Genomic DNA, 57671 nt, shown 5'->3' with positions numbered 1-57671 from the left:
ATACTGGGATGTAAATGCATATCGTACTGGCTATGGTTCAGATACGATTACAAAAGCAGATGGAACAGTTGTCAAAGTAACTAAAGATATGGTAATTTCTCAAGAAGATGCAGAACGGGATTTAGCCCGTCGTAGTAAAATCTTTGCAAATACTGCAAGAAATAATGTTTCAGCAGCGACTTGGGATAAATTACCGCCGAATGCACAAGCTGCTTTGACTTCTATAGCTTATAATTATGGTTCACTCAGTAAATTAGAATCTGTTGTGAAAGCTGCAAATGCTTCTGCACAATCGGGGGATATGACCGTATTGGCAAATGCAGTAAGACGTTTGCAACATCATAATAATGGTGTCAATGCGAAACGTAGAAATCAAGAAGCAGATTATATTTTGAATAAAGCAGGTTAACTATTGTAATTTGAGAAATATACTTAAACTAAAAGGAACTTTTTATGCGTAAATCTATTTTTACGGGTATCATCTTAACCACTCTTTTTTCAACAAATGCATTTGCTGCTAACGAGAAAGATAGTGTGTTCTCGTGTACGGCAACAGATGGTAAACCTATTGTCGTAAAAAAGTGGGTAATGATTACCAATATACTCACGGTTCATTTACCTTCAAAAATCCAATTAACCAAGTATTAGCAAATCCTAATAGTGAAATTGCTGTTGGTTCTGGATTTACAACTTATACGATTGAACTCAAACATCAAGGAAAATCCTATCGTGTAGGCTTTCTTCAAGCACGTGGTAGCAAAGTTTTAGAAGAGTCAGGCGTAGGCATTTATAAAGGAGATAGCTACGACAGTTCTGTTGAATGTAGCTTAACCAAGCCAATCAAACAAAACTTTGCAGCGACTAAAATCCGTCGCACAGGATTATAATAAAACGTTATAGTGATAGAGATTAAAATGGAATGTATTGGTGATTCTTTACATTCCATTTTTATTGCAATTTGCAAAAAAGATAGCTATCATAGCTAATATAGTTAGCTTTACGGTTAAAAAGGAGGGGACAAATGAAAGAATATGCAATCCCAAATGCAGCACCAAATACAGTTAGCTCTAAACAGTTTCAAAATCATTTTGGCGAGTATGTCGATCTTGTGAAAGCCAATACGCCTATCACTATCACGCGATATGGAAGACCTGCAGTGTTAATGATAAATTATGCTGATGGTATTGAGGCATATCAATTACTTGCACGAAAAAGAGCGGTAGAAATATTGCAACAGCTTAAGCCTGCACAAAACATTCCGACACAAGATGAATTAGACCAAATGATAGATGATGAAAGACGTTATTTATAATCGTATTGTGATTGATACTAACGTGCTAGTAAGTGCGTTGCTCTCCCCTGCTTCAACGCCTAACTTAGCACTACAAAAAGCATTAAATGAGTATCTTATTTGTGTATCGGACAATACATTTAATGAATTTGTTGAAGTTATTCGCCGTCCTAAATTTGCAAAATACCTCAATCCAGAAGCTCGAGAGGCATTTATTACCACCTTAAGCAATGTGGTAGAGTTCGTTGAAATTACCGAAACGATTACTGATTGCCAAGATCCAAAAGACAATCAATTTTTAGAGGTTGCAATTAGTGCAAATGCGGTATATCTTGTAACTGGTGATAAACGAGATTTATTAAGTATGCGACCTTATCGCAATATTAATATCATCTCTGTAAGTGAATTTTTGGACAAGTAGCCAAAAGGAGGGAAATATGACTTTCTCAGAAAAAGTGGGGTACAAAGTTGGTAACCTCGTTCTAACGTTTAGAAATTGGTCAATTCCTTTGAGTATTAAAGCCATTCTCGTTTTAGGTGCTTTAAGCTTACTTGCATATTTATTTTATTTGTTTTTCAAAATAGGGTTGTTCGTAATCCTAGGTATTCCATTCATCTTGTTTTATTTCCCGTCTAAATCGCATACCGATAATAGCTATGATGATAATAATGATGAATATCAAGATGGATATAGAGATGGGCATTCTGGATTTGGTTTTTACTATGGTGATGTTTTAATAAATGAAAATAGTGAAGAAATAGATGCCAATAATACTTGGGGAAATTAATCATTATCCATAAAAAGGGGAACATAGAATTCCCCTTTTTTTACTTCATTTTATTCGTAATTTTTTGTTGAATTTCTTTGCCTACAGCTCCTCCTGATTGCTGTACTTGCTGGCTACCTTTATTGAAATGACTAGCTAATTCACCTAAGCTAAATCCAGCCCACGACATTGAACCAATCCATACTGTAGGGAATACAAGAAACATTACCCCCATTATAAAGTTTAAGATCATATCGTCTTCAGCATTATCTAAGAAATGTGCAAAGCTCGCACTATGACCACTCGAATCGTATAAAATATCAATTAAAGATGAATCTAACCAACGAGCAAGCTCCCACCAAAATGACGTAGTCACTAATGCAAATTGCACGAACATCAGTGTAATAATACTTTTCAAAGAATATCCACTAAATACTGTAACAATAGGAATGATAATAATCACAGCCATTATAAGCAACGATTGCACCATCGGGAGAGCTGTTCGCATTGCATCTAACCCTGGGTATACTGCGGCTTTACTAACTAGCACACCAGCGCTTGAAACCAGTTTATTCGCTGCATTGGAAAATGTAGGATCTAAATTACCACCATAACCGGAATAAACCTTTCCTCTTGACACATCAACATTTTCTGGACGTAATAATGTGCGTAATAAGACTTCATCCTGCATATTTTCCTGAACAAACAGACTACCTAGTTTTGCTGATAAATTTTGTCGCATATCAGCCAGTAACATATTTTTCAAACCCACATTATTATCTGCCCACCATTGATCACAACGTGGAAAGCCACCATCCCCGGTATTAGGTAAGCCTTCGTCTCGATTCTTATCGTATGGCCAACGTTGCATAGGCTGCATTGCTCGATAACGTGGGTATAATTCGCTATTTGTTAACAAAATTTTACCGCCTAACCAACTTACTTCTCGTGCTTGAGCAGCGTTCATTGAAACTTGACTTTCTTGTAATTTTCGTCTTGACGGTAAATAGCACTGTTGTACAAATTGTCTCACTTCAGTGAGTAATGCTGGATTATTAATTTTTTCATGTTGAATCTCGAATCTAACCTGCCGTAAATCGAATTTACAAGGAATAGTTGATGTTGCACCGTGCATAATACCTTTGTTAATACCGTGCACTAATCCCCATAATAATGGAACTCGGGCTTGTTTATCGGCAAATTCACTGACAATATTTGAATAGCCTGATTGTTGTGGTGATAATGGCACTTTATACCCACATTGTTTAGAACGATCTACATTGTATTCTAAATTGCTTAATGAAATAGGTAACATCGGTGCTAATGTCAAAACAATAATAAACATAGCAGGGAAAAATTGAATACCAAGCCACTCTATTAATAAGTCTCCTTTATTTCCCTCATCAGCACCTTGTTTTTTGACATCTAACCAGGTTTTGAACAGTACCGCGATAAGTGGGGCAATGAATAACCCCGTATTCACAAGTAGCCCAAATAGACCATTATTGATTATCCAACCTAATAACGTGAGAAAATATTCAAGGTAACTATCAACATTAAAAGTCATCTTTTCTCCTTACCTACAAGCGATAAAGCCAATTCAGCCCTTCAATAAGCAGTAAAGCAAGGGCAATTAAGAATATGACTTTTCGTGATAATGGGCGATAAATATGAATTTGGTAGACTAATATTGAGATCACGGCATATAGCACTAATCGCCAAATAAACCAATAATTTGCATTTTCTCGTAACCAATCATTTAGATTAACACCAGGTAAATAAGTGACAACAACTATACTAAGTAGTAATACACTGATAAACGATAAGATACCGATTAAAAGTGCGGTCAATATTTTACGTTTTTTTGTACGAATACTCATATTCCGCACTCCTGAAATGCTTCTGTTGGTACAACAGGAACAATAGATAGCTTATTGGCAAGTGCATAAGTTAACCAAAATGCATCAATATCATCAATGACACTAATGGAAAGACGAGTTGCATTAACATCATTGATAAATTGGTAATAACCACTAATATTCAAAAGTAGATAGGTATTCGCTTTATCACCAATGATTTTGATATGCCAAGCACATTGTTTAAATACGCGATGCGGATAAATAATGTATTGTTGTATATTTCCTACCCTTTCAAGAATGATCATACAAAGCTGCTCTAAATCACTTAAAACTGCCTCAAGATTAAAAGGTTGAATAATTGGGTCAGCCTTAAATAAAGGGCGTGTCAGGATTAAACTAGGCGACGAGTTGGTAGTTTTCATCATTCGCAATTCCTCTCGCTTTATCTATCTGTTTTGCCATAATCAGAGCAGCATCTAATTCACTACATTTATGCTCTGCCATAATGGTGCGTCGTTGTGCTTTTTCATGTTTTTCTGTCATTCCCAGTGCTAAATAAATACTCGGCGGCACAACGCGGAATAATGCTTCCATATTGGTAGAAAGCACAACACCTTCAGTATATTTCTTATCTGCTTTTTTCGCCGACAACAGCATCAATTTTTGTGCATCCGATAGCTTACGGAAACGGTTTACTTCTTCAATTTCATCATTCGTGATATTAAGTAATTCCCACCATTCCAGCATACTGAGCAATTTAGCGGCTTCTTTCGGGAAATCTTCCATGTTTTGTGTGGCCAACCATAACCAAATACCGAGCTTACGCCACATTTTGGAGCCTTTAACTAAAAAGCGGGCCAAAAGCGGATTTACCGTAATAATGTGCGATTCATCTGTTACATTCACAATAGGTCGGAAACTGTGCTGATATTTTTCACCCAAACTATTGATATGGTTAATTAAGGAAATATACGAAATCGCTAATTCTGCTTCATAACCTTCACGAGCAAACATAGCTAAATCAACTAATGTAATATCAGCTTCAGGCCATATTTCACCTTCCCGATTAAAAAATTGACCATTTACCCCTGTACAGAACATATCCATAGCTTCAGCCATTTCAGCGAGCCTGGTCTGCCGTTCTTTACGAGTATCAGGGTGTTGACTCAATTCTTCTAGTGCTGCTTTAACATCGCCGGTTAAGGTTTGCCGACCTTCAGCATAAGTTTTTTCCGCGGCCATCATAATAGCTCGACGAATTTGAGCACGATCTGCACGACTCATTTTGTCATCTTCTTTCGCTTCACCACCCGTGATCATTAAACGTGCTGTTAGCTCCATTTCAGCTAATAAATCACGTTGTTCATCGCCATTTTCATCGTCTTCATCATCATCGCTTACATTCTCAATATCAACTTGCATCGATAACAATTTATGTGCTTCAGAAAAGAGAGGTAATGCAATATTGCTACTTGGCTCTAACGAGATACGATTAACACTTAAACCATACCGCTGTGCATAATCAGCAAAAAGTCCAAAGGAATTACCTGCTTCTACAATGAATAAACGAGGGCGATGTACAGCCATTAATTGTGCCATTTGTGCATTTAATGTCGCTGATTTTCCAGAACCAGTTGGCCCTAACAAAAGTTTATGAGCATTTTTAGCCCTATCTTTCGGATTAAGTGGATCAAAATCTAAAGGTGAACCTCCACGATTAAAATAGGTAATACCAGGGTGCCCAGTTCCAGTTTCTCGTCCAAATACTGGTAGCATATTAGCGATATGTTGAACAAAATAGTACTTCGTGTAATAATGTGTCTTCATATCTTGTTGCGGATTGAAGTTCATTGGTAACCAACGTAAATAGCTATTTAATGGTGCAATTTCCGCATTTTCTTTGACAGGCACTAAATTATTGCTGAGTAAGATTGTTCTCAATTCCCGTGAGCGTTTTTTTAACTCTTTCTCATCTTTGCCACTAATGTAAAATGCCAAACTACTTTGATAGAGTTTGTGCCCATCTTTTAGGTATGACATCACTGTTTTGACATCTTGTTTGAGATAAACTGACTCGTAATTTTCACCCACTGCACGACTACTGATTTTTTCAAGGTGATTTTCTAATTTATCTTGCGGATAAATGACAATCGTTGTTGCCATAATTGTGGATTCAGGTAATAAATCAAACAAAGCATTAATATTTTTACCTCGCTTGACTTCACCTGTAAAATGCCCAATTGAAGGATTATTTCTAAGGTTATCTACAACAACAACTTCATGTGGTTGTTCATCAAAATACCAGTAATCATGTTTACTCTCTGGTTGGTTATAAAATAGATTCTCACTAAAATCTTGTCCAACAAAAGGCAAATCGCCTTCTGCCGTTGTTGGTTGGTGCAATCTGTCATAACAAGTTCCATTATCCAAATTAAAGTAGGCAGATGGATTGGGATTAAACCAACGCAGTAACCATTGATGAATTTGCTCTCCTGTTTGTCGGGTAAGTTGAAGCCCCGCCGTAGTTAATGCACCGACAATGCGATCACAAGCGGTATTTAAAGATTCGATTGCATTATTTTCTTCATTTTTTTCAACATAACGATAAATTACCATTCGTGTTCGACGAATACGACCAGACCAAATAGTGTTGGTAATTCGGTCATCAACAAATAGACCACCAGGTTTACTAATATCGTTTAAATGTTTTTCTGTATTTTTTAGCCATTCTTGGGTAAATGCGGTTTCTTGAATATTGGGTGCAATATAATCTTTTAGCCGTTCCATGTAAGGCCGTAAATCCTTCTCATCTTGGCAATAAAATTGCACAACATAAGGATAGGCATCCAATTCATCAAAGCTATCTTGGATTGCATCTTTTACTAGACTTCGAACTCGGCTTAAATAATCATCACCACGTCCTTCCGTTCCAATAGGTTTTAAATCGAAAACGGCTCCTACACTACGGGCATCATCTAACAGCATTACGCCTTCATCTTCCAAGAACTCCGCCCAAGGTAAATGATCGACAAAAGATGGGGGCTTACCATATAATTTTTGATGATGTTCAGATTGAGTCAATTTACCGCTACGTTTTATTGTGTCAGAAAATTTAATCTCATTAGAATTTACCGATACAGACTCAGTGGTTGTCTGGCTTCTAGGTAGTTTATGATCCTTTTTATCCGGAAAAAATGATGACAATACGTCCTGCATGAATCCCATTATAACCCCCTTGTACGTTCACCTGGTTGGGCATACTGCACTCGACCATAAAATGGAATTACTGTGGAATAGCCTGGTATCGGCATTGGTTCACCGGAGGTTGATAAATGCGGGTAAACATACATAATCAAATCAGGATTAGGGAGCTGCGGAAACAGGTTTTTAATTTCATTTTCCGCTGTTCGGGTATATGCACTCTGCTCATTGCTTGAAATGTAATTAACAGGATCAATCCGACGGTTATCACTATCTCGATAATATTGTAATTGGGCCTCACTACCGCCTTTATTCCAAATATCACGCATTGTTTCTTCTCCCGTAGGTAATAGCTCTTTTTGAGAAGTTGAGCAGGCAGAGAGCAAAAATACGAGACCTATAACACTTAACATCGTTATCTTTTTCATCACATCATTCCTTAATCAAGTTGAGATGAACGAGAAACTCGTCCATATTTCACTTTGCGACCATCGAGGTCATAATCAATTTCAATCGCTTTATCTATGTGAATGGCCACAGCATGACCTGGAGGAACATATACTGCATCGAAATTTTGGCCATAACGTTCCTTAAACCAGTTTGCTGTTTCTTGAATGCCTTGCCCAAGTGCTTGTCCAACGACATATTTACCTTGTTGCCCAGTTACGGCTCCAACGACAGCATTACCATCAACAACCGTGGTCGTTTGAGCTTGAGAATAGCCTTGCGCAGCTGCTCCTGCAGCAGCTAATAGAAAGTGTGTACCTAAATATTCAGGCGCATTCGTTTTTCGCTCACCAGGAATACAAGGAATTCCATGTGGATCAGATAACCAGCCAATCGTCTCACTATTGTTTTTTCCACTGGTAACAATACGTCCATCACTGAAAACAAAAGTCAGACTTTTAACATTCCCTCGGACACAAGAGAGCGTCCAATCACCTGTTGCTGTCCCTGAGACAATCGCTTGCTCAATATCTGGTAATTCAATGCCGTTCGCAATAAGATTATCTCGCCCAATAATGACTTTAAATGGATAAGGATCATTGACTGAATTACCAATAGGAATACGACCTAAAAGTGCAGTCATTGATGTTGAACCCATTAAAGTGGAATTCTCTGGTATAGTATAAGTGGCTATTTTCTTTTTCTGCTTTGAATTCAATGAGCGAGTTTGAGCAGTATTTGTTCCAGTTGCGTTATCATCGCTTCCTTCAATAAATGGCAGTCCTCTTTTACCAGAGGTATAGCCATTTGGTGTATGGTTATTAGGAAAACCTATTTTTGCTGGATTTTTCTCGTCTTGAATTTGATCATCTGGACTAATCCATTCCACCGCATTTTCATCATCAATTATAGAGGTTGATCCTGGTACAGTATTGCCAATAGGCAAAGGCGTATTTGATTGAATGTTCCCTGTGCTATTGGTCGATATATTTTCTTGAGATGATACCGCTTGGTTAGATGTTGTTTGGTTTTGAGCTAAATGGGCAATTTCACTTTTTAACATTTCAACGACATCTTGTAACTCTTGCGTTTTAGCCTGTACAGCCTCATCGACTTGTTGTTGTACATTTTGTTCTCTTTTACGGAGCTCTTCATTTTCCCGTATAATTTTGTCATTTTGAGAAATCACTCTGTCGTATCTACGATTACCTTCCTTCGCAGCACCAATTAATGTACGTACCGTATCATTTTTGGTATCGCCTTCTAGCCCAAGCTGACGAATCTCTTCCGGTGTAAGATCTTTGATAGCTGTATCCAACACATTTTTGTTTGATATTGGTAATGATGGAGCTGAGTTACTAAACAATAGATAAGACACACCACCGATCATTAAAATAATAATCAAGGAGATCACAAGAAACATTTTATTGGCTTTCATTCTGACTCTCCTTAGATAGTGTTGACGCTCTCGTCCCATCAATAACTTTTTTCACAACAATCTTTGTTGTTTTCTTCAGCTTTTTAGGTGGTGAATAAAGTTTTGTTTCGGGAATAAATGCTTTATTAGGATAACCTTCTGTTACCAAGTAAACCGTTGTTGTATCTTCTGTCGAACCAGCTCCTCCTAACCAAGCGTGTTGAAAAGTTGCAGCATAAAAACGCCCTTGTAGTTCTCTTGGATCAAGCTCTAACCGTTGTGTACCACGATTTTGTAAACGTACTGCGGTTACAATATAATCATCTAATTGCCAACTCATTAATGGTGTAGCTGTTACAGGTAAAGCAGGTAATAATGTCGTAATTTTTGTTGGTAACCTATGAGCAACTTGCCGTACACCAGCAACAGGTTCTACTGTTCTTAATGGAGCATAGAGCATTTGTGCAGCATAACGTGTAAGTGCAGCAGGAACAGGTAGTTGAGGTACTGGAATATCGGTTATTTCCTGGAACTCATCATTTTGATTAAAATTACTTGGTTGATTTTCTAGTTTTCCCTCATAAACCAAACGAATAGTTTCTTCTGGGTTTGCAATTTTCTCTTTTGCAGCAACATCAATTAAAATGATTTCATTCGTCATCATATCCTTGAGCTGTAAACGTGCAGTAGGAAATGCTTCCAATGCTTTGATATAAACGGCTCCCCCAGTTGACTGCAAACGTATTTTTCCATCAAGGGATTTTGGGTAGCCCACCTTGACATTTTTATCAACAAGAATGATTCGTTCCTTTTCTACCTGTAAATCAACAGAAAGTGGAATACGTTGCCACTTCATTAAAATATCAGCTTGAGCAGTTAATGCACATCCGCCGATTAAAAGAGCGGTTAAATTGCTTAATACTTTATAGCTCATTTACTTTTTCTCCCCTGTTTCGCTAGCCTCTAAACGTAATGGAATAGAAGAATAGCAATTAAATCCTAATCCCCACGGGTTACGCTGAGAATCAACATCCATTCGAACAATACTGATAGGAAAACGGGTTAAAACACGTTTAACAGGCTCATCTTTATAATATTCATCAACACTGAGATCTAAATTTACTGTCCAACTATCTTGATTATGAATAATGACCCTTTCATCACTAAATCCTCTTCCAGGAATTTCATAAACCCCACGAACCCGATCACGTAATTCACTATGACGTTGTCTGTCTTCATAATCCTTTTGTAAAAAGGCTTCACAAGATGGCGTTAAATAAGGTTTAAGTGCAGTAATATTTTTCTCATAATCGTTTGTCCCATCTAATGTCCAGCGGTTAAGTTGTTGAAAAGTTTGATAGGCAAAAGCATAGACTGTTGCAGGCGGTACTTCCCACCAAGGCCGCTGGCTAGCTGCTCTCATATCAGGTGGGATAAAAATTCGTAGCGTACTTGGAAATGTATAAATAACAAAAATAAGCGCAAAACAGATAACAGTAATACAAATAACCGAAATCTTTGCTACAGTCAGTTGGCGATCTTTATTTTTTAACTCGCTTTTTAGTCTACTCATTAAAATAATCCTTTTGAAGAACGACGAGTGTTCCAAAAACCTTGTCGCCGAATAAATTTATTACCGCCTAAAAGTGAATCAATACGCTCTTCAATAAGACGGTTTAAATAGGCTTCAGGCTTACCTCTTTTTAAACGTGCGACAAGTGTTTTTCCGATCAATACAAATACAATACATAGCAACATTGCTAGAGCTGGAACAAAAAGCCACGATAGTCCGATGACCCACAGAATAATGCCTAATACAAGTCCAACACCAAAGCCTATTGCAGCTGTTAAACCAAACTCAGATACAGTCATCCCACCATATACGGTCGCTTCTCGGTTTAAACGAGTAGGTAGGAATTGGATTTCATCTTGATTTGACATGGCTTATCCTGTGGGTATGTGAGATTAGAAAAGGCCGATAGCCATTTTTACTAACCATAGTGAGAAGAAGATAAGAATAAAACCGATAATAAGTGCGGCGATAAATGGTCCCCACCCTTTTTTGTCGGATTCATCCGTTGCTTGGTTATACGTTTTAATCAATGCCTTAACCACCGTCATAATACACCAAGCAGCGAATAGCACAGCGGCAAGGGTTACAAGTGACTTGACAACGATATAGATAATTTCCATTGGATCTTTAGTGTTACTATCTACACCCGGGATTTGGAAATCTGGAATTTTGGATGCATCAGGTCCTGCTGCAAATGCATTTTGAATCGCACCGAAGCAGAATAACATTACCGCGAGATAGCGTTGCGATACCCATTGCCAACCTTGTTTTGCTTTGAAAGTAAGTGAATGTAAAGGATTCATAGATTCCCCTAATAAGTGAAAAATATTACGACAACGATAATTATCGCTGCCCCTTTAAGAACCAATTTCAAATAACCAAAAATGTCTCCGTCAACATGAAAACCATCAAACCCCTTTTTAATCGCCCAAACATAAGCAAAAAAAAGTGCCGCAATGAAGCAAATAGCTAAAAAGGTACGTAATTCAGTTGCGTTGATTCCACTTGCTGCTTGAAAAGCATCAACGGGTGTATAATCATTTGCCACGCTTTTCTCCCTGATTTCTCAACTTGGTATAGTCTTCTTTCAAGGTGCGAAAAGCGTTAGGATCACGAGGAATAGCTCGAGAAGGGTTTATATATTGATTAATGCCACTTTTTATCGCGTTAATATCTTGCGTAATAGCACCATAATCAAAATATTCGCGGCTTTTTGCTGAAGTTCTCGCTTCGGCATTCGCTCGTTGCAGTGATAGTTGTGCTGCATCTAACTGCTTTATCGCTTGAGCAAGTTGCTCTTTTTCAGTTGCTTGCACATTAATTGCTACAATTGAAACCGCAAATAAAGTTGCTTTTCCTAACGTGTTCATTGACATCTCCTACCTTTAAAATTGATTCGGGTTAAGGTTGCCAAAAACAGCGTAGGAATTTAATGGGAAATTCTATTCAGAATTAAGAGAATTTTAGAAATGGAGAAAATAGATATAATGCGATGGATAATGTATTTATACCGAGAATAAAATAGAAACAAGCGAGCCTATATTGTCTTGGCTCGCTGAACAAAGCGGTAAATCCTACGAAAGTGCTTGCACCACAAATCATTAAGAGCACTAAACCAAGATAAAAATTTGCCATAATACGTACCATCTAATAATAAGAATAACACCTATTATTCCAACATTACCGTATAATGCATCTCAAAATTATTTTAAAAAATTTTATAATAATTTTGTATAAAGCTAATTATCGTTAAGAAAACACCAGCACCACCCAGAATCAGATTACATATCTTGTGTTTTTTATCTGATAAATAAAGTGTATTAATTTCATCGGTTAATTGTTTAATGAGTGCTGAAGGGGTACTAGGTTGAAGTAATTTAATTGTCTTTTTTAAATTATTTGGCAAATTCACTAAGTCAACTTCGCTTTCATAATATCGTATTAATTTTAACAAAATATCTTGATGTTCTTTTATATCATTGAGTAATGTCATTAAATACAGTTTTCTCAGTGTATAAAATACATAATAACGCTTAACTTTAGTTTGATGAATTAAAATAATTAAGCTAACCTCATTTAGCGTTCCTTTCTTTAAAAGTGATTCTAATTTATTAAAAAATACAACAGACGTATATTTATCAACAATAGCTACAAACATAATCAACAAAATGATGATAATAGTATAGATAAAGATTATTTTTGTTAACGTATCCATAAAATGCTCCCAACCTTAGTCTAATTGAAAGCATTTTACCATCATAAGTATTTTTTGAAACTTGCCGTTGTTATACAAATAGAGAGACCAAATAAAAAGGCAGCAGGAATCAAAATTAAATTGGGATGCACAGAAAAAGGAATAGAAAGGTAAATGATCCAAGACCCAATCATCACGGGTTTAATATAACGACGTGCGTGATGGTAAAGAAAACTGGATTCTCTACCTGAGCCAAATTTGCGTAAATCTCGCATCATCAATCCTTCAGTAAACCCAGTAAAAGCAGATAATAAAAACAATGGGCTTGTTAGCACAATCACCATTAATCGAATCACAAAGGTAATGGAAACGTAGATAATTGCTTCTAGGTAAGAACCACCATAATAATAGATAAGTTGCTCCCAATCGCTATGTTGTTTTGACGAATGTAACCAATCTTGAAACCCCGTTTTCACAAAAAGCCAATCATGAACAGAAAGCGTTATAGCACTGGCAAGTTCTGCAGGCGTATAACCAAATAAACGGTGTGTCGTATTTTCAGAAATCCAACCAAGCTCCTGAATCATCATTTCTTGACTATGCAAATAACCTTGTTCTGGCCAAAGAAAGACAATGCCTAACCATTCAAAGAGAATGCTTAATAAGAGTGAAATAAAAAGTGCAGCAATCAATGCTGATAAAGCATTACATATCCCCTTTTTCTTCACTTTTTTCGTGGTTTGCTCTGTCATTATTGTAAATGATCCTTATGAGATAATTGACAATGAATCAAAACATATCCTTGTTCGCCTTGCTCTGAAACAAGGTAAAAATAAGCACGCTGATGTAATCTATCATCTTCTGTTATAGATACATCACTTGCTGTCCATAATGAAAGCCCAGCATTCGCAAACCTTGTTGCAAATTGATGAACAGAATCATTATTTTCTACCCATTGATTTAAATAAGGTTCAAGATAAAACAATAATTCCTTTGAATTGGGTAATCCGCAAGATACGGCAAAATTCCCTTCAAAATTAATATATTGATTTGGTAAATCTAATAAATTAGTTTCCTGTTCAAATGACATTATTCTTCTCCTCCTATTTCTTGCTCATCTATATCTGTATCGCTGATATCATCTTCTGGCATATCAACGTCACCTCCCCAATCTATGTCAGCTTTTGCTATTTTTTCATCAGTTACCATACTTTCAAATGAGCTGATAATATCTTTTGATGGTGTATATTCTTTAAAAGCAGGTTCCCACCAATTCGATGCTACGTGATAGTTTTTTTGCATTTTTTCAAGCAATTCTTGCATAGATGCAGGAATCACATCATTTTTATCAATAGCAGGCAAGGGCATTCTAACTTTATATAGGGTACTTCCATTCATCAGGATAAAAGCTTGTCCTTTTGGTAAATTTGTTACATTAGCAACATCAAGCAATGGCACTTCTTTTTGTGAAATCCGTTCCCCTGTATTAGACGTAAAAGCTTTATCATCATCTGGATTACTTGAGTCAGTAAAACTTGATGTGACCATACTTTGTAAAATAGTGACTTTATGTAGTTGATCTGTCAATAATTTAGCCGTCGCGGGTGATTTTACCCGGAACATGATCAATGTATTGAAGTTACCAATAGTTTGTTCCGCTTTAGCTCTGTTACCTAATCGAGCTTCAATATCGGCAATAGTTTGTGTATATGCCGTTACTTGCATACCTGCACCTCGCCCCTTATTAATCAATGGGATAAATTCATCACCCATTAATTCATTAAACTCATCACAATGTAGATTGATTTTGACGGGTTTTGCACTACCTTTAAATGCCTCTGGTAATCCTTCATCTACGCCATGTTTATAGATATGCCCAGCCATTGAAACAAGATCGGCAAACATACTATTACCCACTGCAGCGGCAACCGTTGCATCAGATAAGGCATCTAATCCAACATACACGATACCGCGTTTACGAATGACTTCTTCCCAGTCAAAAATAGGGCGTTCATCATTAACATCATTATAATTTGGTGATAATAATTCTTCGATTTTACCCGTCGTTAATTTCTCTAATAACGGGAGTAATGATGCAACAATTTTATCAAAATACGTTTTATCATAGCGTACTGCTGTAGCAAGCCCTTCCAGTACAGGATCAAAAATTTTATTTTCTAAAATATACTGATTTATTACCCAAATTAATGGACGTTCTTTCATTCCAAAAGATAAATTTTTGACATCTACATTTGCAGCAATATTTAATAACCCTTGCCAAATATCTGGATTTTTTGCATCAAAATAATTTTTAGCATAATTTAAGAACAAGCTATCAATATTTTGCACAAACCGAGAAATTTGTGAATAATTTGGGCGTTCTCCCATTTCAACCAGTGCTCTTGCAACAATATTGACAAAACGCCACGCAAATTCCTTAAATGCAGCTGAGTTCCCAGCACCGCTTAATTGCCCAGAAATTCGTCCTGCAACCTCAGATACTCGACCAAAACGTCCAATTGGATTATAACGAGCTGATTTTTCAGGGTAACCCAAATGGAACATATAAAATTCTTTATCTCGTCCCGCCCGCTTAGCTTCTGCATACATTCGCTTTAACATATCAGGATCGCCTTTCGGGTCAAAAAAGACAACAACCTCACGCTCCGATTGCGTTTTTCCACGATGAATATCTTGGGTGACTAACACTTCCGCAAAACGTGTTTTACCAACGCCTGTTGTACCAAATACTGCAGTATGTCCTCCCCTTGAATTAAGTGGCTGCATAACATCAATTTCATTTAATTCAATCCCGTGAATTGCTGGAATGCCCTCTACAGGAGGCAAGGGACGAACGGGGTTTAAAGGCGAATCACGGGTCGTTAATTTTGTGATAACATTATCGTGGTGTTTTTCATATTCTCTTGCCATATTAAAGAGTTTAGAAGGGCGTAAATATTTTTTCCCGTCGGCTGAAAAACAGTCATAAAGTCGTTGGGTATGTTCTGGTTGCCATTCAAATCCTCTCCCAAGGAAGAGATATTTAGTACTCACTGGAATTTGTCGACTAGTTAACGCATAATGTGGTAAACGCTTTAAATTGCGGTGATAACGCACAATACGCCAGCCTTGTCGAAAACGTAAATAACTCAGCCCACCAAATCCTACGGCTAAACCATAACCAATAGATGGGTGTAATGCTAAAGACCAAGGAGCCATACTGCATATATAAGCACAGGTAGCGTGGGCTGCAGCAGGATAAAACTCAACAGGTGGGCGTAATAACCCTTCTAAAAGGTATTTACTTGCCATTATTGTGATACCCCAGTTTCCGTAATTAATGCAGGATAATGAGACAATTTTAAACGCTCACTTAGATCATCTGCAGGTGTAGGTAATAATGCTAAATTAGGTGCAATCTGACGTAATTGATTCAATTCTTCCAACGTCGCAACATTAACAACCAAACCGACAGCCTGTTGTGCTAACAAGTCTTCATAATGTTGTGATAACCATTGATGAGATAAATTATCCGTACCGATAAGAAAAATAGGCGACATTCCAGTTAATTCAAAGGGAATAGGGTTTACCTTGCCCGGTGTTAATTTATGAGAGACTACTGGCAACATATCTGCTTCCGTGATCGTTTCGGGAATAGCATTCGGATAAATGGTCGCTGTGTCATCGTGTTCGGGCTGAATGCCTTCATAAAATCTGATCGCACTTTCTCCACCTAAATCTGCAATGATCTCTAATTCTGCGAATGAATGCATAGAAAATAGCAATCCACACCATAAAAAATAATTTAATTTCTTCATGAATTTTGTCCCAATCGTTTATCTATAATATGGTTAATCTCACCATACTCCTCTCCAACGAGCCATTCATCACTAAATTTTTCAAAACGACCAAATGGAAAAGGAAAGCCCTCCGGAAAAGTGATATTTACTTGCTGAAAAAATTGAATAATCTCGTCACCATATAAAATCTTTTTTTCGATAAGCATTGAAGTGAGTTGTTTATAGATAGGTAAATTCAAACTAAAAAAGGTTTGTAATAGTTGCGTTTGTTTCGCTTTTAAGGCATTTAATTTTTCTTCATTTGCGTTAAACTCAAACGAAGACATTGGTTCAATATAAAAAATACCCTCAAAATGGTTTTTTAGATAAACACTGGCAAGATTAAACCATTCATAATTATCCTGTACGGAGCCTAGCGAGTTATCTTGCAATAAGATACTTTCACCTTCTCGACCAGCAAGTGTAGTTAGCATTTGCCATTCAACAAATAACCGACTTTGTGATGCCCGTTTAGAAACAAAAGCTGACACATATCCTAAGTTTGTTGTTCCATCCATTTGTTCTTTCACTTCCACTTTCATAGAAGGCGGTAACTGACCTAATGCGGCATACATTAAGAGATGACCAGCTTCATGACTAGCAACATATTGAATATCTTGAGAAGTCATTTTTCTACGTAGGGTAGAGGAAGGATAAAGTGAAAATCCACGTTCTTCTTTTTTAAAAAAAAGAGAGCAAATGCTACGCCCTACTTTTCCAACGAGAACAATGAAAATTGCCAAAAGGAAACAGGAATGATACAAATCAGTAAAAAACCGACGATATTCGAGGGTATCAGGTTTTATTGCATTAAGTTGAGATAATGTTGTTTCAAAATAGCCTGGTGAAAGTAGATACAGCCAAAAGATGCCATAAATGACTAATGTTAAAAGCAATGCATCCATTGTCATAGAAATAACTTGACGTATCATTTTACTGAGAGGAAATAACATTTTTATTCTTACACCGTATTTACATTTTTGTCGGATTAATCCACGTTATTTGAGAATCCGATGGTTCAATCCAAATAAGAGGCGAATGATTGACCGCACTTTTCTGAACTACAGAGTGTGATGCCGCTAACGTTGTTTGCGATTTTTGAGTCATACGAGGTTCAGCCCACACTATTTCCGTTTGATTTTTTGATAGAGGCATAAAATTAGCAATAGATTTATGGCTACTATACCTTCCCTTTTGATAAGCGATGAATTGCTTTACCGACATTCCACGCTTCATCCCATTACGTCGCATATTACGAATATCTTCAGGTGTAGAACGCCCTAGAATGGCACGATGCAACCCCTCTAATCCGATATTATGAGCCATATACAAATTTTCATCTGTTATAGGAATCCCCCGAAGTTGAAATTGCTCAGCATTCCATCTAGCAAGTAATGCCGTCGCTAATGTATTTATACGTTTATGATGACGAGGATCAAGCCGAGTACCTTGAATTGATGGTGTAATTAATTGCATACCAATCTCACGTCCACGCTCTGTTTGAGACAACCAATTCCATGTATCTCGGGTAAATTGTCCAACTCCAATTGGACCTGTTGGAGAAACTTTACCGTACCAACCATCTTCCATTTTTACTAATCCTCTCAACATTACTTCACTGATTTGATATCGTTGAGCTGCTTCGTGAATATAGCGATCAATATCTCGCCCAAATCCATTAAATGCGTGAACAGGGTTGCATAGTAGTGGAATAAAAATACCGACTAATAAACGAGAGACTGCCATTGACCATCCTCTTCAATTTGAAATGCTGCCGGCATTTTCCCTTTTGCATAGTGTAACCAATATCCACTATCGTGATTTAATGTTATTAAACGTTGCTTAACCTTCACTGGATCGATTTGATGTTTTTTCGCCCATTCTCGGATAGCATTATCATTACCATTTACACCTACAACGTAAATATCTACAGGTGTTTTATTACCCACATGAGAAAGCATTCGACTCACATCTGACTCACATCGAGTACAATTATCTAAACGAGTAAAATAAACAACTCTTCCAACAGATTGTGAAATATGAGGTTCAACTTCAAACGGTAGTTCATTTGGATATAATTTAGCGAATGCTTTATCATAAGCACGCTGAAAAGCGAGTTCCCTTTCTACTCGATCATACATTTTACGAGCTAATAATTCCGCATAACGAGTCCGCTCTTCTTCCGTTTTAGCTTCAATTCCTAATGCAGTCAGTGGATCAAGATTAGGCGACCATACTCCACGTTCTCCTTGTTGTAGTTTTATGTAACGTTGCCATTCTTCTGTCGTTAATCCCCATTCCTGAGCTTTTTGTTTTAGTTCTATTTGCTCTAAAGTTTTTGTATCAATGTTTTTTTCAATTGTAGTTGTACGATTGGAAACATCCGAAATTAATTGACTACTATTACTTGATAAACTGGCGCTGGTACTAATTGAGATCCCCAGTAATGTGAAAAAAGATAATTTTGTTAATTTATTATTCATTGATCACCTCTGTTTTCGTTGTTGTTGAAATGATCTCCAAACGTTTCTTTTCTATTTCAACTGGTCTTTCTCTAGTTTTAAAACAAACAGTTCGAGTAATATCATTTAAAGTAACGTAGTAAGCAGGACCTGCGAGCATTTGTAATGCTTCACGTAATTTGATAGGTCCAAATTGGTGATGTATTTTCGGTAATGGTAAAGAAAACAATGAAGATGTCTGATTAAATGCTGAACCATAGCACAGATTTAGCCCCGTACCCGCTAATGTTGTTTTTAACCCTTGCTCTACGGTTGCTGTCATTGGGCGATTTTTTTTCGGCGTCATATTGACTGTTACCATTTGCTCTAATAAATACTTTTGCCCATCCTCTGGCGAGGTATTAACGAGCGTGTAACGTCCTTGGCGAATAACCTGTGTATTAGCTTCATCAGTATACTGATAAATATCTGGTACAATAGTTTGCTCTATAACAATAGGAATAGATTTATTTGAATCTTCAACGATAATATCTGCTGTAGGTAATGGATAAGTTTCAACTGTCGATAATGTTTCTTGTGTTTGACGTTGAGCACATCCAGTTAAAGCAATACATAAGATACTGCTAATTGAAAAAGAGATATATGTTTTTATTTTCTTCATTTTTCTTCCCCAAAGTAAAAGGTTAAAACCTGTTGTACTATGGAGAAGATAATCAGGAAGTGGAATAATTTTTTATTTAAGCAACCCAAATAATTATTATCTTTTATCAACAACTCATTTATTGATTGCTATTGAGAATTAGACAGAATTTTTTTGCGATACGTTTAAGGTAAGGCGTTACAGGTTGATTACAAATCCCTCGATGTTGCTCAATCTGCCACTTATTTTTTTAATATTTCTAGATAGTCCGAGAGTGGAATAATGCACTTTTATTTTACTCTCATTCTGTTCAAGATATTTGACTGAAAATGCAAGATATTTTCCCTCATAGCACAAATCTGTATAGGTAAAAATGCAATGTTGCATTCGTTGTCCTTCTTCATACAAGGCTTGACCATAGGTGAGTGCGGTAAATTCTATATTATCAATTTTATAATAAGGCAAAGGACACGCCCAAGATTTTGATAACTGCTTTTGATGCCACTCATCTTCACAGCGACGTTGTTCTTCTAAAATTTGCTGATGCCACTGGTTGCTTCGATTTACAAGGTGTTCCCACGTCGGAGGTATGGCAACCTAACGGCTATATGGTAGCGTGGTTCTTATACACCTTAAATGGCGATAATCAGGCAAAACAAGTCTTTGTGGGGCAAAATGCCGAGATTAAGAAAAATGCAAATTGGCAAAATGTGCAGATGAAAGGTTTGAATTAATTATGACTAAAACGCTCTTTTCTCAATGGGGAAACAGCGTTTTTTACGTTTCAGGCGGTCTGAAAACTCCCCCAAACGTCTTCCGCCATTGATTAGGGCTCACTTGATACTTCGCTTTGAAATGTTCCCGAAAACTGACCGCACTTTGAAAGCCGATTTCGGCGGCGATCTGTTCAATACTCAAATGGGTGCTTTCCAGCAACGTCAGGCTTTTTTGTAGCCGTTCGGCGATTAGCCATTGGGTTAAACTCGTGCCGGTGGCTTTTTGGAAATGGCGAGTGAAGGTGCGGCGGCTCATTGCCAGCTGTTCGGCAAGATCGTCAATGCGGTAGCAAGCGGTCGGATTTTCCCGAATTTTTGCAAGTAGCTGATTGATATTGCGATCACTGGTTTTGGTGGGAACAGGCGTGTCGATAAATTGCGCCTGACTGCCTTCCCGATGGGGCGGAACGACCATTATCCGTGCGATTTTATTTGCAATCTGGCTGCCATAAAACTTGCGTACAATGTACAAACAGCAATCCAAACTCGCCGCTGTGCCTGCGGACGTGATGATATTTTCATCGTCCACATACAAGGCGTTGTTGTCCAACTTCACTTGCGGAAAACGGCGGGCAAAATCGCTTTCGCCTGCCCAATGGGTCGCCGCTTTTTTGCCGTTCAACACACCGCTATACGCCAACGCATAAGTGCCGTAACACAAGCCGACCAAAATTTTGCCTCGGCTGTATGCCGTCTGTAACGCCTGTTGCAACTCGTCGCTCGGCGGTTCGTGGATATCGTGCCAGCCAGCTACAATCAGTATATCCATTTCCAACGCACGTTCCAAACCGCCGTCAAAAGCAAGAGAAAGCGAGCCTGTTCTGTGCGGTTCAGTGTTCAACACAAACAGCTCAAACAGTTTCTGCTCGGGCAATAAGTCGCTGAAAATCAGGTGGGGAACGGAAAAATGAAACAATTTGACTTCAGGGTGAAAGAGTAATCCGATTTTAATAGACATAATATTTTCCTTTTTATTTGACCCAATTCTTTCGTTTATTGGCATAAAAGTCAATTTTTTGTCATCAAGATTTTCGGCAAAATAGACACATTCAAACAGCAAAAGGAAAACAAAATGAAATTTAAATCACTACTTTTAACTCTCGGATTAAGCACCGCTCTTTCAGCTCAAGCTTTAGAATATCAGCATATCCGCAATGCTACGGCAAAAATCAGCTACGGCAATGCGACCTTTTTAGTCGATCCTTATTTGGCAGAACAAGGGGCGTATGAAGGCTTTGCCGGCACAATCAACAGCCAAAAACGCAATCCGTTAATCGCAATGGCACAGCCTGCAAGCGATGTGATTAAAGGCATTGATGCGGTAATCGTTACCCACACCCACGATGACCATTGGGACAAAGCCGCACAAGAATTACTGCCGAAAAATATTCCCGTGTTCGTGCAAAATGCAGGCGATGCCAAAACCATTCGCTCACAAGGCTTTACTGATGTGCGTGTGGTGGGTGCTAATACTGAATTTAACGGCGTGAAATTAAGCCGAGTAAAAGGAGGTCAGCACGGCACGGATCAGATGTATGCCTTGCCACAACTCGCCGAATTATTAGGCGATGCAATGGGCGTTGTGTTCCAAGCGGATAACGAAAAAACACTCTATATTATGGGCGATACCATTTGGAATAAACCCGTTGAACAAGCCCTTGCAGACTACCAACCGCAAGTGATTGTGATGAACACGGGCGAAGCAAAATTGGAAGGAATAGACGGCGGGATCATTATGGGCAAAGCCGATGTTGCAAAAGCCTATCAAGTTGCCCCGAAAGCGAACATCATCACCGTGCATATGGACGCAGTTAATCACGGCACGGTAACAAGCGAGCAAATGCGTGAGTTTGTAAAATCACAAGGCTTAGAAAAGCGTGTGGCAGTGCCGAAAGAGAGTGAAGTGTTGAAGTATTAGGAATTTGCACTCGCAAATTTTGATCAACCGATGGCGGCTAAAGGCCGCTGTCGGATATTACCCCCTTAAACTCTCCACCAACGCCTTCAACAACGGCGAATTTTCACGGCGGTTAGGGTAATAAAGATGAAAGCCTTCGTAATGTTTGTTCCACTCACGCAAAATCGGCACAAGCTCACCGCTTGCGATATGGTCTTCTACCAGATGATATGGCATCCACATCACACCGACACCAGACAAACAAGCGTTGATCAAAATGCTATTGGTGTTAGCAATAAACCGTCCTTGCGGTTGGATTTTTACCGTTTCTTGACTGGTTGGATCGGTAAACGCCCAATCCAAAATACCGCCGTTGATGGGCAGGCGAAGTTGTAAGCATTGATGATTTGCCAGCTCTTCAGGCGTTTTAGGCTCGCCATATTGGGCTAAATAGGCAGGGCTTGCCACGGTGCACATCGCTAGATCATCAGAAATTCTAACCGCAATCATATCTTTTTCCACATCGCTACCTAAGCGAATACTGGCATCAAACTGCTCGGCGACAATATCGATAAAACGGGTATCGCCCGACAGTTCCAAATTCACCGAAGGATAAGCGTTGAGAAAGCGGTCAAATTTTTCCCACAACACGCTAAAGGTTAATTCGGTGGCGTTAATCCGCAACGTGCCACGCAACTCACCTAAAAATGTGCCAAGTTCGTCAATTTCTCGGTCAATACCTTCAAATAACGGCAATAATCGCTGATAAAGCTGTTCGCCAGCTTCGGTGGTGGAAATACTGCGCGTGGTGCGGTGAAACAGTTTGATTTTCAACCGCTCTTCAATGCCACGAATGGCATAAGACACCGCCGACTGCGACACGCCTAACTGTGCACCAGCCTTGGTAAAACTGCCCGTGCGTGCTACCACTAGAAAAGTTCGTAGGTCGTTAAGGTTTTCTTTCATTGTGTTGCCTATGTTGATTAAAAAAACATTCCTTGAAGAATAGAGATTGATGTTCCAATAAAAGAACAAATAATCCCCAACATAAAAATCTTTAAGGTGCGATGATAATAGGCATCAACGGCTTCTTTCTGTTCAGGAAGGCGGTTATTTAAAATGCGGTAGAGCGCAATAATCAGCAAGGTAATGCCGATAAAAAAGCCGATTGCCACCACAAAATCGCTTTTTTGAATAGTTGGCTCAGTCGCCCACTTACCTAAATAAGCCAACACAAAACCTAAAATAATCCGATTGCCGTTACCATCGGGGCTCGGTAGTTGTTGATATTGTTTTCTATTGGTTTGTTGTTTTCCATTTGATGCGTCCTTTTGTGGTGATACCACTTACGTGAAAGTCAATGGGGTGTGCTGCTATTTGGCTATAGTGATTAATCTGCGTAATCGACAGTTGATAGGTTGGAAAATGAGCCGCCATCATGATGCTCAATTGGTAGTCGATGCATTAAATCAAGCTATGTTGCGGGTGAAACCGACAACGACCATGTTGTTTCATTCCGATCAGGGAAGTATTTACGGTAGTAAGTTGTTTACTGAATGTGTGCAAAAACATGGCTTGGTGCAAAGTATGAGTCGCCGAGGTAACTGTTGGGATAATGCCCCAACCGATCGTTGGTTTAGAAGTTTTAAATATGAATGGATGTTGGAAAATTATCCGTCATTTGAAAGTTCGGTATCGGACGTGAAAGAGTACATTATGTATTATAATTATGCTCGCCCACATCAGTATCTTGATGGGTTCACTCCGATTATTTAAAAACAACCTATTGGGGACTGAAAAATTTGTTGACCACTACAAATACCACCCATAAGGGAAATATTCCCCTATGGGTAAAAAGAGTAATATAGTAAGGTGGCTTTATTATCTTCCTATAACGAACGATATGCAGGAGCAGAGCGACCAAATTTTTGTTTGTAGTAATGATAGAGTGTATTCCACACCATATCTTCACCACAGCCACTAATTTTAATCGTATCGCTTCCTAATGTTGTTACTACAGGAAGGTTGAGTTCATCAGCAATCACTTCACTGATATTTTCAATTTCGCCATCAAGTACGATATAAAATGCAATTTCCCGACTTAGTCCATTTTTAGCTACTTTTTTGATTGAAGCATAAATTTGTGGACGATAATCGGAAAGCTCACATTCAATCTCTTTTAGTTTATTCAATAAATAAGGTTTCATAGTGTTTCTCCAAAATAAAGGGAACACACTATGCCCATAGGGAATAATATGTTCCCTATGGGATGAAGTAGTTAAATGATGGTTGAATATTTTTTCGCAAAAAGTCTTTGTAAAGCATTTATAGCTTGTTTCATAAACAACCAGATAAAATCGAACCAAGAAAGTTTTTTCATTTCGAGATAGATTTTTTGTTCAAATTGCTCTTGGGTTAATCCATTGCTATCTAATTGAATATAAAGTTCAATATACGCAATATTTTCAAACCATTTATTTAGTTTTGTTGCAACAATTTCAATTGCTTGAAAAAGCGTAAATGGTCGCCACAAGATAATTACCAGAAAGGTAATTAAAACAACTGGAATTAAGATTAAATTGATAAGTGAATTAAAAATATGAGTTAATTTCATTAATAGGATCTCCTAAAAGAAAGGCTAACAATAATAAATTTGTTAGCCTAATATGAAAGTTTATGCTTGTGGTGAATCTGAATTAGCGTGAGCTTGTTCAGAGTACACTAATTGTCCATCAACTTTGATAGTTTTTATACGAATTAAACGTCCTTTTAAAGTAACGCCGGTATCACCTTTCTTATGTTCTTTACCATCCTTTTGGTAGGTAAAAGTATCAAACCAAAGGTCTGACATCACAAAAGAAATTAATACTTTTTTCTTCTCATTCACAGCATCTTGACAACGTTTAACCAAGCGCTCTGTTTCTTCTCCTTTAACATTGCAGTTAAAAAAACGGTACTCTGGCTTAGAAGAATCTCCAACTAATGCAGCAATATCGCAAGAATAGAACAGAGAACCCTTTTTAGGTTCAACTAAACGAATATTGTTCAGATAACCAATGCCAGTAGTATGAATGTTAAAGAAGTTTTTTTGAGTAGAAGTTTGAGTAGTCATAATGTTTTCTCCAAAGTAAAAAAGCGGAGAAACATCTCTACCCAACACGGGAAAAATGTTTCCCGCTGAGGGTTAAAATTAATTGAGATAAGGCGGCATTCCTGTTAAACAGAGTCATCTTTCTGAATGCTAATGACGTTTCGGCTGGTTGAACACAACTACCACATCGGGCTAGTCCGTTGCTATTTCAAGCGTTCTGCAACTTTTAAGGGCTACAAGGTAGCGACTTAATAATGAGATTTAATATGAATCTAAAACTTATTCATAGTAAAAATTAAATACTAAAATTGAATAATTTATTTGTAAAAATAAATAAGCCACTAATGAATATATTCACTAATGGCTTATTTACTTTTTAGATAATAATCTGAAAAAATGATTTTAACTATTTGACCAACATAATTGATATATGAAACCATTATATCTTCGTTACAATATTTGGATTTCATTTTCTCATTTACTCAGCTACATTGTGGTCTTTAGCTGATATAACTGTGGCATCTCAATTGATACAAAGGGCACCCATTTTTTCACCAGCGGGCTCTGGATTAAGATGAAATTGCAAATCATTGCTAAGTTTAAATAAAACTTTAATTAAATTTTATTTAAACTTAGCAATAACCACGATGTAAATAAAAAGTTGAAATGGCACTCCTGTATAAAACAGAACCCTCTTTCTGAGTGCTAAGGGTATTTCGGCTGGTGCATTGATAACCGACAATGCAAACGGCTTTTTAGGTAAAACATTATACCATATCTATTTGATTATTTGATGTAAATTTGCAAACTGTTGAGCTAGATTTACGGATGATTTCTTATTAGCAGATTTTTTCTTTGTCATTGACTCTACACACTTACAATTTGGATAACCTGTACACCCCCAAAACTCACCTTTTTCACCTTTAATTTTCCTTAAAGGCTTGCTACACTGTGGGCATTTCTTGATTTCAATATTTTTCATATTAAGTCCTTGATGTCCACAATTTTGGATTAAATGGCGAATAAACTGTTCTTGCTTTTGCATGAATTCAGATAGTGTCATTCGATTTTCTGCGATGTTATTAAGTGCCTGTTCCCACAATGCAGTTAAGCCAGGATCTTTTAACGCCGTTGGTAAGTTATCTATTAACATTACCCCTGCAGGTGTCGCTATAATGGATTTACCTTTTTTCTTAATATAACCACGTTTATATAGGGTTTCTAAAATGTTTGCTCGAGTTGCTTCTGTTCCCAATCCTTCTGTTTCTCGTAGTTGCTTTTTAAGACGCTCATCTGTTACAAAACGAGCAACATTAACCATCGCAGTAACTAACGTTCCTTCAGTATAATGGCTAGGCGGTGACGTTTTGAGCGATTTCACTTCAGTATTAACAACTTTTAACGTTTGTCCTTCAGTAACAATAGGCAATTTTTGCTTATCTGCATTATCTTCCTGAGCTGATTTACTAAATAGTATTTTCCAACCTGAGGCAATAATGACTTGCCCTTTAGCTACCAAGTTCTGTCCACGACTAGACAATGTAATCATGGTCTTATCTGTTTCAAAATGTGGTAAAAATTGAGCTAAATAACGACGGCGGATTAAATCATAAACTTTAAACTCATTTTCATCCATTTTACTAATATCTACACAAGCAGTTGTCGGAATAATACCGTGGTGTGCGGTAATTTTCTTATCATTCCAGGCTCTTGATTTTTGAGATAAATTTAATTCTGAATAAATGGACGATAAAGCATTATCTGCTTTTATCACACTTTCAATTACCTGTGGCACTTCTAGCAATTGTGATTCGGGTAAGTAACCACAATCTGTACGGGGATAAGTCGTTGCTTTATGCTTTTCATACAAAGACTGAGCAATATCCAATACTTGCTGAGTACCTAAATCATACAAGCGATTACATTCACTTTGTAAATCACTTAATGCAAACAGCAGTGGAGGACCTTCTTTTTCTCGTTTAGTTTCGATATTTTTAACTTGTACTTGACCCGATTGACGAATACTTGTATCAGCTTTTTGAATCACACTCATATCTAAACAACGACCATCTTCATCACAATATTGCTCAGGAACAATTAAAGTTGCACCAAACTGTTCTAAGTTGGATGTCGTCACTTGGACAGTTAAAGCATAATGTGATTTAGGAGTAAAATTCGCAATCTCTTTATCTCGATTAACAACAAGTGCTAATGTTGGACTCTGTACTCGTCCAACAGAAAGGGGAGGACCTTGATAGCCTTTTTGTTGTGCCAGTAGTGTAAACATCCGACTAAAATTCATCCCAATCAACCAGTCTGCCCGACTACGGGCAAGCCCAGCATAATAAAGCGAAATGGTTTCCTCATTTGTTTTAAGCTGACTTAATGCTTTTCGAATACTAGGTTCATCTAATGCATTAATCCATAGACGTTGAATGGGACCTTTATACCCAACCATATCTAATATTTCCCGAGCAATCGTTTCTCCCTCTCTATCAATATCTGTTGAAATAACAACAGACTTAGCTTTTTTAAGTAATGAAGTCACTGCCTTATATTCTTTTTTAGTATCAACCTTAGGATAAACCTGCCATTGAGAAGGAATAATTGGTAGCGTATCCAGTCGCCACTCTTTAAATATCGAATCATATTGTTCAGGTGAAAATTGTTCAACTAGATGCCCTCTTGCCCATGTTACGACAGTATGCCCATCTGGTGTCAATAAACATCCTTCACCTTTTTGAGTAGCGCCTAGTAATTTTGCAATATCACGTGCCTGGCTAGGCTTTTCACATAAATAAAGCTTCATAGTAACAAAACTCCTAATTTTGTATCTAATCTTTATTACAAATCTCTAAGAAGTTTTTATCATACGCAAAGCAGGAATAATTACAGCTCCAAATTCTAATTATGCTAGAAACAAAAAAGCCCAGTACACTTACTGGGCAGCACTTATAAAAGAGCAAGAAATGAAAAACTATTTAATGGCTTTTAAAATCTCTGCTTTAGTTTGGTTAGCAAATTCTTGAGAACCTTTTATTTTCCAATAAACAATTGAATTTCTACCTTCTTTTTCAATAGTTACATCTACATAATATTGTCCATCTCTACCGAAAGAGTCAGCCATTCGATAATAAACACCAGGTGTTTTTTCATGTACATAACCACCTTGAGCAAGAGCACTTTTTTTCCATTTACAGTTATTATCTGATACTGGATCACATTTAAGCATTTCTTCCATTGTTTCAAAACCGACATTGCGTTTTATTCGAACATAGAGTGTATCAATATCTCGTTTTGATGTTACTTTGTCTTCGAATTTATGATTGTCTACATTCATAATTTTATTAACTTCACCGGCCCAACTACCGACTTTTTGGTTAATAGCGGATAATTCTGCACACCCAGCTAATAAAGATACGACTATAGTAACCATTAAAGTGTATGAAAATTTCATAAAAAACTCCTTTAAAGCTAAACAGTATCATGTATCAAAGATTTTGCATACCTATTTAATAACAAACGGTTTTCTTCTCTCTTCTACTAATTGCCCAAACATTCTTCCTTTCTCCAACTCCAATTCTGATGGTTCAGGAAGATCAGAAAACCATTTGCTCCATCGCTGTGATATAGATGCTAAAGATATTTCATCAAATAAAATATCCTCACATTTATTTGCAAAAAATTCTATCAATGGCTTTGCAAGTTTCTTATTTTCGTACAAGCGCTGACAAATCCATAAATAAATGTCTACTAATTGTAGACCAATGCTATCTTCACTTGATTTATAATCTATATCTATCAGTGGCATTATTGATAAATCCATACTTGGCATATGGGGAGCGATTTGTAACGGTGCATCAGTATTATTTCTTATATTCTGATATAGTTTAGTAATCCAATCTTGAGCTTTATTAAATTCGGATTGTATATCAACAGTAATTTTTTCCACTTTCATTTTTTTCATTGTCAATCTATGACATATAGTAAAAATTGCTGTTTGAAAAGATATAATATTAGGCGAAATTTGGAGTTTATTCTCTTTACTATAAACATTATAGCCTATAACTGATGGATTCTTAATCACCCACTTTATCGCATCTAAAATAATCTCTATTGAACGTTCATCTGACAATGAATTAATTTTACATAAAAGTGTTTCACAAATATTGATTAATTCCTGCTGTGCCTGTTCTGAATTGATGTTTATCCTAGTTTCCCAAGCTCTCTTTGCTAAATTACGATCAAATAAAGTAGAAACTATTAATAATAAAGGATATCGTAGAGGTGTCCAGTAAGCAGTCCAAGGTACTGCAGGATTAACCCCTTGATCAAAAACCTGATCAAAAAAACTAATAATTGCAAAATCTTCTTTTTTTAATGAACAAAAATCAAAATTGATTTTATATTTATTATGTATTTCCTCCAACTCATTGATTATTCTTACTAACTCCTTATTACCCAAATTATTTGCGTGTAATTCTGTGACAGACAATTTATTTTTTAACGCTATAATATCTTTCTTTGCTACATCATCTAAATTAAATTCTGAACTTAGTATCCCATAATATAAATTAGGCTGTCCTACATCAAAAAGGTTTAACCCTGAATTCCCACTCTCATCTATATAAAAGTACATACTAGCACCACCTTTCAATCAGCTAAATACATCTCTTCCGTTACAATTTAAACAGAAAAATGCTATGGATTAGATTTTAACAAAATGGAGGGTTAAACTCATCTTTTACATGTAACTCAGAACGGTTGTTTCTATATCATCATCAAAATTATTTAACGGTGGCTCAGATCGAATTGGTGCAGTATTTGTTTGATTTGACTGAGTTGTACCCGTGTGCGTATATGGCAAGCCATTTCCTTGACTATTACGACTATCCAACATTTGCATTATCTCACCAATAATTTCCGTGGTATAACGATCTTGCCCATTTTGGTCTTGCCATTTTCGGGTACGTAAACGACCTTCTACATATACTTTTGAGCCTTTATGTAAATATTGCCCAACAACTTCTGCTGTACGGCGATAGAACACAATACGATGCCATTCAGTAACTTCACGACGCTCTCCAGTTGTTTTATCGGTCCAACTTTCACTTGTTGCAACACTGATATTTGCAACAGCCTCACCATTTGGCATAGTACGCAATTCAGGTTCATTACCAAGATGTCCGACAATAATGACTTTATTGATGCCTGCCATTGTATTTACTCCTTCAATGAATTAAGTTAGGCTTATTAAACTTGATTCAAACAAAGAAAAAAGTATTTAATTAAAATCTCATACAAATGAATTTTACACAGGTAGATTTAAAACCAATCATATAAGTTTATTTTCGCTAAGCCCTCCCCAAAAAGCCAACCAATGCGAGGGATTACTGGATGGTTCAATACCATATTTTATTCGGTATAATTGCTTAATTATTCGCTCACTTTCTTGAATAAGTGTTTTCATTTCTTCATCACTTTCATTACTGTCATACCACGCTTGATAACGTTCGTTATGGAGTTGATATTCATATAGAATAGCAATATTTAATCGCATCAACTCTATTACATTGATAAAATCAGTAGCTTTCTGATTCGCTATACTGCCATCTGTTTTTCCTAGAATCACAGCTTTTTCTTTCAAGTTAGAAAGAAGCTCTTTAAAGTTACCTGATTCTAGTGCTAGATTAAATTCATCTATCATCTTGTGTTCCATTACTCGCTCCTTAATGATAAAGGTATTTTCTTCGTTAAGGTAAGGGGCTTGTCCCCTTACCTTTAAAAGGCCTTTTGTGTCCAGAGATTACAAACTTTAAAAATCCAATGGTTACAAATCTAAAAATCCAACGGTTACAAACTTACTTAATTTACTGTTTGACGATTATATTCTTGCTCAATATCAATTTGCTTTTCGATGACTTCTGATAATTGTTTCAGCATTGAATTCAGTACAGACATTTGCATATTCAAAACTAGCCGCTCTTTTTCCATTTGAGTAACTCGTTTCTTTGCTGCTATAGAAATATTGCTGTCATCAATTAATGCTTTCCAAATTAGCCCGCCTTTAGGTTGTTTTTTAAGACCTAAAGTAGTACGCCAACGTAAAAAATGCCCACCTGAAGAAGATGCTTTATCTTGTATAAGGCGAAAACCTAATGCCTTAGTTACATCATGACTCTTTAGTTTATCTACGATTGCTTGATGTTGTTGAATTAAATGTTCTCTCACTTGATAAAGCGAAAGCTGTAATTGTTCACATTCATCAACACTCTTAAGTTCACTGAAAAACTGTTTAAAAACTATATTAAGTGGTGTATGTATCGCAAGATCACGGTACATATTATCTAAAATTAATTCACTTTCCATCTTTCTTGCTTACCTAACAACTGTGCCATACTTACGAATTACGTTTACTCTGAGCCATTCTCAATCAATCCATCATCTTCTTTTGATTCTGGACCAGTTTCAATTTGCTGCGTATTTTTTATTACTGGTGCAAAATTAGCACGATGTTCACCAGATAGCATTTCAGGTGATAACTCATATTTCATTCGTTTAATTGCGGCTTTATAACGGGCATTATTCTCTGCCGCATCACGACGAGTAATACCAGAATGTCGGTAATTTTCAACAATCCCGAAGCATTGACGGATTAATTTTGCCCCAGCTTCAATCCAATCTGCGGCTTCCTTACGAGTCATTAATGCAATATGTGCAGCAGCCATTACCGAACAAGCTAGTTCATCAAATTTAAGGAAAAGAAATACTAATTGATAACCTAATTGCGAATTGAAAGTAAGTGAGTAACGTGCAGGGGCAATACTTACACTGTTTTCCATATGGAAAGAGGCTGGAATTTGCTCTTTATAAATATAATCAACTTTATCTATGATCTTCTGAATTTCACGGCGGTATTCCAATACCTTATCTTCAAAACGTAGCAAATAATCATCAGCGTAAGGATCATCATTCATTGCTGCTTTCTGAATCTGACTAAGCATACTTAGACAAGTTGGCATACTAATGATGCCTGCACGAGTAATTCGACCTTCTTCATTGCGAATAGGTAAACGGCCTACCCATAATTTAGAAGCGTGGTGCGTATTAATTGTAATCTCAGGCGTGCTACGTAATGGACCTGGTTTTTGATTTTGAATATCAATAGTTGTCATTATTAAACTCCTTACATAGTGATTAAATTCTGTACTCTGTCCAGCCCCTGGACAGTGATTAAATTCTGTACTCTGTCCAGTCCCTGGGCAGTGATTAAATTTTGTACTTTGCAGAACCCTTCTACAGTATTCAGATTTTGTTCTTAATGTAGAAATTGCTCTCTAAAATTCCGAATCATCTCCGCTCGGGCTTGTCGTTCTTGTATTGTTGGCACAGATTTCAACGATGCTTGTTCTGGCACATTGGTTTGAGTATTAGTAATAGCTGGATTTAATTGACTTAAATGTTGCTCAAGCAAATAAGGATTAAATTCACCCAAGTGTGCCTTTTTCACTAGGCTTAACAAATATCCCTGCGGCTTTTTAATATTCCCTTTAGCAAGACGTTGTTCTGCTTCAAACAAAATAGCTTGGCATAAACCGAGGTCAAGCCCTTCCATTGATTTTGCTATTGTTTGCTTTTCAAATTGACTCAGTTTTAATGACCAATCAATTTCTTCAGCTTTACCTGTACAGTACTTATTTATAAATACAGTACTGTACTTGTACTGCATATTTACAGAGTTCCCTGATGGAACTGAGTCTAAAATCAATGAGTTAGCGTGTTTTTCTGAGCTAAGTTCCTTATTGGAACGCTGTGAAATTTGACTAAGTTCCTTTATGGAACTCGGTAAAAAATCTGTTTTGGGGCTGAGTTCCGTATGATCAGAACTTAGTTCCCTATTGGAACTTAGCAAATTTTGCTGAATAGTATCTAAATTTAAATGACCAAAATCAGCGTTTTTTTGATTTTCAATTCGAGAACAATAATCTTGGTAGCGTGCTTTCATCCAATCAATATGTGAAACATAATGCCATTGAGTTTTATCTGCCAAGATATTATCAACGATGTGAAGAGCAACACTACGTACAGTAGTATCCTTATGCTTAGTTGCCGAATACAATAACTTAAGATAATCTTCATTTAGTTGAATAGCATCTAGAATAGGGATGGGCTCATCGTGGAGTAAATAAACATTACCCTTAACCTGCCCAAGATCATTTCGCAATGTTTCGCATAAAGTTAGCCAGCGAGTAAGACGTAGCAACAATAATGTTTGGCTTACAGTTTTACGAGATAAATTCCCATCAGCATAGGGTTTATCTGAAAGCAATTTCCCTAATACCTCATAAGATGGGAATAATCCCCCCTGAAACTCTCTTGCTTTATGCTTAATTAACTGCCAGGCAAATTTTGCTCGTGGAGTTAGGTAAGGATCATAAAGCAATCGAGTCGGAACAGTTTCATGTTGATTACCGAAAAAGAGCAATCCTTGTTCTGTTTTTGAAGTCGTTGCAATTTGTTCAAAAATAGTCATATTAATTCTCCAAAGCCTTTGTTTAATTTTCCATTGTTTTGGCTTGGTATTTCGCTATAATGCATTTGCATTTACAAGAAGAGTGCAATTGGGCAAACCACAAAGCCCAATCCCCAAAAGTGCTACTCACGCTTTTGGGGATTCTTTTTATTTTTTGTGCCTATACCAAGGCTCAACAGTACGCCAAATAGCCGTTAAATTGATATGTGTTTCTTCTGCAAACAACATTAGCAATTCTAATCCCTCCATTGATTCTAAGTTCTGAATACTACTTTTATGCTGACACCATAATTCCCATAAAATATTTTTTTGTTCATCTGTGGTTGTTGCTTTTCGCCCCGCTTCTTCACGAATCCCTAATAAACTTCGTCTAGCAGACACTTTAGTGGTACTGAGACCAAAATAGGTGTTGAGCATTTGTATTGAAGCACCAAGTAATAGTGCTCGATCAATGATCATTCTCTCTTGTGTATTAACTTGTGCAACCTTTACCATTTTCCAAAATGCAACGTGATCAATATTAATTGCAGCAATCGGAACTTTTGATTGAGCAATATCATAAATCTCATCAATATTAAGTTGCTGAATAATACTCAGTTCAGCAGTTGAGAAGCCAAGATGATGACAAGTATTCACATTTCCTTCTCGGATATTATTAACAAGATGATCCAAAATGACTTTATTAAGATTATCAAGCATAGAAACTCCATCAAACGGTAGCTGTTGCTCGTAAATATCGAACAAGGCGAATTAAACGAAACAATTTAACTAAAGTAATATCATCAATATTAGGCTCTCGTTCTGCAGAGCCTAACAATAATGCTGTATCAAGAAAGCAGGCATCAGAATAGGTTAAATCATGAGTTTGCAACATATTGAGTAGCTCATAAATGGAACGTTTTGTATCATCTTCTAATGCTTCATCAAGAGGTTTCATTTGAAAACTATAATCAACAGGTTCTTTAACAATATGTTCAACAAATTGCTCCAAATTAAATTGTTCTGCAATATCAAGAGCGAGAGAATAAGCTTCTGCTTTATGTTGACGACTAGGGTAAACTTGCCAAATATCTGCTACAGGTTGGCGACCAACACAAGCAAATTCCAACCCATTTACAGTTGCTTGCTGTTCACGCTGTGCTTGAATTGTCATCCCTGGCACAATGCCATAATTTTGAGAAAACTGTTGGGCAAGATCATTATCTGGCTCAGCCTCTACAGTTTTATTGATTGTTCCAGATTCTGAATGATTATTTTCTGTCTCAGTGTCTAACGTACTGTCATTTTTTTCTTCCCATTGAATAGGTGTATCAGGATTAACTACGATCTCTTTTACTTCATTTTCTTGTGTAGTAGGTTTCTCTAATTTATCAGAATGGGAAATTTCTGTTTCAAACTGCGATTTTTCTAATTGCTGTTGCTGAAATTTCGCCACATCTTCTTGACTATGTTGAATTTGTGCATCAATTTCCTGCTGCTTCTTGGCTAGCTTCTGAAATTTACGCTCATCAAGATCAACCTCCATATACAACATTTCATAACTGACTTTTCCTTCCAAAGCATCGGTCATCTCATTGATTAGTGCATCTTGAAAGGTTTTTACATTGAAAGGATTGTCATTATTACAACGGGATAAACTATTTTCCCAAATTGCTTCAAAAGTAATATCTGTCTCAACTTCAAGGCGATATTGTTGCCAAACATCTAAGGCGTTATTGCGAATGGAGAGAAGTTTATCTATTGGACTATTACCTAACCCATTAAAAAGAACATCCGGAATAAATGGATATAAAAATTTTATGCATAAGCTCATCTTTGAAATTAATGTCTTTGAAATAATATATCCATCATTTTCTAATTCAGATGCCAACTCCCTTGAAGATAATTCCTTATCTAATTTTTTCTCGTAATATTCCTTTGCTTGCTGAATACCCAGTGCTTTCTCAATAAAGGTTAAATCTGCTCGAGTATCATTTTCGATTAAATGTCCGATCAACAAATCTAATTCCGCTTCAACACTATCTGCAGTTTCACCCTTCCAAGGCTTATACAAACATTCAATTGCCCAAAAACGTTGATCTTGTGTTTCATTAAAAAGCTCTTTTAAGGCTTGAATACGAGTATTTCCACCGTCCGCAATAATATAAAATGGCTCACCTGGACGTTGGGTAATATTTGGTTTGTGATCTAATCCACGACGACGAATAGATTCCTTAATCATATCGAAATTAGGGTTACGATTTTTGCGTGGATTATGTTCATAAGGGTGTAATTTATCTAATGTTACCGTGATATACTGCGATGTTGTTGGATAATGGGTTGCTGTCGCTGATGCATAAGTTGGCGACGTATTTACCATTGGGGATACATTCAAATTTCGTGCAATAGCTTCGGTTAATTTTTTATTTTTGTTACTCATAGCGATATCCATTTAAATTCATTTCATTTTCAAACAAGCTAAATTCACCGTGAAAACGGCATTCCACTTTACCTAACGGACCATTTCGTTGTTTACCGATAATAATTTCAGCGAGACCTTTTGCTTCACTCTCGGGATGATAAATTTCATCACGATAAATAAATAAAATCACATCAGCATCTTGTTCGAGTGAACCAGATTCCCGTAAATCGGCATTTACTGGGCGTTTATTAGTTCGTTGTTCAAGACTTCTATTTAATTGAGAAAGTGCATATATCGGCCGTCCTAATTCTTTAGCAAGTGCTTTTAATGCACCAGAAATGTGAGTAATCTCTAAATGCCTATTTTCTTGTTTTCCTGTTCCACGCATTAATTGCAAATAATCAATAAAGATAGCGGCTGGCTGACCGTATTGCCGACAATATTGTCTTACTTTGCTACGTAATCGTTGTACTGTTAATGCACCTTCATCATCAATAATTAAACGGTTAGTCCAATTTTTTTGAATAGCATGTACAGCATTTGCAATTTTGCCCCAATCTTCATCTTCTAATTCAGTAGCACGCCGAATTTTTTGTAAACTGACACGTGATTTCATCGCCATAAAGCGTTGCAATAATTGATCTGCTGGCATTTCTTGGCTGAAATAGAAAATGGGCTGTGTTGTAAATTTATCTAAAGTACTTGCTGCAGCTGTTAATGAAAGTGCGGTTTTTCCCATTCCAGGGCGAGCAGCAAGAATAATCAACTCTCCACCTTGCCCCCCTGTTGTTAATTCATCTATAGTCTGTATACCGAGCGGAGTACCAGTAATGGGATCGGCATTTAATGCGGATTTTTCCATCTTGATAAACATTTCAGTGAAAATGTCGCCTAAATTAGCAGCTCCGTTATCTGTCTGATTTAATGCAATATTGGTGTATTGTTTCTCGATTTTCTCAGCTAATTCTTCCAATTGTTCTGTATTTTTAGGTTTATTCATCTCACTGATGATAAACCGCCCTAATGATAAGTACTGACGTTGTTTGCTATATCGTCTAACAAGTTCTGCATAGGCAACCACATTAGCAGCAGAAGGCGTGCCATTGACAATTTCTGCAAGGTGAGCAAACCCTCCTATATCATCAAGCATTCCCTTTTCTTTAAAATATTCAGAAAGAGTCAAAATATCTACGGCTTTATTTTTTTGAGAAAATAAGCTAATTGCGTCAAAAATATGGCGATACTGGACTATATAAAAATCTTGAGAAGATAGAATGGGTTCTACATCATTAAAGCTATCAGGTTTTAATAATAAGCCACCGATCACAGCAATTTCTGCTTCTAATGAATACAGCTGAGAATAAGTATTTTCTACTTTACACATTATTCCCCCTTAAAACCTTGCCCAAAATGTGTAACAAACTGTGGTAATAATAGGGAACATAGGGACTTGATTACTTCATATTCTGCTTTACTATGACGATAAACGGGTAGGGAATAGGTCGCAGCTTCCCGATAAGCTACTTTATTAGGGATGTGAAAATCTAAAAGTGTCTTATCTTGCCCAAAATTTTGTTCAAATAATTGGTAGAGATGCTGTAATACAAATTTGACATCATTAGTATGATCAACACAATTTGCAACAGCCTTTAATGGAGGGAGCTTAAAGCCAAAGGCTTCAAAAGTTTGAAGTTCCTGATACATTCCAATTGTGCCACGAATAAATTCTTTTGCCGATAAAGTATGTGGGAGAATAGGGCAAAAAAGTAGATCTGCCGCAAGCACTGACATATCAACCGTAATATCACGAGTTCCTCGTGTATCAACGATAATCACATCATAACCTTGAAGTTTTTTAAGTAAAAAACTAAAACGGATAGCACCATCTGGTGCATTACGTAACATTTGGCTGACATTATTTGTTGGATCATTAGATTGAATCAAATCTAAATTAGAAATTGCTGTTTTAGATATAATATGACTTGGGTCAACATCTTGATAGGCAAGGAATTCGTGAATTCCACCTGGAGCCATATAATCTAAAGCAAAATAAGCACTCAGTGTTGGTTGAGTATCGGTATCGATAAGTAAGGTTTTTAACCCATGCTCAGCACAAAACGCTCCAATATTAGCGGCATTAGTGCTTTTTGCTGAACCGCCTTTAGTTGAGGCAACTGTAATAACGAATGGTTTTTGAATAGGAGATTGAATGTCGTTCATAAAATACTCACTTAACAAGAAGAATGATAAGAGAGTATTAGCTGAATAACTACTCGATATAGAAAGGAATTTTTAGAGCTAAATAAACTTAGATGGAGCGGGAAACGAGGCTCGAACTCGCGACCCCGACCTTGGCAAGGTCGTGCTCTACCAACTGAGCTATTCCCGCACTTTAGATCGTGTTATCGAAATGGTGCCCGAGGCCAGACTTGAACTGGCACGCCCCGAAAGGCGAGGGATTTTAAATCCCTTGTGTCTACCGATTTCACCACTCGGGCTGAGTGGAGCGGGAAACGAGGCTCGAACTCGCGACCCCGACCTTGGCAAGGTCGTGCTCTACCAACTGAGCTATTCCCGCATACTTCCGATTTATTCTCGGCAAGTGCGGTGCATTTTACGCACTTCTAGAAAACTGTCAACGGGAGAATGCAAATTTTTGAATTGATCGCTGAAAAAAAAGCCACTTTGTGAATGATTAATCTTTTATCCTTAGTAAGTTTATGACAGAATGAGGGAATCCTTTCGTTAAAACCACTTATAAAGCAAGAAAAGTGCGGTTGGTTTTTTAGTATTTTTAGAGGCAATATGACACAACAATATTCTATTGAAACAGTTTTAGCTCAAGCGGGTAATCGCACTGATGTGCGAACAGGTGCGGTATCAACCCCTATTTATCTTTCGACTGCTTATGAACATCATGGTATTGGCGGTTCGACGGGGTATGATTATACGCGTACGAAAAATCCAACGCGAAGTGTATTAGAAGATACGATTGCTCAATTGGAGGGGGGAGATCGAGGATTTGCGATGTCATCGGGTATGGCTGCCATTCAGTTATTAATGTCACTATTTACAGCGCCTGATGAGTGGATTGTATCAAGTGATGTATATGGTGGTACATATCGTCTATTAGATTTTGCGTATAAAAATCTTCATAGTGTGAAGCCTGTTTATGTGAATACAGCTGATATTGATGCGATTGAGGCGGCAATTACGGCTAATACTAAAGCTATTTTTATAGAAACTCCCTCCAATCCATTGATGGAGGAGTGTGATGTAGCTGCAATTGCAAAAATAGCAAAAAAACATAATCTTTTATTGATTGTGGATAATACTTTTTTAACACCAGTATTGTTTCGTCCTATTGAACATGGCGCAGATATTGTAATACACAGTGGGACAAAATATCTTGCCGGTCATAATGATGTGTTAGTTGGGCTGATTGTGGCAAAAGGACAGGAGCTATGTGATCGCCTATTTTATATTCAAAATGGCGCAGGCGCGGTGTTATCCCCATTTGATGCTTATTTAACTATTAGGGGCATGAAAACCTTAGCTTTACGTATGCAACGCCATGAAGCAAATGCGAAAGAGTTGGTTCAGTTTTTAAAAGCTCAGCCAGAGGTTAAAGATGTATTATATGCCGATAAAGGTGGCATGGTGTCATTTAGAGTGCAAGATGAGAACTGGGTTAATCCTTTCCTGAAAGCATTAAAATTAATCACTTTTGCGGAAAGTTTAGGAGGGGCGGAAAGCTTTATTACTTATCCAGCTACGCAAACGCATATGGATATTCCTGAAGAAGAACGTATTGCACGTGGTGTTTGTAATCGTTTATTACGTTTTTCCGTTGGTTTAGAAAACGTGGAAGATATTAAAGCGGATTTATTACAAGCGTTTGCCCAAGTTAAATAGTTTTAACTATTAAAGCAATCTATGAAACATAAAATAGGGTTATGCTATTATTCAGAATATGACGAAAGATAAGAGATTGGACTTGAAAAATACTTAAGTCACCTTTATCTTAGAGAAATAATAAACACTGTAACAAAAGGAAAAGAGAATGAGTGAAGTTTTACATACCAGTGATGCAAGTTTTGAGGCGGATGTTTTAAGATCAGATGTGCCAGTATTATTAGATTTTTGGGCGCCATGGTGTGGGCCGTGCAAAATGATTGCGCCAGTGTTAGATGATTTAGCTAAAGAACTTGGTGATAAAGTCAAAATTGTGAAAATTAATATTGATGAAAATCAGCAATCTCCGGCACAATTCGGAGTACGTAGCATTCCTACATTGATGTTATTTAAAGAAGGGAAAGCGGTGGCAACTCAAGTTGGTGCATTACCAAAAAGCCAACTAGCGGCATTTGTTGAAAAAAATCTATAAGTTTTATGAAGATAAAGAAAATCCCACTTTAGTGGGATTTTTTATGCGTCCATAAATTGTTGTAGATATTGAGGGACGATTTCGCTGGCTTTACCATATAAAAACTTATCAAAACTTGACCGCACTTGGCTTGGCTCAAGATTTAATTCTATGGTTGTTGCGCCATAGCGTTTAGCCTCATGAGCGAAACCTGCTGCAGGATAAACATTGCCAGATGTCCCAATTGAGATAAAGTAATCGCATTCTGCAAGAGATTGATAGATTCGGTCCATTTCAAATGGTATTTCTCCAAACCAGACAATATGTGGTCTTAACGTGTTGCGAATGTGACAGCATTCACAGCGATCCTCACTATGAATATCTTTTTGCCAATCATAAATTTTTTGTGTGATTTCACAGCGCACTTTTAGGAGTTCGCCATGCATATGTATAAGGTTTTTCGTCCCTGCGCGCTCATGTAAATTATCTACATTTTGTGTAATCACTAATAGATTATTACCTAGCTTTTCTTCTAATGTAGCTAGCGCAAAATGGGCTTGGTTCGGCTGAATAGTCGGATCAAATAATTTGGCACGACGCTCGTTGTAAAATTGCTGCACTAATTGTGGATTACGCATAAATCCTTCCGGTGTCGCAACATCTTCAATTCGATGATTTTCCCATAACCCATCAGAAGCACGAAAGGTTTGAATACCAGATTCGGCAGAAATACCAGCGCCCGTGAGTACAACGATTTTAGGTAAATTAGTCATGTTTATTCTCTCGTAATCGGGTTAAAACAGCTTTCATCTTTTTGTCTAGTGGAGCATTTAAACGTAATGTTTCTCCTGATTTCGGATGCTCAAAACGAATAGCCGCGGCATGTAAAAAAAGACGATCTAATCCGAGTAAGGCGAGTTTCTCATCAAATTTTTTGTCACCATATTTATTATCAAATGCGATAGGATGCCCTGCATACTGACAATGCACACGAATTTGGTGAGTACGTCCTGTAATTGGAGAGGCTTTTACTAATGTGGCCTGTCCGTAGCGTTCTTCAATATTAAAGCGTGTTTCAGAAGGTTTGCCTTGTTCACTGACTCGTACAATGCGTTCACCACTGGATAATTCATTTTTATTTAAGGGTGCTTGAATAATTTTGCAGTGAGATTGCCATTGTCCACGAACTAATGCCAAATAATCTTTTTGTACTGTTTTCGCGCGTAATTGTTCATGTAAATTCCGTAGGGCGGAACGTTTTTTAGCAACTAATAAAATACCAGATGTATCACGATCAAGGCGATGAATGAGTTCTAAAAATTTCGCTGTAGGGCGTAACGCACGTAATGCTTCAATGACACCAAAATCTAAGCCACTGCCACCATGTACTGCAATGCCTGAGGGTTTATTTAAGACTAATAAATATTCGTCCTCAAAGATGACTTGCTGCTCAAGCTGCGCCACTTTGGTTAATTTATTCGAAATGGGCGCCTGTTCCTTTTCTGATAAACGAACAGGCGGTATCCGAATCACATCCCCAGACTGTAATTTATACTCTGGTTTTACTCGACCTTTGTTGATACGTACTTCACCTTTGCGGATAATGCGATAAATTAAGCTCTTAGGCACGCCTTTAAGCTGAGCTAATAAATAATTATCAATGCGTTGTCCGGCTTCATCTTCGTTAACCGTTTGTATTTTGACGCGTTGATTAATGATTTGTGTTTGCTGTAACTGTGTTGACATATGCTTGAAATCAATGAACTCACTCGGAAAGAATAATATTATCATAGCATTTTTAGGGGGAGAATTCAGAAATTCTTTATGGTTTTTTGTGTAAACTTCATTAACTACCTTGCCAAGTGATCATAATAAATGGGATAATACCGAACATTTTTTAGATTAGCGTTAATCTAGAAAATAACAATGAAATTATAGTGATAAGTGAGAGGTAGATATACTATGCAGCGTTGGCATAAGACATAGCGTATTACCTTGTTTTGAATTTTATAATGAGGCATTTGCCTTGCATCTTGCAAAATAGCCGTCAGTTTGACAGAACACAATTTTGTTTTATTGATATGAATTCATAATATTATCAATAAGGTTATCAATGCACCCAGCAACTGACAGTCGAGAGACTGGCATAGCGACAGACACGAGGTCGATAACTAAGAATTGCAATTATAAAATCACAATAATAAATACAATGAGAAGATGAAAATGAAAAGAATGTTAATTAATGCAACTCAAAAAGAAGAGTTGCGAGTTGCGTTAGTCGATGGACAACGCCTTTTTGATTTGGATATTGAAAGTCCAGGTCATGAGCAGAAAAAAGCAAATATCTACAAAGGAAAAATAACGCGTGTTGAACCTAGTTTGGAAGCGGCTTTTGTAGATTATGGTGCTGAACGTCATGGTTTCCTTCCTCTAAAAGAAATTGCCCGCGAATATTTTCCACAAGACTATATTTATCAAGGTCGCCCGAATATTAAAGATATTATTAAGGAAGGACAAGAGGTTATTGTTCAAGTAAATAAAGAAGAACGAGGCAATAAAGGTGCAGCCTTGACAACCTTTGTGTCTCTTGCTGGAAGTTACTTGGTCATTATGCCAAACAATCCGCGTGCAGGTGGAATATCTAGACGCATTGAAGGGGATGAGCGTTTAGAGTTAAAAGAGGCTTTGAGTTCTCTTGACGTGCCTGAAGGAGTGGGGTTGATTGTACGTACTGCTGGAGTAGGGAAATCACCTGAAGAGTTACAGTGGGATTTAAAAGTATTATTACATCATTGGGAAGCCATTAAGCAAGCCTCTGAAAATCGTCCAGCCCCGTTTTTAATTCATCAAGAGAGTGATGTAATTGTTCGCGCAATTCGAGATTATTTGCGCCGTGATATTGGTGAAATATTGATTGATAGTCCGAAAGTCTTTGAAAAAGCTAAGGCTCACATCAAACTTGTTCGCCCTGATTTTATTCATCGAATTAAGCTGTATCAAGGCGAAGTACCGCTATTTAGTCATTATCAAATTGAATCACAAATTGAGTCAGCTTTTCAACGTGAAGTGCGCTTGCCATCAGGAGGATCAATTGTTATTGATGTGACTGAGGCCTTGACTGCGATTGATATTAACTCTGCGCGCTCAACACGAGGCGGAGATATAGAAGAGACTGCGTTGAATACGAATCTTGAAGCGGCAGATGAGATTGCTCGTCAATTGCGTTTACGTGATTTAGGTGGCTTGATTGTCATTGATTTTATTGATATGACCCCTGTTCGTCATCAACGGGAAGTTGAAAATCGTATTCGTGATGCGGTGCGCCAAGATCGGGCCCGTATTCAGATTAGCCGAATTTCTCGCTTTGGTTTATTGGAGATGTCCCGCCAGCGTTTAAGCCCGTCTTTAGGGGAAAGCTCCCATCATGTTTGTCCACGCTGTCAAGGTACGGGAAAAATTCGTGACAATGAATCTTTATCTCTCTCAATTTTACGTTTAATTGAAGAAGAGGCACTAAAAGAAAATACTAAACAAGTACATACTATTGTGCCAGTGCAAATCGCCTCTTATTTATTAAATGAAAAACGTAAAACCATTGCGAGTATTGAAAAACGCCATGATGTTGATATTGTGGTTGTGCCAAATGAAGCAATGGAAACGCCTCATTTTAGCGTATTCCGTGTTCGTGAAGGCGAGGATATGAATGTATTAAGCTATAATTTAGCTAAATTACATGAAGAACAAGAAGATTTATTTTTGCCTGAAGAGTCGTTGATATCTCGCAATATTGAACCTGCAGTGACATCTGAAACGATGGTCGAAAATGCCGCCGTGTCTTTAGCGATTTCCTCTCCAGCACCTAGTGTAAAAGAGAAAAAGGCGAAGAAAAACCAGCCTTCTTTAATTGCGCGTCTTGTCGCTGCGATTAAAAAGTTGTTTGCAACTGATAAGCCATCAGATAAAGAAAAAACAAAGAACAATCGCTCTACACGTAATAATAATCGTCGCAATGAACGCCGTAATAATACGCGTCGCTCTCGTAATGATGTAGATCGTAATAAAAATTTTGAAGAAGAGAAAATTGGCTTTGGAGAAAAGACAGAAGCGCGAACAAAAGCTGAGTTAAACACTGAACGCAGTAATAAGCGCCAACGTAAATCAGCGAATCTTGGGAATGACACTGCGTTAAATGAGACAAGTCGTGAAACGCGCAGTAAAGATGTTATCGAAGAAGTTGCTCCGCAAGTAGCGGCTCGTCGACAGCGCCGTGATTTGCGTAAAAAAGTCCGTATTGAGCCAGAGCAAGTATCTGAAAGAGCGGTTAATTCTGAGGAAGTATTTTCAGGGGAACCTGATGTTCAGCCATTTGCAACAACACCAGTAAATGAAGTTGTTGAAAAGAGTGAGCATGAACAACTGCCAGTGGTTCAAGAAAATGCGAAAGAACCCCGTCAACGCCGTTTACCACGTCATTTACGTGTCAATAATCAACGTCGACGTCGTCAACCGACTGAAAAATCGGCAATGCCGTTATTTGCTGCAGTCGCTTCTCCTGAATTAGCGAGTGGAAAGGTATGGATACAACAGCCTGTTTTGAATGCTCCATCAAAAGATGCGATTTTTATGTCTGTAGATGAATTGTTAGCCCATCAAGATCAAACAATCGACAATGATCAGAATCTAACTGTGCCAGCTACGACTTTATTATCATCTCAGTCGGATCATTCACAGCCTTTTAACCCATTTTTGGCGCAACCGGCAAATGAATCAGTAGAGAAGAAGGTTCAAGATTCATTGGAAAAGTTGAACCAGGCGGAAAAAGCAAATGATATGCGGGTAGCTGATGAGCCAGTCGCTGCAGAAGAATCAGTGTTGTCTGAAACATTGCCTATAGAATCCGTTGAGTCACAGACGGTAGATGTTGAGCCAGTAGCAGACAATAGTGAGATTAAGACTGTGAAGCAAACTGAACGTACTTTTGAGTTTACAGGGCGTTTAGGCACGATTTCAGCAGTGGCTCACACGCGAGCAGAGGTGACATTGGCCAAAGCAAGTGATGAAGAAAGTGTTCCATTTCCTATTCATCAGTGGCAACATTCTCGTTACTACTTCCATGGCAAAGGGGCTGCCGGCCACCATAGTGCGGTTAGCCATGTGTACTCAGAACCCGTTAAAGCGGAGACTGAATAATATAATAAAAAAATCCGATGTTTAACATCGGATTTTTTTGTAGCTAAATAAACGTGGAAAATACCAATTAGAATACTTTTTTAAATGGTTTCACAATGACCTTGCCGTATACTCCAGCTTCAACATAGGGATCTTGGCTCGCCCAAAGCTTAGCTTCTTCTAAACTTGAGAATTTTGCAATAACAGTGGAACCGGTAAACCCGGCCTCACCAGGATTTTCATTATCAATAGCAGGCATTGGGCCTGCGGTTAATAAACGGTTTTCTGCTTGTAATGCATTTAAGCGGGCCAAATGTTTGTCTCGTACGGCCAAACGTTGTGCAAGCGTATTGGGCTTGTCTTCAGCAAAAATAACGTAATACATCATAAATAACTCCTAATTTTGGTTCTCTGCTAAGGCTTGGATTAATTCTTCATTGTGTTCACGGGGAATTGCACGAGGTCGACCGTGTTGGTCGATAGCAACAAACGTAAATACAGCTTCAGTAACACAATATCGTTCGTTAATGGGTTCACTAGACACTTTTTTTACCCAAACTTCCACTTTAATTTTCATGGAGCTTCTCCCAACAGAGAGGCATTTCCCGTAGCAACATACAACATCCCCAACGGAAACGGGACGAATAAAGTTCATGCTGTCTACGGATACAGTCACGACACGACCATGGGCGATTTCTTTAGCTAGAATAGCACCGCCCATATCCATTTGTGACATAATCCAACCACCGAAAATATCGCCATTGGCATTGGTATCTGATGGCATGGCAAGGGTACGTAGTAATAAATTACCTTGTGAAATTCTTCCAGGTCTAGCCCCCATTTGGGTTTCAGTTAAATTTGCGTTCATTACAACACCTTATTTTTGTTTATCTTGTGGAAGATAGCGGTAAATATAAAACCCTGTAATTATTGTGGCAGCAATGGTTAATCCGATAATACCGAAAGTTTTAAAATCAATCCATATATCATCAGAAAGATATTGGCTGATATAGAGATTGATTAACATACAGAGCACAAAAAAGCCTGCCCAGCCAAGGTTTAGATTGCGCCATATATTGTCCGGTAGATTAATTTCTTTGCTGAGCATTTGTTTAATCAGTGGTTTGTTAAAACAAAATTGACTGATTAAGAGAATCAATGCGAAGACAGCGTATACAATAGTGACTTTCCATTTTAAAAACTCTAAATCATTAAAGTAAGCGGTTAGTGTGCCGAAAAAAATCACGGCAATGGCCATAATTTTTTGTTGTTTTTCAATACCACCGAAGACTAATTTCAGGATAATCATTTGTACAATAGTAGCGACAATAAGGGTAATTGCGGCAGCTTGTACACCAACAAGTTTATAAACGGCAAAAAATAAAATAAGGGGAATAAATTCCAAAATTTGTTTCATGCTTTCCTCGATTATGGTGTTTGAATAAATAAGTGATAAAAACGATAGCTAAAGACTAATGCAAATACACTGATAAAGCTGCTTATTGCTGTCGTAATGATTTGTATAATTAAGTTATTGTTAAATGCAGCTAATTGATTAGAAAGCATCGAAACTAATAAATAATTAATTAGACAATAAATTAATAAAATAGAAATGCGTCCTGAACTCTGTTGCCAAACAAATTTGAGTGATTGTGTAAAGCTTTTTTGACCAATAATGTAGGCTAGCGGTGCGAGACAGAGGCGTAAAAATAAATAAATGCCAATAATGGCAACAACCAATCCTAGAATAGAGCCTGTTAGTAGTACAATCAGTCCATAAGCAAGGGGTATGGTGATTAAGACATTAAGCGCAAGGACGCCAATAAAATAGCGTAGTGCTTGACTAAAACTGTCACTTAATGAACGAAAGCGATGTTGTGTAATATGATGGAGTGTAATAATCCCCCAAGTAGAAAGTAAGCTACTGATAATTTGGTTAATTAATGAAATGGTTAAGACGTTTGGGTGCAGCATCGTTGAGAAGACGGACATTGCTTCAGGGGGAAGATCATTATTTATTGGCGCAGTTTGCAGATTTTCCATAATAGCAGGAGCCATTTGGCTCAGGATAAACTGAGTGGCAAGGGCTAAGATAAAGAAAGCTGCCATAAAACTGATGGCGATTTGTCGTTGATTACGAACGAAATTCCAGCTGTCTTGGAAGATTTGCGTGAAATTAATAGTCATGTAAAAGCGAGCCTTACTATAGATAAAAATGGTTTGTCATTGTAGCTAATTATCCCATTAAATAGAAAAAAAATGAACAAGGTAATTTGAGCTGGAGCTGAGATCATATTTTGAAAATATATTTAAGTTAAAAATAAGTAATTAAATTTCATAATTTTGAGCCAGATCACAAAATAGTTAACCATAATGAGGTATATTGCTAATGTATAACCATATAGTTTATATGGTTATCCTTATAATAATATCAACGAGGGAAAAGTGATGAAAAAAACAGTATTAGCACTCAGTATGATGGTTCTTTTTTCAGGGGTTGTTAGCGCTCATGAAGCGGGTAGTGCATTAGTTCGCGCTGGCGGTATTGCCGTTGTGCCTAATACATCAACGGATAATTTGCCATTTAATGTTAATGCAAATGCGCAATTGGGGCTAACTGCAACTTATATGTTGACAGACAATTTTGGGGTTGAGTTATTAGCAGCAACACCTTTTAGTCACGAGATTAAGTTAGGAGATACCCTAGTTGGTAAAACGAAACATTTACCACCAAGTTTGTATGCTCAGTATTATTTTTTAGATAAAAACGCAATTGCGCGACCTTATATCGGGGCGGGTGTAAATTATACGACCTTTTTTAAAGAAAAAGTGGAGATGCCTGGAGTCACTGAGCTTAAATTGAAAGATTCATGGGGAGCGATTGCGAACGTAGGCGTAGATATCAGTGTGACTGATAATGTTTTCATTAATGCGTCGGTATGGTATGCAAAAATTAAAACTAAAGCGACCTATAAGCTCGCAGGAACGCCAATGACAACAAAAGTCACATTAGATCCAACGGTGTTCTTTTTAGGTGTGGGTTATCGTTTCTAGTATTATGAAATTTCTCCCCGTGATAGGGGAGAAATTGTTTACAATCTAAGCTGCCAAATCTAGCATTTCTTTTGCATTAGCCAGTGCAGTATCCGTAATTTTACTTCCTCCCAATAAACGAGCAAGGGCATTGACACGCTCATTTTGTGAAAGTGCGGTCATTTTTGTTTCCGTTTTTTCATCTACCACAGATTTTTCTACATTAAACTGTTGATGTGCATGACAAGCGACTTGAGGGAGATGAGTAACACACAGCACCTGACATTTTTGCCCTAGTTGACGTAGAAGTTTACCAACAACACTTGCAGTTGCACCACTGATTCCGACATCGACTTCATCAAAAATTAAAGTTGGAATCGCGGATTGATCCGATGTAAGCACTTGAATGGCTAGCGCAATACGTGATAGTTCACCACCTGAGGCAATTTTGGATAAAGGCTGGGTGCTTTGACCTAAGTTGCTGCGTAAAGTAAAAGTAATGGTATCACTGCCGTTGCTAGAGGTTTTATTTAGATCATGTTGAATATCAATAAAAAATTCTGCATTTTCCATAGCTAATTGCTTAATAGATTGAGTCACATTTTTAGCTAATTTAGTCGCGCCTTGTTGACGGCTTTTGTATAACTCAGTAGCCACCGTTTGCATATTTTGATAAGCCAAGTGCTCTTCCATTTTTAACTGTTCTTCATTATGGGAAAGATCAGTGAGTTCAGCTAATTTCTGTTTGAGGGATTGATGGTGTAAATATAAGTTTTCAGGTGCAACATGATGTTTGCGCGCTAACTGAATTGCTTGTCCCATACGTTGTTCAATTTCTTGTAATAATTGTGGGTCTTGTTCAATATTTGACGCAAGATGCTGAATCTCACGGGTTGCTTCTTGCACTTGAATAAGTGCTTCTTGCAATATGCTATTGACGTTTTGGTAAGCGGTGTCCATTTCGGTGAGGTTTTCAACATATTGCGTGGCGCGATAAAGCATAGAATCGATATTAACTGATTCGTTTTCACTTAATAACATTGATAAAGATTGAGTAAGTGTGGTTAATTCTTCACTGTTTGATAAGCGAGAATGATCTGTTTCGAGTTCTTCAAACTCACCTTGTTTTAGATTAAACTCGTCAAGTTCTTCAACTTGATATTGTAATAGTTGTTTAGCTGCCTCGTTTTCAGCGCGTTTCTGTTGAAAATGCTGTACCTGCTGTTGAATATGTTTCCAGTGGTGATATTTTTCATGCATTGTGGCAAGTAATTGAGGATGTGAACAATAATTATCTAATAAATGCAATTGATGGTCAGGCTTTAGCAATAATTGTGAAGCATGTTGCCCATTAATATGGGTCAAATATTGTCCGAGCTTTTTTAGTTGGGAGGCTGGAACAGGCGTATTATTGATAAAGGCTTTTGAACGCCCATCATGATTGATAATGCGGCGTAAAATACATTCTGTAGGATTATCTTGATCTTGTAGATCATGGTCTTTTAGCCAAGATAAAGCACTGGCATTTTCTTCAAGTAGGAAGGTGGCACTTACATCAGCTCGTTCCGCACCTTCTCTTAGCATAGCCAATTCTGTGCGTTGCCCGAAACAAAGGCCTAGCGCATCAATAGCAATAGATTTACCTGCACCAGTTTCCCCTGTGATCGCCGACATACCTTTGGCAAATTCTATATTGAGGTGACGGACAATGGCAAAATTATTAATAGTAAGTTGAGTAAGCATAAAAACCTCCGGATACTGTATAAATATTAGTATATATTGTTTTTTTATACAGTAAAGGTTTTTTATCAAAAAGTTAGAATAATTTTTTTAGCCACCCTAATTTGGAACTTAACACATTATAATAATTGTAATTTTTTAAGTGTAATAAGCGCAGTTTATGAGGGCTTTTCACAACGGTAACAATATCATTGGTGGAGAAAGGTACAGCAGTTTGGCTGTCACAACTCAATTCTAAACGTGATATGTTATAGTCAGCAAAACGCATGGATATTTTGCTGTTTCCATCTAAGACTAAGGGACGAGAGGAAAGAGTATGGGGGTACATTGGTACAAGTGCTATGGCATTGAGTTGTGGAGTTAAAATAGGTCCTCCCGCTGAAAGGGAATACGCCGTTGAACCAGTAGGCGTGGCGATAATCAGTCCATCAGAACGTTGAGAAAATGCAAATTGATCATCAATATAAACTTGAAAATCTATCATATGGGCGATTTGACTTGGGTGTATAACAACTTCATTAACCGCATTACCAGCGGCAACATATTCACCATTACGTTCAATATGTGCTTCTAGTAAAAAGCGTTCTTCAACGACAAATTCCCCATCTAAACAGGCTTGTAATTGAGCATAAGCATTTTTAGGATCAATATCGGTGAGAAACCCCAAATTACCGCGATTAATCCCAATTAAAGCTATATTGTACTTGGATAAAACGCGTGCTTTGCCAAGCATATTGCCATCACCGCCGATGACAATACATAACTCTGCTTGTAGGCCAATTTCATCTAAGGAGGCAATATGATTTTCAGGTATGTTGAGATCCTGGCCTAATCCATCTTCCACTAATACATGATATCCTCGTTCAAGTAACCATTGAAATAAGTTTTTATGCATTTGTAACGAGTCATTCCTTGGTCTACCAACGAGGCCAATAGTGTTAAAGGAGGAATGTAATGCTTTCATTTCTGCTTGGCTAAAGAGATTGCCCATAAATAATTCCAAAACTGACAGATTAACTTGATTAAAATAATTTAGTCCTTATATTACAATAAAATGATCTGAGTTTGTGTGTTTCATCATGCAAATTCATTATTTTTTGTTACAATAAGATATATTGATCTTAAACTGACTAACGGAGAGATTCATGTCTGACAAAGAACAGAAAGTGGAAAATAGTGAAGAATTAGAACAAGTGACAATGGAAGAAGTTCAGCTAGAAGAGGGGGCTGAGCAAGTCGTCAATGATGATAGTGGGGAGACCTCTTTAGAAGAAGCCGTTGCTCGAGTGCAAGAGTTAGAAGCTCAACTGGCTGTGCAACAGGAAGAAAGCTTGAAAAAAGAACAAGATTTGGTGTTGCGCACTCGTGCGGAGATCGACAATATCCGTCGCCGTACTGAACAAGACGTGGAAAAAGCGCATAAATTTGCATTAGAAAAATTTGCTAAAGATATTATCAATACAGTAGATAACTTAGAGCGCGCGTTAGCAACTCCGGCTAACACCGATGACACAGGTATTAAAGCGTTATTTGATGGGGTAGAATTAACCTTAAAAGAGCTACTCACGACCTTAAAACGTTTTGAGATTGAGCCTGTGGGCGTAATAGGCGAGGCGTTTAATCCGGATTTGCACCAGGCTATTTCTATGCAACCAGCAGAGGGATTTGAAAGTAATCAAATCACAACAGTATTGCAAAAAGGCTATTTATTAAATGGTCGCGTTATTCGCCCTGCAATGGTTATGGTTGCGGCATAACCTGTTAAATGATCCTATGTGAGTCCCACTCGATGTAAGTTTATTTTCACAGCTGGGACTCAGTCTATCCTTTGCCATTTGGGGTTATTTAGAGGGATTGTTTATGCGATTGCCCTTTAATAACTTTCGGATCCAACTCCGATTTGGGTTTAGTGCATGCAATATGTCTTCACTTAATGGCAATGGTTCCCCATAAATTAAAGACGCTAAGGTCTCGCCTAAAAGAGGCGCTGAAGTTAATCCCCGTGAACCGAGTGCACCAATGATAAACAGATTATCGAAATTAGCTGCGTTTTTAATTGCTTGTCGGCGACGTCGTAAATTATATAAGTCTCTGTAGTCCTCAATTTGTTGCATAAAATTAGGTGCATTGCCCATCATTGCAATGCGATCTCGCACGGAACAGCGAATTCCTTGTCGCGCTATATTGTCACTGGTATCAATGTCTAGTGTCCATGCTACATGGGCCAGGTTTTGTTGGATTTTTTGTTGATTTTCTAGTTGTTCTATTTGACTAAAAGCACGGCTGTCATTATTACGAACATGGCTTGCGCCTAGACAATGGCTGCGTTTTTCTTGATCGACAGGGGTTAAATAACCGTCATAACACAAGACCGTATTGAGTTTTAACAAGTTGTCAGAAGTTGGAATTTGGCTTACTTGCCCTCGTACAGCATAAGTAGGGAGGTGTTGAGTTTGTTCAAATTGATTTAATTGATAGCCATTTGCAATGATGACGGCATCATGATAAAAGCTATCGTGATGTTGATTATGTAATATCCAACCGGATTGTTTGGAAGAAAGTGCGGTGATTTTTTGCAAAAATTTTATTTCAACACCATGGGATTGCAAATATTTTGATAAATTTTGCACCAATTGACGCGGAGCAAGCCAACCACCTTGAGGAAAAAAGCCTCCTCCACAAGGCAGTGGCAGTCCAGCTTTTTCACTTAATTTAGCTTGAGAAAGAGATTGATAAAAATTGGGGGACCAACCATATTGGGCAATTTTTGCCAGTTTTTCGGCGGTTTTAGTATTATAAGCACATAATGCGACTCCGCAAAAATCATGCTCAAAGCTAATGTGATTAGATTCTGCCCAGCGTAATTGCTGATTAGCATAGGCAAAGGCATGAACATAAAAACGAATATTACGTTCATCATCGTCACTTAATTGCGGATAGATAGCGCCTTGCTTATTTCCTGAGGCATTGAGAGCAACTTCCGGATCTTCGCAATACAGTGTGATTTTGGCTTGCCGTTGTAAGAGGGAAAGGGCGGTGAACATGGACGCAATGCCACCTCCGATAATGGCGATACGAAAATCTTGTGAAAGATTGACCGCACTTTGTGGCAATTGCCAGGGAAAATGCGGAGGAAGTGCGGTATGATTTTCTGATTTTTTTCCCACTAGCATTTCCCGTTTTTTACCAAAGCCTTTACGCTTGCTAAGGGTGAAGCCAACGAGTTCTAAGCCTTTCCGTACATGGCTTGCTGCTGTAAAGGTGGCTAGTGTGCCATCGGGTTTAGTGAGGCGAAAGAGTTGTTGATAGACAGCAGTATTCCACATATCGGGATTTTTGGCGGGAGAAAATCCATCTAAAAACCACGCATCAACTTTGTTATTCATATAATCCCCGAGTTGAGGAAGTTGCTCACTAATTTCCCCAAACCAAATATCTAGCGTTGTTTCAGCAAAATGAAAACGATAACACCCCTCTATGGGCTCAATCCAATTTTGTTGAAGCTGATGTGTTAATGTGCTGAATTCAGGGTAGTGCTGATGGATAATTTTGAGCTGTTCAAGCGCAATGGGGTATTTTTCAAATGAGATGAAAAACAGGCGTTTTAGTGGGTGTTGTGTATATTGCTGACGAAATTCACGAAATAGATGCGTCACTGCCAAAAAGTTTAACCCTGTACCAAAACCGGTTTCTCCAATAATAAAAACGGAATGCGAAAAATTTAACCAGCGCTCCCAAAGCTGATTGCCTTCTTGAAAAACGTAGCGACTTTCTGCTAATCCATCTTGATTATTGAAATAGACATCGTCAAACTGGGGAGAAACAGGGGTATTACTTTGATTAAAGTCGAGATTGATAGACTGAAGTTGTCGCATAAAAATTCTTCCTTTAGTAAAATTAGGCATATAATAACAAAAATAGACTGGTCGTATGTTATAATTTAGACTTTGCATAATATTGTTTTTATAGTATGTTACCGCGTTAGCGAACAACTGTAAGCTAAATTAGCACATATTCTTCATAATAAGGAATAAAACACATGAAAAGAGCAGTAATTACTGGATTTGGCGTGATTTCAAGTATTGGTAATAATAAACAAGAAGTATTGGCATCATTAAAGGCTGGTAAATCAGGTATTGAAGTTATGCCAAGTTTTATTGAGATGGGGATGCGTAGTCATGTGGCAGGAACGTTAAAGATTAACCCAAGTGAGCATATTGATCGTAAAATTTATCGTTTTATGGGTGATGCCGCTGCCTATGCTTATCTTTCAATGAAAGAAGCTATTGAAGACTCAGGTTTAACTGAAGAGCAAGTATCTAACGATAGAACAGGTTTAGTCATTGGGGCGGGAACGGGTTCTGCTCATAACCAACTTATCGCTTGTGATGCGGTTCGTGGTCCACGTGGTGTGAAAGCTGTAGGCCCTTATGCAGTGACTAAAACGATGGCATCAAGTGTTTCAGCATGTTTAGCAACGCCTTATAAAATTCGTGGTGTGAATTATAGTTTAAGTTCAGCGTGTGCAACATCTGCACATTGTATTGGCCATGCATGGGAATTAATCCAATTAGGTAAACAAGATATTGTGTTTGCTGGAGGCGCTGAAGAGTTGTCATGGGAATGTGCCACAGAATTTGATGCGATGGGTGCAGTGTCGACAAAATATAATGATACTCCGGAAAAAGCTTCGCGTGCTTATGATGCAAATCGTGATGGCTTCGTGATCGCTGGTGGTGGTGCTGTCGTTGTTGTTGAGGAGTTAGAGCATGCTTTAGCGCGCGGTGCAAAAATTTATGCTGAAATTGTAGGTTATGGCGCGACTTCAGACGGTTATGATATGGTTGCACCAAGTGGCGAAGGGGCTGAGCGTTGTATGAAACAAGCGATGGCAACGGTTGATACTCCAATTGATTATATTAATGTACACGGCACATCAACACCAGTCGGTGATGTGAAAGAATTGGGCGCAATCAAAGCTGTATTTGGCGATAAGGTTCCTGCAATTTCTTCAACTAAATCAATGACAGGTCATTCACTGGGTGCTGCTGGTGCGCATGAAGCGATTTATACGTTATTAATGTTAGAAAATGATTTTATCGCGCCAAGCATTAATATTGAAACTTTAGATGAAGAAGCGAAAGGTTGTAATGTAGTAACGGAAACGAGAGAAAATGCAGGGTTGACGACGGTAATGTCGAATAGCTTTGGTTTCGGTGGAACGAATGCTACATTAGTGTTTAGAAAATATCGTAAAGACTAAAAAATGAGAAAGGATTGAGATCATGATTACTCAATCCTTTTTTAACAACCATTTTATCTATTACACTTGATATAACGAAAAAAATCCCACTTTGATAAGTGGGATTTTAGTATCAATTAGCGACGTAAACCTAAACGTGCGATAAGATCAGTATAAAGCGCAAGGTTAGTGCGTTTTAAATAATCTAATAGTTTACGACGACGAGAAACCATACGTAATAAACCACGACGACCGTGATGATCTTTTTTGTGCTCTGCGAAGTGTGCTTGTAAATGATTAATTTGTGCAGTTAACAAGGCGATTTGCACTTCAGAAGAACCGGTATCTTTACCGTCACGACCATATTCAGCAATGATTGCTGCTTTTTTTTCAGTACTTAGAGACATATTTACTCCTAAAATTGGTTGAGTGTTTAAATACATCATTCGCCGATCTCTAATTCAGCGATGACAGGAAGTTTGCATTTTACGGATTCGGGCTAAAAAAGCAAGAAACTTTTGAGAAAATCACCGCACTTTATGGATAAAAGTGCGGTATCTTTTTAATTATTTTCCGTGAGCGCGTTTTACTAAGATAGTCGAAAGGCTAAAAGAAACAATAAAGGAAATAGCCATACCAACACTGTACATTGCAAGATTATCAGGTTTGATTGATGGGAGACCTAAAATACCTGCAGCGCCTAACGCAATTGCTTTGACATTAAAGAGGGCAATAAATGCACTTGCTAGACCTGAACCAATCATGGCAGAAATAAAGGCTTGGCGATAACGTAAATTGACCCCGAACATGGCCGGTTCAGTGATGCCTAATAGAGCTGAAACGCCAGATGGCACAGCTAAACCGCGAACTTTAGGATCTTTTAATGCGAATGCCACACCTAAACAGGCGGCACCTTGTGCAATATTAGACATTGCAGCGATTGGGAAAATAAATGTCCCTCCCGTTCTAGCAACTTCGGCAAGTAATTGAGTTTCTACTGCAATAAAGGTTTGGTGCATACCTGTGATAACAATTGGCGCGTAGAATGTTCCGAATATTGCTCCGCCAATGAAACCAAGATTATCATATAACCATGTTAAGCCCGCAGAGATAAGCGAACCGGCTTCACGACCAAATGGGCCAATAACGGTAAATGCTAAGAAACCTGCAATAAAGAGGGAAAATAATGGTGTGATGAGGTTATCTAAATAAGACGGTACAAATTTACGGAAGGTTTTTTCTAAGGTGGCAAGTACCCAAGCTGAAATAATGGTTGGGATTACTGTACCTTGATAACCGACTTTTTCGATTTCTAGACCGAACACATTCCAGTAAGTGATATTGCCTTCCATCAAGGTTTTTGCATAGTTCCAGCCATCTGCTAGCGCAGGGTGGACAAGCAACATACCTAATGCGGCACCTAAGAATGGATTTCCACCAAATTTACGGGTAGCGGAAAAACCGAGTAGTACAGGCAGGAAAACGAATGGCGCGTTAGCAATAGTATTAATAAAATCAACTAAATCAGAAACATGAGGATATTTGGTGACAACAGAATGCCCTTCCCAAAAGAAACCGATGGAAGTCAACATGGAGTGAATACCCATTAACAAACCACCAGCAACAATTGCTGGAATAATCGGTACGAAGATATCCGCTAATCCTTTTACTAGACGTTGTAATAGACCCTGATTGCCACTAGCAGCTTCCGCCACTTCCGCTTTGCTCACATC

General features: G+C 37.7%; 65 protein-coding genes and 3 tRNA genes (2 of these 68 cut by a window edge). 14 read left to right on the top strand and 54 right to left on the bottom strand.

Features of this window, described 5'->3' with window-relative positions:
* The 5 genes from CVP05_RS09790 to CVP05_RS09770 form a co-directional block, all read left to right on the top strand.
* Positions 1-409: the 3' end of an integrating conjugative element protein gene (locus CVP05_RS09790; protein ID WP_100289390.1), read on the top strand. The gene continues 1601 nt to the left of window position 1, outside the view; the window shows 409 of its 2010 coding nt (coding positions 1602-2010); its start codon lies off the left edge, out of view; the stop codon is at positions 407-409.
* Between the two features lie 172 nt (positions 410-581).
* Positions 582-887, top strand: a complete 306-nt coding sequence (locus CVP05_RS09785; protein WP_100289389.1) for a hypothetical protein — start codon at positions 582-584, stop codon at positions 885-887.
* A gap of 134 nt (positions 888-1021) precedes the next feature.
* The gene (locus CVP05_RS09780) at positions 1022-1312 is read left to right on the top strand and encodes a type II toxin-antitoxin system Phd/YefM family antitoxin (RefSeq protein ID WP_100289388.1); all 291 of its coding nucleotides are present in this window, start codon (positions 1022-1024) and stop codon (positions 1310-1312) included.
* Positions 1293-1712, top strand: coding sequence for a putative toxin-antitoxin system toxin component, PIN family (locus tag CVP05_RS09775; protein WP_207761365.1), 420 nt, complete (start codon positions 1293-1295; stop codon positions 1710-1712). Before CVP05_RS09780 ends, CVP05_RS09775 begins: the two co-directional genes overlap by 20 nt.
* A gap of 16 nt (positions 1713-1728) precedes the next feature.
* Positions 1729-2079 carry a hypothetical protein gene (locus CVP05_RS09770; protein WP_100289386.1) on the top strand — a complete coding sequence of 117 codons (351 nt, stop codon included), beginning with the start codon at positions 1729-1731 and terminating at the stop codon, positions 2077-2079.
* 40 nt (positions 2080-2119) lie between these two features.
* On the opposite strand, the gene CVP05_RS09765 is transcribed toward CVP05_RS09770, so the two are convergent.
* The 22 genes from CVP05_RS09765 to CVP05_RS09660 form a co-directional block, all read right to left on the bottom strand.
* Positions 2120-3625 (bottom strand): conjugal transfer protein TraG N-terminal domain-containing protein, encoded by a 1506-nt coding sequence (locus CVP05_RS09765; protein WP_100289385.1) that lies wholly within the window; start codon positions 3623-3625, stop codon positions 2120-2122.
* Positions 3626-3638: 13 nt separating this feature from the next.
* Complete coding sequence (locus tag CVP05_RS09760; protein ID WP_100289384.1) at positions 3639-3938, bottom strand: hypothetical protein; 300 nt, start codon at positions 3936-3938, stop codon at positions 3639-3641.
* A complete protein-coding gene (locus CVP05_RS09755) occupies positions 3935-4342 on the bottom strand; it encodes a hypothetical protein (RefSeq protein ID WP_100289383.1) in 408 nt (135 codons plus the stop codon). The genes CVP05_RS09760 and CVP05_RS09755 overlap by 4 nt, the downstream gene beginning before the upstream one ends.
* Positions 4314-7142 carry a conjugative transfer ATPase gene (locus tag CVP05_RS09750; RefSeq protein WP_100289382.1) on the bottom strand — a complete coding sequence of 943 codons (2829 nt, stop codon included), beginning with the start codon at positions 7140-7142 and terminating at the stop codon, positions 4314-4316. The genes CVP05_RS09755 and CVP05_RS09750 overlap by 29 nt, the downstream gene beginning before the upstream one ends.
* Entirely contained in the window at positions 7142-7546 is a 405-nt protein-coding gene (locus CVP05_RS09745) for a TIGR03751 family conjugal transfer lipoprotein (protein WP_100289381.1), read from the bottom strand. Before CVP05_RS09745 ends, CVP05_RS09750 begins: the two co-directional genes overlap by 1 nt.
* A gap of 11 nt (positions 7547-7557) precedes the next feature.
* On the bottom strand, positions 7558-9003 hold the full coding sequence (locus tag CVP05_RS09740) for a TIGR03752 family integrating conjugative element protein (protein ID WP_100289380.1): 1446 nt from the start codon (positions 9001-9003) through the stop codon (positions 7558-7560).
* The gene (locus CVP05_RS09735; RefSeq protein ID WP_100289379.1) at positions 8990-9916 is read right to left on the bottom strand and encodes a TIGR03749 family integrating conjugative element protein; all 927 of its coding nucleotides are present in this window, start codon (positions 9914-9916) and stop codon (positions 8990-8992) included. Before CVP05_RS09735 ends, CVP05_RS09740 begins: the two co-directional genes overlap by 14 nt.
* Positions 9917-10555 carry a PFL_4703 family integrating conjugative element protein gene (locus tag CVP05_RS09730; protein WP_100289378.1) on the bottom strand — a complete coding sequence of 213 codons (639 nt, stop codon included), beginning with the start codon at positions 10553-10555 and terminating at the stop codon, positions 9917-9919.
* Complete coding sequence (locus CVP05_RS09725; protein WP_100289377.1) at positions 10555-10923, bottom strand: TIGR03750 family conjugal transfer protein; 369 nt, start codon at positions 10921-10923, stop codon at positions 10555-10557. Before CVP05_RS09725 ends, CVP05_RS09730 begins: the two co-directional genes overlap by 1 nt.
* Positions 10924-10947: 24 nt before the next feature.
* Entirely contained in the window at positions 10948-11358 is a 411-nt protein-coding gene (locus CVP05_RS09720; RefSeq protein ID WP_100289376.1) for a DUF2976 domain-containing protein, read from the bottom strand.
* 8 nt (positions 11359-11366) lie between these two features.
* Entirely contained in the window at positions 11367-11603 is a 237-nt protein-coding gene (locus tag CVP05_RS09715) for a DUF3262 family protein (protein ID WP_100289375.1), read from the bottom strand.
* A complete protein-coding gene (locus CVP05_RS09710; RefSeq protein WP_243389226.1) occupies positions 11593-11925 on the bottom strand; it encodes an integrative conjugative element protein, RAQPRD family in 333 nt (110 codons plus the stop codon). The genes CVP05_RS09715 and CVP05_RS09710 overlap by 11 nt, the downstream gene beginning before the upstream one ends.
* Before the next feature lie 338 nt (positions 11926-12263).
* Complete coding sequence (locus CVP05_RS09705; protein ID WP_100289373.1) at positions 12264-12770, bottom strand: hypothetical protein; 507 nt, start codon at positions 12768-12770, stop codon at positions 12264-12266.
* A 41-nt stretch (positions 12771-12811) separates the two neighbouring features.
* Entirely contained in the window at positions 12812-13501 is a 690-nt protein-coding gene (locus CVP05_RS09700; RefSeq protein WP_100289372.1) for a TIGR03747 family integrating conjugative element membrane protein, read from the bottom strand.
* Complete coding sequence (locus CVP05_RS09695) at positions 13501-13839, bottom strand: hemophilus-specific protein (protein WP_100289371.1); 339 nt, start codon at positions 13837-13839, stop codon at positions 13501-13503. The genes CVP05_RS09700 and CVP05_RS09695 overlap by 1 nt, the downstream gene beginning before the upstream one ends.
* Complete coding sequence (gene traD / locus CVP05_RS09690) at positions 13839-16061, bottom strand: type IV conjugative transfer system coupling protein TraD (protein WP_100289370.1); 2223 nt, start codon at positions 16059-16061, stop codon at positions 13839-13841. Before traD ends, CVP05_RS09695 begins: the two co-directional genes overlap by 1 nt.
* Complete coding sequence (locus CVP05_RS09685) at positions 16061-16567, bottom strand: integrating conjugative element protein (protein ID WP_100289369.1); 507 nt, start codon at positions 16565-16567, stop codon at positions 16061-16063. Before CVP05_RS09685 ends, traD begins: the two co-directional genes overlap by 1 nt.
* Complete coding sequence (locus CVP05_RS09680) at positions 16564-17541, bottom strand: hypothetical protein (protein ID WP_100289368.1); 978 nt, start codon at positions 17539-17541, stop codon at positions 16564-16566. The genes CVP05_RS09685 and CVP05_RS09680 overlap by 4 nt, the downstream gene beginning before the upstream one ends.
* 19 nt (positions 17542-17560) lie before the next feature.
* Positions 17561-18334 (bottom strand): hypothetical protein, encoded by a 774-nt coding sequence (locus CVP05_RS09675; protein WP_100289367.1) that lies wholly within the window; start codon positions 18332-18334, stop codon positions 17561-17563.
* On the bottom strand, positions 18313-19071 hold the full coding sequence (locus CVP05_RS09670; protein ID WP_100289366.1) for a TIGR03759 family integrating conjugative element protein: 759 nt from the start codon (positions 19069-19071) through the stop codon (positions 18313-18315). Before CVP05_RS09670 ends, CVP05_RS09675 begins: the two co-directional genes overlap by 22 nt.
* Entirely contained in the window at positions 19064-19711 is a 648-nt protein-coding gene (gene pilL2, locus CVP05_RS09665) for a PFGI-1 class ICE element type IV pilus protein PilL2 (RefSeq protein ID WP_100289365.1), read from the bottom strand. The genes CVP05_RS09670 and pilL2 overlap by 8 nt, the downstream gene beginning before the upstream one ends.
* Positions 19712-19888: 177 nt before the next feature.
* The gene (locus CVP05_RS09660; RefSeq protein WP_479928751.1) at positions 19889-20155 is read right to left on the bottom strand and encodes a PcfJ domain-containing protein; all 267 of its coding nucleotides are present in this window, start codon (positions 20153-20155) and stop codon (positions 19889-19891) included.
* Between the two features lie 17 nt (positions 20156-20172).
* Between CVP05_RS09660 and CVP05_RS09655 the strand changes: the two genes are divergently transcribed.
* Positions 20173-20424, top strand: a complete 252-nt coding sequence (locus CVP05_RS09655) for a hypothetical protein (protein WP_100289364.1) — start codon at positions 20173-20175, stop codon at positions 20422-20424.
* A gap of 43 nt (positions 20425-20467) precedes the next feature.
* On the opposite strand, the gene CVP05_RS09650 is transcribed toward CVP05_RS09655, so the two are convergent.
* A complete protein-coding gene (locus CVP05_RS09650) occupies positions 20468-21424 on the bottom strand; it encodes a GlxA family transcriptional regulator (protein ID WP_100289363.1) in 957 nt (318 codons plus the stop codon).
* A gap of 114 nt (positions 21425-21538) precedes the next feature.
* Here CVP05_RS09650 and CVP05_RS09645 point away from each other — a divergent pair, with 114 nt between their 5' ends.
* Positions 21539-22384 (top strand): MBL fold metallo-hydrolase, encoded by an 846-nt coding sequence (locus CVP05_RS09645; RefSeq protein WP_100289362.1) that lies wholly within the window; start codon positions 21539-21541, stop codon positions 22382-22384.
* 57 nt (positions 22385-22441) lie between these two features.
* On the opposite strand, the gene CVP05_RS09640 is transcribed toward CVP05_RS09645, so the two are convergent.
* Positions 22442-23329 (bottom strand): LysR family transcriptional regulator, encoded by an 888-nt coding sequence (locus CVP05_RS09640; protein WP_100289361.1) that lies wholly within the window; start codon positions 23327-23329, stop codon positions 22442-22444.
* Positions 23330-23346: 17 nt separating this feature from the next.
* The gene (locus CVP05_RS09635; RefSeq protein WP_165773149.1) at positions 23347-23709 is read right to left on the bottom strand and encodes a hypothetical protein; all 363 of its coding nucleotides are present in this window, start codon (positions 23707-23709) and stop codon (positions 23347-23349) included.
* Between the two features lie 40 nt (positions 23710-23749).
* Here CVP05_RS09635 and CVP05_RS09630 point away from each other — a divergent pair, with 40 nt between their 5' ends.
* Positions 23750-24139: a DDE-type integrase/transposase/recombinase gene (locus CVP05_RS09630; protein WP_243389231.1), complete on the top strand. Its 390-nt coding sequence runs from the start codon at positions 23750-23752 to the stop codon at positions 24137-24139.
* Between the two features lie 113 nt (positions 24140-24252).
* On the opposite strand, the gene CVP05_RS09625 is transcribed toward CVP05_RS09630, so the two are convergent.
* The 18 genes from CVP05_RS09625 to CVP05_RS09540 all read right to left on the bottom strand — a co-directional run bounded on the left by CVP05_RS09625 (position 24253) and on the right by CVP05_RS09540 (position 38966).
* Complete coding sequence (locus tag CVP05_RS09625) at positions 24253-24570, bottom strand: hypothetical protein (RefSeq protein ID WP_100289358.1); 318 nt, start codon at positions 24568-24570, stop codon at positions 24253-24255.
* A 71-nt stretch (positions 24571-24641) separates the two neighbouring features.
* Entirely contained in the window at positions 24642-24977 is a 336-nt protein-coding gene (locus CVP05_RS09620; protein WP_100289357.1) for a hypothetical protein, read from the bottom strand.
* A 60-nt stretch (positions 24978-25037) separates the two neighbouring features.
* The gene (locus CVP05_RS09615) at positions 25038-25475 is read right to left on the bottom strand and encodes an STY4534 family ICE replication protein (RefSeq protein ID WP_100289356.1); all 438 of its coding nucleotides are present in this window, start codon (positions 25473-25475) and stop codon (positions 25038-25040) included.
* A 757-nt stretch (positions 25476-26232) separates the two neighbouring features.
* Positions 26233-28263, bottom strand: a complete 2031-nt coding sequence (locus CVP05_RS09610) for a DNA topoisomerase III (RefSeq protein ID WP_100289355.1) — start codon at positions 28261-28263, stop codon at positions 26233-26235.
* Positions 28264-28431: 168 nt separating this feature from the next.
* Positions 28432-28911, bottom strand: a complete 480-nt coding sequence (locus CVP05_RS09605) for a hypothetical protein (protein WP_100289354.1) — start codon at positions 28909-28911, stop codon at positions 28432-28434.
* 51 nt (positions 28912-28962) lie between these two features.
* Positions 28963-30093, bottom strand: coding sequence for a DUF3800 domain-containing protein (locus CVP05_RS09600; RefSeq protein ID WP_100289353.1), 1131 nt, complete (start codon positions 30091-30093; stop codon positions 28963-28965).
* A 105-nt stretch (positions 30094-30198) separates the two neighbouring features.
* A complete protein-coding gene (ssb, locus tag CVP05_RS09595) occupies positions 30199-30672 on the bottom strand; it encodes a single-stranded DNA-binding protein (RefSeq protein ID WP_100289352.1) in 474 nt (157 codons plus the stop codon).
* A gap of 117 nt (positions 30673-30789) precedes the next feature.
* On the bottom strand, positions 30790-31173 hold the full coding sequence (locus CVP05_RS09590) for a hypothetical protein (RefSeq protein WP_100289351.1): 384 nt from the start codon (positions 31171-31173) through the stop codon (positions 30790-30792).
* A 146-nt stretch (positions 31174-31319) separates the two neighbouring features.
* Positions 31320-31823 carry a DUF3158 family protein gene (locus tag CVP05_RS09585; protein WP_100289350.1) on the bottom strand — a complete coding sequence of 168 codons (504 nt, stop codon included), beginning with the start codon at positions 31821-31823 and terminating at the stop codon, positions 31320-31322.
* A 44-nt stretch (positions 31824-31867) separates the two neighbouring features.
* Complete coding sequence (locus CVP05_RS09580) at positions 31868-32629, bottom strand: PFL_4669 family integrating conjugative element protein (RefSeq protein ID WP_100289349.1); 762 nt, start codon at positions 32627-32629, stop codon at positions 31868-31870.
* 143 nt (positions 32630-32772) lie between these two features.
* Entirely contained in the window at positions 32773-33987 is a 1215-nt protein-coding gene (locus CVP05_RS09575; RefSeq protein WP_100289348.1) for an STY4528 family pathogenicity island replication protein, read from the bottom strand.
* Between the two features lie 147 nt (positions 33988-34134).
* On the bottom strand, positions 34135-34686 hold the full coding sequence (locus CVP05_RS09570) for a DUF2857 domain-containing protein (protein WP_100289347.1): 552 nt from the start codon (positions 34684-34686) through the stop codon (positions 34135-34137).
* Between the two features lie 10 nt (positions 34687-34696).
* On the bottom strand, positions 34697-36406 hold the full coding sequence (locus CVP05_RS09565; RefSeq protein WP_423739131.1) for a ParB family protein: 1710 nt from the start codon (positions 36404-36406) through the stop codon (positions 34697-34699).
* Entirely contained in the window at positions 36399-37772 is a 1374-nt protein-coding gene (dnaB, locus tag CVP05_RS09560) for a replicative DNA helicase (RefSeq protein WP_100289345.1), read from the bottom strand. Before dnaB ends, CVP05_RS09565 begins: the two co-directional genes overlap by 8 nt.
* Positions 37772-38608 (bottom strand): ParA family protein, encoded by an 837-nt coding sequence (locus tag CVP05_RS09555; RefSeq protein ID WP_100289344.1) that lies wholly within the window; start codon positions 38606-38608, stop codon positions 37772-37774. The genes dnaB and CVP05_RS09555 overlap by 1 nt, the downstream gene beginning before the upstream one ends.
* Positions 38609-38701: 93 nt before the next feature.
* Positions 38702-38777, bottom strand: a tRNA-Gly gene (locus CVP05_RS09550).
* Between the two features lie 22 nt (positions 38778-38799).
* Positions 38800-38886 (bottom strand) — tRNA-Leu (locus tag CVP05_RS09545).
* A gap of 4 nt (positions 38887-38890) precedes the next feature.
* A tRNA-Gly gene (locus tag CVP05_RS09540) sits at positions 38891-38966 on the bottom strand.
* 227 nt (positions 38967-39193) lie between these two features.
* Here CVP05_RS09540 and CVP05_RS09535 point away from each other — a divergent pair.
* On the top strand, positions 39194-40303 hold the full coding sequence (locus CVP05_RS09535; protein ID WP_100289343.1) for a methionine biosynthesis PLP-dependent protein: 1110 nt from the start codon (positions 39194-39196) through the stop codon (positions 40301-40303).
* 148 nt (positions 40304-40451) lie between these two features.
* Positions 40452-40775: a thioredoxin gene (gene trxA, locus CVP05_RS09530; protein ID WP_100289342.1), complete on the top strand. Its 324-nt coding sequence runs from the start codon at positions 40452-40454 to the stop codon at positions 40773-40775.
* A 41-nt stretch (positions 40776-40816) separates the two neighbouring features.
* Here the strand turns inward: trxA and cobB are convergent, their stop codons facing one another.
* Both cobB and rluC read right to left on the bottom strand, forming a co-directional pair.
* Positions 40817-41527 (bottom strand): Sir2 family NAD+-dependent deacetylase, encoded by a 711-nt coding sequence (gene cobB, locus CVP05_RS09525; RefSeq protein WP_100289341.1) that lies wholly within the window; start codon positions 41525-41527, stop codon positions 40817-40819.
* Positions 41520-42500 (bottom strand): 23S rRNA pseudouridine(955/2504/2580) synthase RluC, encoded by a 981-nt coding sequence (gene rluC, locus CVP05_RS09520; protein ID WP_100289340.1) that lies wholly within the window; start codon positions 42498-42500, stop codon positions 41520-41522. Before rluC ends, cobB begins: the two co-directional genes overlap by 8 nt.
* 477 nt (positions 42501-42977) lie before the next feature.
* Between rluC and rne the strand changes: the two genes are divergently transcribed.
* Positions 42978-45944: a ribonuclease E gene (gene rne, locus CVP05_RS09515; protein WP_100289410.1), complete on the top strand. Its 2967-nt coding sequence runs from the start codon at positions 42978-42980 to the stop codon at positions 45942-45944.
* Positions 45945-46011: 67 nt separating this feature from the next.
* Here rne and CVP05_RS09510 read toward each other — a convergent pair whose 3' ends face one another.
* From CVP05_RS09510 to CVP05_RS09495, 4 genes are read right to left on the bottom strand one after another with little or no spacing between them, the layout of a single operon-like run.
* The gene (locus CVP05_RS09510; protein WP_100289409.1) at positions 46012-46308 is read right to left on the bottom strand and encodes a YciI family protein; all 297 of its coding nucleotides are present in this window, start codon (positions 46306-46308) and stop codon (positions 46012-46014) included.
* A 12-nt stretch (positions 46309-46320) separates the two neighbouring features.
* Complete coding sequence (gene yciA, locus CVP05_RS09505) at positions 46321-46791, bottom strand: acyl-CoA thioester hydrolase YciA (RefSeq protein WP_100289339.1); 471 nt, start codon at positions 46789-46791, stop codon at positions 46321-46323.
* 9 nt (positions 46792-46800) lie between these two features.
* Positions 46801-47340 carry a septation protein A gene (locus CVP05_RS09500; protein ID WP_100289338.1) on the bottom strand — a complete coding sequence of 180 codons (540 nt, stop codon included), beginning with the start codon at positions 47338-47340 and terminating at the stop codon, positions 46801-46803.
* A gap of 11 nt (positions 47341-47351) precedes the next feature.
* Entirely contained in the window at positions 47352-48110 is a 759-nt protein-coding gene (locus tag CVP05_RS09495; RefSeq protein WP_100289337.1) for a hypothetical protein, read from the bottom strand.
* 261 nt (positions 48111-48371) lie between these two features.
* Here CVP05_RS09495 and CVP05_RS09490 point away from each other — a divergent pair, with 261 nt between their 5' ends.
* Complete coding sequence (locus tag CVP05_RS09490) at positions 48372-48977, top strand: OmpW family outer membrane protein (protein WP_100289336.1); 606 nt, start codon at positions 48372-48374, stop codon at positions 48975-48977.
* A gap of 45 nt (positions 48978-49022) precedes the next feature.
* Here the strand turns inward: CVP05_RS09490 and recN are convergent, their stop codons facing one another.
* On the bottom strand, positions 49023-50699 hold the full coding sequence (gene recN / locus CVP05_RS09485) for a DNA repair protein RecN (RefSeq protein ID WP_100289335.1): 1677 nt from the start codon (positions 50697-50699) through the stop codon (positions 49023-49025).
* Between the two features lie 73 nt (positions 50700-50772).
* Entirely contained in the window at positions 50773-51660 is an 888-nt protein-coding gene (locus CVP05_RS09480) for an NAD(+) kinase (RefSeq protein ID WP_423739133.1), read from the bottom strand.
* A gap of 181 nt (positions 51661-51841) precedes the next feature.
* Between CVP05_RS09480 and grpE the strand changes: the two genes are divergently transcribed.
* Positions 51842-52453, top strand: a complete 612-nt coding sequence (gene grpE / locus CVP05_RS09475) for a nucleotide exchange factor GrpE (protein WP_100289333.1) — start codon at positions 51842-51844, stop codon at positions 52451-52453.
* A gap of 84 nt (positions 52454-52537) precedes the next feature.
* Here grpE and mnmC read toward each other — a convergent pair whose 3' ends face one another.
* Positions 52538-54571, bottom strand: a complete 2034-nt coding sequence (gene mnmC, locus CVP05_RS09470) for a bifunctional tRNA (5-methylaminomethyl-2-thiouridine)(34)-methyltransferase MnmC2/FAD-dependent 5-carboxymethylaminomethyl-2-thiouridine(34) oxidoreductase MnmC1 (protein WP_100289332.1) — start codon at positions 54569-54571, stop codon at positions 52538-52540.
* A 164-nt stretch (positions 54572-54735) separates the two neighbouring features.
* Here mnmC and fabB point away from each other — a divergent pair, with 164 nt between their 5' ends.
* On the top strand, positions 54736-55959 hold the full coding sequence (gene fabB, locus CVP05_RS09465; RefSeq protein WP_100289331.1) for a beta-ketoacyl-ACP synthase I: 1224 nt from the start codon (positions 54736-54738) through the stop codon (positions 55957-55959).
* Positions 55960-56075: 116 nt separating this feature from the next.
* Here the strand turns inward: fabB and rpsO are convergent, their stop codons facing one another.
* Both rpsO and CVP05_RS09455 read right to left on the bottom strand, forming a co-directional pair.
* Positions 56076-56345: a 30S ribosomal protein S15 gene (rpsO, locus tag CVP05_RS09460; RefSeq protein WP_100289330.1), complete on the bottom strand. Its 270-nt coding sequence runs from the start codon at positions 56343-56345 to the stop codon at positions 56076-56078.
* 159 nt (positions 56346-56504) lie between these two features.
* On the bottom strand, positions 56505-57671 hold the 3' portion of the coding sequence (locus tag CVP05_RS09455; RefSeq protein WP_100289329.1) for a sucrose-specific PTS transporter subunit IIBC. Its footprint extends 252 nt past the window's final position; 1167 of the gene's 1419 nt are visible here — the last part of the coding sequence; the start codon falls outside the window, past its right edge — the gene reads right to left on this strand; the stop codon is at positions 56505-56507.

The organism is Conservatibacter flavescens, from assembly GCF_002795425.1.
GTDB lineage: Bacteria > Pseudomonadota > Gammaproteobacteria > Enterobacterales > Pasteurellaceae > Conservatibacter > Conservatibacter flavescens.
The sequence above is the reverse complement of the archived record's forward strand: the minus strand, read 5'-3'. Positions and strand labels throughout refer to the sequence as shown.

Excerpts from the sequence above, each read along its gene's own strand:
- CVP05_RS09600 (WP_100289353.1), bottom strand. The coding sequence starts at position 30,093 with ATGTACTTTTATATAGATGAGAGTGGGAATTCAGGGTTAAACCTTTTT.
- CVP05_RS09645 (WP_100289362.1), top strand. The coding sequence starts at position 21,539 with ATGAAATTTAAATCACTACTTTTAACTCTCGGATTAAGCACCGCTCTT.
- CVP05_RS09480 (WP_423739133.1), bottom strand. The coding sequence starts at position 51,660 with ATGAAAGCATTACATTCCTCCTTTAACACTATTGGCCTCGTTGGTAGA.
- pilL2 (WP_100289365.1), bottom strand. The coding sequence starts at position 19,711 with ATGAAGAAAATAAAAACATATATCTCTTTTTCAATTAGCAGTATCTTA.
- CVP05_RS09755 (WP_100289383.1), bottom strand. The coding sequence starts at position 4,342 with ATGATGAAAACTACCAACTCGTCGCCTAGTTTAATCCTGACACGCCCT.
- CVP05_RS09620 (WP_100289357.1), bottom strand. The coding sequence starts at position 24,977 with ATGAAATTAACTCATATTTTTAATTCACTTATCAATTTAATCTTAATT.
- CVP05_RS09740 (WP_100289380.1), bottom strand. The coding sequence starts at position 9,003 with ATGAAAGCCAATAAAATGTTTCTTGTGATCTCCTTGATTATTATTTTA.
- CVP05_RS09570 (WP_100289347.1), bottom strand. The coding sequence starts at position 34,686 with ATGCTTGATAATCTTAATAAAGTCATTTTGGATCATCTTGTTAATAAT.
- CVP05_RS09680 (WP_100289368.1), bottom strand. The coding sequence starts at position 17,541 with ATGTTATTTCCTCTCAGTAAAATGATACGTCAAGTTATTTCTATGACA.
- CVP05_RS09555 (WP_100289344.1), bottom strand. The coding sequence starts at position 38,608 with ATGAACGACATTCAATCTCCTATTCAAAAACCATTCGTTATTACAGTT.
- CVP05_RS09735 (WP_100289379.1), bottom strand. The coding sequence starts at position 9,916 with ATGAGCTATAAAGTATTAAGCAATTTAACCGCTCTTTTAATCGGCGGA.
- CVP05_RS09535 (WP_100289343.1), top strand. The coding sequence starts at position 39,194 with ATGACACAACAATATTCTATTGAAACAGTTTTAGCTCAAGCGGGTAAT.
- CVP05_RS09725 (WP_100289377.1), bottom strand. The coding sequence starts at position 10,923 with ATGTCAAATCAAGATGAAATCCAATTCCTACCTACTCGTTTAAACCGA.
- fabB (WP_100289331.1), top strand. The coding sequence starts at position 54,736 with ATGAAAAGAGCAGTAATTACTGGATTTGGCGTGATTTCAAGTATTGGT.
- CVP05_RS09580 (WP_100289349.1), bottom strand. The coding sequence starts at position 32,629 with ATGACAACTATTGATATTCAAAATCAAAAACCAGGTCCATTACGTAGC.
- CVP05_RS09490 (WP_100289336.1), top strand. The coding sequence starts at position 48,372 with ATGAAAAAAACAGTATTAGCACTCAGTATGATGGTTCTTTTTTCAGGG.
- dnaB (WP_100289345.1), bottom strand. The coding sequence starts at position 37,772 with ATGTGTAAAGTAGAAAATACTTATTCTCAGCTGTATTCATTAGAAGCA.
- CVP05_RS09650 (WP_100289363.1), bottom strand. The coding sequence starts at position 21,424 with ATGTCTATTAAAATCGGATTACTCTTTCACCCTGAAGTCAAATTGTTT.
- CVP05_RS09710 (WP_243389226.1), bottom strand. The coding sequence starts at position 11,925 with ATGAACACGTTAGGAAAAGCAACTTTATTTGCGGTTTCAATTGTAGCA.
- CVP05_RS09495 (WP_100289337.1), bottom strand. The coding sequence starts at position 48,110 with ATGACTATTAATTTCACGCAAATCTTCCAAGACAGCTGGAATTTCGTT.
- CVP05_RS09625 (WP_100289358.1), bottom strand. The coding sequence starts at position 24,570 with ATGAAACCTTATTTATTGAATAAACTAAAAGAGATTGAATGTGAGCTT.
- CVP05_RS09610 (WP_100289355.1), bottom strand. The coding sequence starts at position 28,263 with ATGAAGCTTTATTTATGTGAAAAGCCTAGCCAGGCACGTGATATTGCA.
- CVP05_RS09615 (WP_100289356.1), bottom strand. The coding sequence starts at position 25,475 with ATGACTACTCAAACTTCTACTCAAAAAAACTTCTTTAACATTCATACT.
- CVP05_RS09510 (WP_100289409.1), bottom strand. The coding sequence starts at position 46,308 with ATGTATTACGTTATTTTTGCTGAAGACAAGCCCAATACGCTTGCACAA.
- trxA (WP_100289342.1), top strand. The coding sequence starts at position 40,452 with ATGAGTGAAGTTTTACATACCAGTGATGCAAGTTTTGAGGCGGATGTT.
- CVP05_RS09775 (WP_207761365.1), top strand. The coding sequence starts at position 1,293 with ATGAAAGACGTTATTTATAATCGTATTGTGATTGATACTAACGTGCTA.
- CVP05_RS09670 (WP_100289366.1), bottom strand. The coding sequence starts at position 19,071 with ATGAATAATAAATTAACAAAATTATCTTTTTTCACATTACTGGGGATC.
- recN (WP_100289335.1), bottom strand. The coding sequence starts at position 50,699 with ATGCTTACTCAACTTACTATTAATAATTTTGCCATTGTCCGTCACCTC.
- CVP05_RS09685 (WP_100289369.1), bottom strand. The coding sequence starts at position 16,567 with ATGAAGAAATTAAATTATTTTTTATGGTGTGGATTGCTATTTTCTATG.
- CVP05_RS09780 (WP_100289388.1), top strand. The coding sequence starts at position 1,022 with ATGAAAGAATATGCAATCCCAAATGCAGCACCAAATACAGTTAGCTCT.
- CVP05_RS09770 (WP_100289386.1), top strand. The coding sequence starts at position 1,729 with ATGACTTTCTCAGAAAAAGTGGGGTACAAAGTTGGTAACCTCGTTCTA.
- CVP05_RS09720 (WP_100289376.1), bottom strand. The coding sequence starts at position 11,358 with ATGAATCCTTTACATTCACTTACTTTCAAAGCAAAACAAGGTTGGCAA.
- CVP05_RS09730 (WP_100289378.1), bottom strand. The coding sequence starts at position 10,555 with ATGAGTAGACTAAAAAGCGAGTTAAAAAATAAAGATCGCCAACTGACT.
- CVP05_RS09500 (WP_100289338.1), bottom strand. The coding sequence starts at position 47,340 with ATGAAACAAATTTTGGAATTTATTCCCCTTATTTTATTTTTTGCCGTT.
- CVP05_RS09745 (WP_100289381.1), bottom strand. The coding sequence starts at position 7,546 with ATGAAAAAGATAACGATGTTAAGTGTTATAGGTCTCGTATTTTTGCTC.
- yciA (WP_100289339.1), bottom strand. The coding sequence starts at position 46,791 with ATGAACGCAAATTTAACTGAAACCCAAATGGGGGCTAGACCTGGAAGA.
- CVP05_RS09565 (WP_423739131.1), bottom strand. The coding sequence starts at position 36,406 with ATGAGTAACAAAAATAAAAAATTAACCGAAGCTATTGCACGAAATTTG.
- traD (WP_100289370.1), bottom strand. The coding sequence starts at position 16,061 with ATGGCAAGTAAATACCTTTTAGAAGGGTTATTACGCCCACCTGTTGAG.
- rne (WP_100289410.1), top strand. The coding sequence starts at position 42,978 with ATGAAAAGAATGTTAATTAATGCAACTCAAAAAGAAGAGTTGCGAGTT.
- CVP05_RS09585 (WP_100289350.1), bottom strand. The coding sequence starts at position 31,823 with ATGGAAAGTGAATTAATTTTAGATAATATGTACCGTGATCTTGCGATA.
- ssb (WP_100289352.1), bottom strand. The coding sequence starts at position 30,672 with ATGGCAGGCATCAATAAAGTCATTATTGTCGGACATCTTGGTAATGAA.
- CVP05_RS09765 (WP_100289385.1), bottom strand. The coding sequence starts at position 3,625 with ATGACTTTTAATGTTGATAGTTACCTTGAATATTTTCTCACGTTATTA.
- CVP05_RS09700 (WP_100289372.1), bottom strand. The coding sequence starts at position 13,501 with ATGACAGAGCAAACCACGAAAAAAGTGAAGAAAAAGGGGATATGTAAT.
- rluC (WP_100289340.1), bottom strand. The coding sequence starts at position 42,500 with ATGTCAACACAGTTACAGCAAACACAAATCATTAATCAACGCGTCAAA.
- CVP05_RS09605 (WP_100289354.1), bottom strand. The coding sequence starts at position 28,911 with ATGAAATTTTCATACACTTTAATGGTTACTATAGTCGTATCTTTATTA.
- rpsO (WP_100289330.1), bottom strand. The coding sequence starts at position 56,345 with ATGTCTCTAAGTACTGAAAAAAAAGCAGCAATCATTGCTGAATATGGT.
- CVP05_RS09760 (WP_100289384.1), bottom strand. The coding sequence starts at position 3,938 with ATGAGTATTCGTACAAAAAAACGTAAAATATTGACCGCACTTTTAATC.
- CVP05_RS09675 (WP_100289367.1), bottom strand. The coding sequence starts at position 18,334 with ATGGCAGTCTCTCGTTTATTAGTCGGTATTTTTATTCCACTACTATGC.
- cobB (WP_100289341.1), bottom strand. The coding sequence starts at position 41,527 with ATGACTAATTTACCTAAAATCGTTGTACTCACGGGCGCTGGTATTTCT.
- CVP05_RS09575 (WP_100289348.1), bottom strand. The coding sequence starts at position 33,987 with ATGACTATTTTTGAACAAATTGCAACGACTTCAAAAACAGAACAAGGA.
- CVP05_RS09705 (WP_100289373.1), bottom strand. The coding sequence starts at position 12,770 with ATGGATACGTTAACAAAAATAATCTTTATCTATACTATTATCATCATT.
- CVP05_RS09750 (WP_100289382.1), bottom strand. The coding sequence starts at position 7,142 with ATGGGATTCATGCAGGACGTATTGTCATCATTTTTTCCGGATAAAAAG.
- mnmC (WP_100289332.1), bottom strand. The coding sequence starts at position 54,571 with ATGCGACAACTTCAGTCTATCAATCTCGACTTTAATCAAAGTAATACC.
- CVP05_RS09640 (WP_100289361.1), bottom strand. The coding sequence starts at position 23,329 with ATGAAAGAAAACCTTAACGACCTACGAACTTTTCTAGTGGTAGCACGC.
- CVP05_RS09590 (WP_100289351.1), bottom strand. The coding sequence starts at position 31,173 with ATGGAACACAAGATGATAGATGAATTTAATCTAGCACTAGAATCAGGT.
- CVP05_RS09695 (WP_100289371.1), bottom strand. The coding sequence starts at position 13,839 with ATGTCATTTGAACAGGAAACTAATTTATTAGATTTACCAAATCAATAT.
- grpE (WP_100289333.1), top strand. The coding sequence starts at position 51,842 with ATGTCTGACAAAGAACAGAAAGTGGAAAATAGTGAAGAATTAGAACAA.